58 protein-coding genes (2 of these 58 running past the window's edge) are annotated in these 55,073 nt (G+C 63.8%); 31 read left to right on the forward strand and 27 right to left on the reverse strand.

From position 1 onward, the window contains the following. Together LSO07_RS10000 and LSO07_RS10005 are read right to left on the reverse strand one after the other, a co-directional pair. A protein-coding gene (locus LSO07_RS10000; RefSeq protein ID WP_034786273.1) for a universal stress protein crosses the window boundary here: on the reverse strand, positions 1 to 28 show its start. The gene continues 839 nt to the left of window position 1, outside the view; 28 of the gene's 867 nt are visible here — the first part of the coding sequence; it begins with the start codon at positions 26 to 28; its stop codon lies off the left edge, out of view. A gap of 86 nt (positions 29 to 114) precedes the next feature. Then, positions 115 to 447 (reverse strand): hypothetical protein, encoded by a 333-nt coding sequence (locus tag LSO07_RS10005; RefSeq protein ID WP_151093653.1) that lies wholly within the window; start codon positions 445 to 447, stop codon positions 115 to 117. A gap of 219 nt (positions 448 to 666) precedes the next feature. Between LSO07_RS10005 and phbB the strand changes: the two genes are divergently transcribed. Beyond that, positions 667 to 1,413: an acetoacetyl-CoA reductase gene (gene phbB, locus LSO07_RS10010; RefSeq protein ID WP_151093655.1), complete on the forward strand. Its 747-nt coding sequence runs from the start codon at positions 667 to 669 to the stop codon at positions 1,411 to 1,413. 183 nt (positions 1,414 to 1,596) lie between these two features. On the opposite strand, the gene LSO07_RS10015 is transcribed toward phbB, so the two are convergent. From LSO07_RS10015 to LSO07_RS10045, 7 genes are all read right to left on the reverse strand, one after another. Further along, positions 1,597 to 1,968: a TraR/DksA family transcriptional regulator gene (locus tag LSO07_RS10015; protein ID WP_151093657.1), complete on the reverse strand. Its 372-nt coding sequence runs from the start codon at positions 1,966 to 1,968 to the stop codon at positions 1,597 to 1,599. 110 nt (positions 1,969 to 2,078) lie between these two features. Then, on the reverse strand, positions 2,079 to 2,498 hold the full coding sequence (locus tag LSO07_RS10020) for a VOC family protein (RefSeq protein WP_034786265.1): 420 nt from the start codon (positions 2,496 to 2,498) through the stop codon (positions 2,079 to 2,081). 83 nt (positions 2,499 to 2,581) lie between these two features. Next, complete coding sequence (locus LSO07_RS10025) at positions 2,582 to 3,049, reverse strand: hypothetical protein (RefSeq protein ID WP_151093659.1); 468 nt, start codon at positions 3,047 to 3,049, stop codon at positions 2,582 to 2,584. Beyond that, entirely contained in the window at positions 3,034 to 3,852 is an 819-nt protein-coding gene (locus LSO07_RS10030; RefSeq protein WP_151093661.1) for a hypothetical protein, read from the reverse strand. Before LSO07_RS10030 ends, LSO07_RS10025 begins: the two co-directional genes overlap by 16 nt. Before the next feature lie 88 nt (positions 3,853 to 3,940). Continuing rightward, positions 3,941 to 4,741 carry a 2-oxo-tetronate isomerase gene (gene otnI / locus LSO07_RS10035; RefSeq protein WP_070278634.1) on the reverse strand — a complete coding sequence of 267 codons (801 nt, stop codon included), beginning with the start codon at positions 4,739 to 4,741 and terminating at the stop codon, positions 3,941 to 3,943. Positions 4,742 to 4,978: 237 nt separating this feature from the next. After that, the gene (locus LSO07_RS10040; RefSeq protein ID WP_034786262.1) at positions 4,979 to 6,349 is read right to left on the reverse strand and encodes a DEAD/DEAH box helicase; all 1,371 of its coding nucleotides are present in this window, start codon (positions 6,347 to 6,349) and stop codon (positions 4,979 to 4,981) included. A 187-nt stretch (positions 6,350 to 6,536) separates the two neighbouring features. After that, positions 6,537 to 6,779, reverse strand: a complete 243-nt coding sequence (locus LSO07_RS10045; RefSeq protein WP_070278636.1) for a hypothetical protein — start codon at positions 6,777 to 6,779, stop codon at positions 6,537 to 6,539. Between the two features lie 217 nt (positions 6,780 to 6,996). On the opposite strand from LSO07_RS10045, the gene LSO07_RS10050 reads away from it, so the two are divergent. Further along, positions 6,997 to 7,650, forward strand: a complete 654-nt coding sequence (locus LSO07_RS10050; RefSeq protein ID WP_092718713.1) for a hydrolase — start codon at positions 6,997 to 6,999, stop codon at positions 7,648 to 7,650. A 67-nt stretch (positions 7,651 to 7,717) separates the two neighbouring features. Beyond that, positions 7,718 to 9,574, forward strand: a complete 1,857-nt coding sequence (locus tag LSO07_RS10055; protein ID WP_151093663.1) for an amidohydrolase — start codon at positions 7,718 to 7,720, stop codon at positions 9,572 to 9,574. Between the two features lie 14 nt (positions 9,575 to 9,588). Here LSO07_RS10055 and LSO07_RS10060 read toward each other — a convergent pair whose 3' ends face one another. Genes LSO07_RS10060 through LSO07_RS10070 form a run of 3 tightly spaced genes read right to left on the reverse strand, consistent with a single transcriptional unit; the run spans position 9,589 to position 12,046 of the window. After that, a complete protein-coding gene (locus LSO07_RS10060; RefSeq protein ID WP_151093665.1) occupies positions 9,589 to 10,947 on the reverse strand; it encodes a vWA domain-containing protein in 1,359 nt (452 codons plus the stop codon). After that, the gene (locus LSO07_RS10065) at positions 10,947 to 11,558 is read right to left on the reverse strand and encodes a TadE/TadG family type IV pilus assembly protein (protein ID WP_151093667.1); all 612 of its coding nucleotides are present in this window, start codon (positions 11,556 to 11,558) and stop codon (positions 10,947 to 10,949) included. Before LSO07_RS10065 ends, LSO07_RS10060 begins: the two co-directional genes overlap by 1 nt. Further along, entirely contained in the window at positions 11,558 to 12,046 is a 489-nt protein-coding gene (locus tag LSO07_RS10070) for a TadE/TadG family type IV pilus assembly protein (RefSeq protein WP_151093669.1), read from the reverse strand. Before LSO07_RS10070 ends, LSO07_RS10065 begins: the two co-directional genes overlap by 1 nt. Positions 12,047 to 12,607: 561 nt before the next feature. Between LSO07_RS10070 and LSO07_RS10075 the strand changes: the two genes are divergently transcribed. The 10 genes from LSO07_RS10075 (at position 12,608) to LSO07_RS10120 (ending at position 21,591) form a co-directional block, all read left to right on the forward strand. Next, on the forward strand, positions 12,608 to 13,297 hold the full coding sequence (locus tag LSO07_RS10075; RefSeq protein ID WP_225317236.1) for a LuxR C-terminal-related transcriptional regulator: 690 nt from the start codon (positions 12,608 to 12,610) through the stop codon (positions 13,295 to 13,297). A 204-nt stretch (positions 13,298 to 13,501) separates the two neighbouring features. Then, entirely contained in the window at positions 13,502 to 13,675 is a 174-nt protein-coding gene (locus LSO07_RS10080) for a Flp family type IVb pilin (RefSeq protein ID WP_071650303.1), read from the forward strand. A 116-nt stretch (positions 13,676 to 13,791) separates the two neighbouring features. After that, the gene (locus tag LSO07_RS10085; RefSeq protein ID WP_151093671.1) at positions 13,792 to 14,352 is read left to right on the forward strand and encodes an A24 family peptidase; all 561 of its coding nucleotides are present in this window, start codon (positions 13,792 to 13,794) and stop codon (positions 14,350 to 14,352) included. Positions 14,353 to 14,394: 42 nt separating this feature from the next. Continuing rightward, positions 14,395 to 15,222, forward strand: coding sequence for a Flp pilus assembly protein CpaB (gene cpaB, locus LSO07_RS10090; RefSeq protein WP_151093673.1), 828 nt, complete (start codon positions 14,395 to 14,397; stop codon positions 15,220 to 15,222). Positions 15,223 to 15,249: 27 nt separating this feature from the next. Further along, positions 15,250 to 16,761 carry a type II and III secretion system protein family protein gene (locus LSO07_RS10095; protein ID WP_151093675.1) on the forward strand — a complete coding sequence of 504 codons (1,512 nt, stop codon included), beginning with the start codon at positions 15,250 to 15,252 and terminating at the stop codon, positions 16,759 to 16,761. Between the two features lie 9 nt (positions 16,762 to 16,770). Next, entirely contained in the window at positions 16,771 to 17,043 is a 273-nt protein-coding gene (locus LSO07_RS10100; protein ID WP_151093677.1) for a pilus assembly protein, read from the forward strand. 37 nt (positions 17,044 to 17,080) lie between these two features. Further along, entirely contained in the window at positions 17,081 to 18,241 is a 1,161-nt protein-coding gene (locus LSO07_RS10105; RefSeq protein ID WP_151093679.1) for an AAA family ATPase, read from the forward strand. A gap of 62 nt (positions 18,242 to 18,303) precedes the next feature. After that, complete coding sequence (locus LSO07_RS10110; protein ID WP_404811486.1) at positions 18,304 to 19,650, forward strand: CpaF family protein; 1,347 nt, start codon at positions 18,304 to 18,306, stop codon at positions 19,648 to 19,650. A 6-nt stretch (positions 19,651 to 19,656) separates the two neighbouring features. After that, entirely contained in the window at positions 19,657 to 20,625 is a 969-nt protein-coding gene (locus tag LSO07_RS10115; protein ID WP_151093683.1) for a type II secretion system F family protein, read from the forward strand. A gap of 24 nt (positions 20,626 to 20,649) precedes the next feature. Then, positions 20,650 to 21,591: a type II secretion system F family protein gene (locus LSO07_RS10120; protein WP_225317237.1), complete on the forward strand. Its 942-nt coding sequence runs from the start codon at positions 20,650 to 20,652 to the stop codon at positions 21,589 to 21,591. Between the two features lie 75 nt (positions 21,592 to 21,666). Here the strand turns inward: LSO07_RS10120 and LSO07_RS10125 are convergent, their stop codons facing one another. Then, positions 21,667 to 22,449 (reverse strand): inositol monophosphatase family protein, encoded by a 783-nt coding sequence (locus LSO07_RS10125; protein WP_034758799.1) that lies wholly within the window; start codon positions 22,447 to 22,449, stop codon positions 21,667 to 21,669. Positions 22,450 to 22,644: 195 nt separating this feature from the next. Here LSO07_RS10125 and LSO07_RS10130 point away from each other — a divergent pair, with 195 nt between their 5' ends. From LSO07_RS10130 to LSO07_RS10185, 12 genes are all read left to right on the forward strand, one after another. Beyond that, the gene (locus LSO07_RS10130) at positions 22,645 to 23,409 is read left to right on the forward strand and encodes an RNA methyltransferase (RefSeq protein WP_070278661.1); all 765 of its coding nucleotides are present in this window, start codon (positions 22,645 to 22,647) and stop codon (positions 23,407 to 23,409) included. Further along, entirely contained in the window at positions 23,406 to 24,308 is a 903-nt protein-coding gene (locus LSO07_RS10135) for a LysR substrate-binding domain-containing protein (RefSeq protein ID WP_151093685.1), read from the forward strand. Before LSO07_RS10130 ends, LSO07_RS10135 begins: the two co-directional genes overlap by 4 nt. 90 nt (positions 24,309 to 24,398) lie before the next feature. Further along, positions 24,399 to 25,604, forward strand: coding sequence for an MFS transporter (locus LSO07_RS10140; RefSeq protein ID WP_225317238.1), 1,206 nt, complete (start codon positions 24,399 to 24,401; stop codon positions 25,602 to 25,604). Between the two features lie 76 nt (positions 25,605 to 25,680). Then, positions 25,681 to 26,202 (forward strand): hypothetical protein, encoded by a 522-nt coding sequence (locus LSO07_RS10145; protein ID WP_034786226.1) that lies wholly within the window; start codon positions 25,681 to 25,683, stop codon positions 26,200 to 26,202. 7 nt (positions 26,203 to 26,209) lie between these two features. Further along, positions 26,210 to 27,844, forward strand: coding sequence for a GMC family oxidoreductase (locus tag LSO07_RS10150; RefSeq protein WP_151093687.1), 1,635 nt, complete (start codon positions 26,210 to 26,212; stop codon positions 27,842 to 27,844). Beyond that, positions 27,841 to 28,800, forward strand: a complete 960-nt coding sequence (locus tag LSO07_RS10155; RefSeq protein ID WP_151093689.1) for an esterase/lipase family protein — start codon at positions 27,841 to 27,843, stop codon at positions 28,798 to 28,800. Before LSO07_RS10150 ends, LSO07_RS10155 begins: the two co-directional genes overlap by 4 nt. 301 nt (positions 28,801 to 29,101) lie before the next feature. Then, positions 29,102 to 32,740 carry an EAL domain-containing protein gene (locus LSO07_RS10160; RefSeq protein ID WP_151093691.1) on the forward strand — a complete coding sequence of 1,213 codons (3,639 nt, stop codon included), beginning with the start codon at positions 29,102 to 29,104 and terminating at the stop codon, positions 32,738 to 32,740. Between the two features lie 135 nt (positions 32,741 to 32,875). Next, positions 32,876 to 33,493, forward strand: a complete 618-nt coding sequence (locus LSO07_RS10165; protein ID WP_151093694.1) for a phasin family protein — start codon at positions 32,876 to 32,878, stop codon at positions 33,491 to 33,493. A 138-nt stretch (positions 33,494 to 33,631) separates the two neighbouring features. After that, on the forward strand, positions 33,632 to 34,303 hold the full coding sequence (locus LSO07_RS10170; RefSeq protein ID WP_034786204.1) for a TetR/AcrR family transcriptional regulator: 672 nt from the start codon (positions 33,632 to 33,634) through the stop codon (positions 34,301 to 34,303). Positions 34,304 to 34,344: 41 nt separating this feature from the next. Beyond that, entirely contained in the window at positions 34,345 to 35,118 is a 774-nt protein-coding gene (locus LSO07_RS10175; RefSeq protein WP_151093696.1) for a hypothetical protein, read from the forward strand. An 11-nt stretch (positions 35,119 to 35,129) separates the two neighbouring features. Continuing rightward, positions 35,130 to 35,675 (forward strand): TIGR00730 family Rossman fold protein, encoded by a 546-nt coding sequence (locus LSO07_RS10180; RefSeq protein WP_034786386.1) that lies wholly within the window; start codon positions 35,130 to 35,132, stop codon positions 35,673 to 35,675. 313 nt (positions 35,676 to 35,988) lie between these two features. Continuing rightward, positions 35,989 to 36,585, forward strand: coding sequence for a PEP-CTERM sorting domain-containing protein (locus LSO07_RS10185; protein WP_052140476.1), 597 nt, complete (start codon positions 35,989 to 35,991; stop codon positions 36,583 to 36,585). Positions 36,586 to 36,681: 96 nt separating this feature from the next. On the opposite strand, the gene LSO07_RS10190 is transcribed toward LSO07_RS10185, so the two are convergent. The 3 genes from LSO07_RS10190 to LSO07_RS10200 all read right to left on the reverse strand — a co-directional run bounded on the left by LSO07_RS10190 (position 36,682) and on the right by LSO07_RS10200 (position 38,311). Further along, entirely contained in the window at positions 36,682 to 37,194 is a 513-nt protein-coding gene (locus LSO07_RS10190) for a YgjP-like metallopeptidase domain-containing protein (RefSeq protein ID WP_034758768.1), read from the reverse strand. Positions 37,195 to 37,367: 173 nt separating this feature from the next. Further along, the gene (locus tag LSO07_RS10195; protein ID WP_151093698.1) at positions 37,368 to 37,751 is read right to left on the reverse strand and encodes a KGG domain-containing protein; all 384 of its coding nucleotides are present in this window, start codon (positions 37,749 to 37,751) and stop codon (positions 37,368 to 37,370) included. 47 nt (positions 37,752 to 37,798) lie between these two features. Further along, positions 37,799 to 38,311: a phasin family protein gene (locus tag LSO07_RS10200; protein ID WP_151093700.1), complete on the reverse strand. Its 513-nt coding sequence runs from the start codon at positions 38,309 to 38,311 to the stop codon at positions 37,799 to 37,801. A 345-nt stretch (positions 38,312 to 38,656) separates the two neighbouring features. On the opposite strand from LSO07_RS10200, the gene purU reads away from it, so the two are divergent. Both purU and LSO07_RS10210 read left to right on the forward strand, forming a co-directional pair. After that, positions 38,657 to 39,538: a formyltetrahydrofolate deformylase gene (gene purU / locus LSO07_RS10205; protein ID WP_034786194.1), complete on the forward strand. Its 882-nt coding sequence runs from the start codon at positions 38,657 to 38,659 to the stop codon at positions 39,536 to 39,538. A gap of 50 nt (positions 39,539 to 39,588) precedes the next feature. Beyond that, positions 39,589 to 40,131, forward strand: coding sequence for a YaeQ family protein (locus LSO07_RS10210; protein ID WP_034758748.1), 543 nt, complete (start codon positions 39,589 to 39,591; stop codon positions 40,129 to 40,131). Between the two features lie 60 nt (positions 40,132 to 40,191). Here the strand turns inward: LSO07_RS10210 and LSO07_RS10215 are convergent, their stop codons facing one another. Further along, positions 40,192 to 40,977 carry a head GIN domain-containing protein gene (locus LSO07_RS10215; protein WP_070278689.1) on the reverse strand — a complete coding sequence of 262 codons (786 nt, stop codon included), beginning with the start codon at positions 40,975 to 40,977 and terminating at the stop codon, positions 40,192 to 40,194. Between the two features lie 188 nt (positions 40,978 to 41,165). Here LSO07_RS10215 and LSO07_RS10220 point away from each other — a divergent pair, with 188 nt between their 5' ends. After that, on the forward strand, positions 41,166 to 41,801 hold the full coding sequence (locus LSO07_RS10220; RefSeq protein WP_151093702.1) for an SAM-dependent methyltransferase: 636 nt from the start codon (positions 41,166 to 41,168) through the stop codon (positions 41,799 to 41,801). 53 nt (positions 41,802 to 41,854) lie between these two features. Here LSO07_RS10220 and LSO07_RS10225 read toward each other — a convergent pair whose 3' ends face one another. From LSO07_RS10225 to LSO07_RS10240, 4 genes are all read right to left on the reverse strand, one after another. Continuing rightward, on the reverse strand, positions 41,855 to 42,280 hold the full coding sequence (locus LSO07_RS10225; protein WP_151093704.1) for a helix-turn-helix domain-containing protein: 426 nt from the start codon (positions 42,278 to 42,280) through the stop codon (positions 41,855 to 41,857). Beyond that, positions 42,258 to 42,548 carry a type II toxin-antitoxin system HigB family toxin gene (locus LSO07_RS10230; RefSeq protein WP_151093706.1) on the reverse strand — a complete coding sequence of 97 codons (291 nt, stop codon included), beginning with the start codon at positions 42,546 to 42,548 and terminating at the stop codon, positions 42,258 to 42,260. The genes LSO07_RS10225 and LSO07_RS10230 overlap by 23 nt, the downstream gene beginning before the upstream one ends. Positions 42,549 to 42,624: 76 nt before the next feature. Continuing rightward, positions 42,625 to 43,899, reverse strand: coding sequence for a cytochrome c (locus LSO07_RS10235; protein WP_151093709.1), 1,275 nt, complete (start codon positions 43,897 to 43,899; stop codon positions 42,625 to 42,627). Beyond that, positions 43,896 to 44,630, reverse strand: a complete 735-nt coding sequence (locus LSO07_RS10240) for a c-type cytochrome (RefSeq protein WP_225317239.1) — start codon at positions 44,628 to 44,630, stop codon at positions 43,896 to 43,898. Before LSO07_RS10240 ends, LSO07_RS10235 begins: the two co-directional genes overlap by 4 nt. Positions 44,631 to 44,793: 163 nt before the next feature. On the opposite strand from LSO07_RS10240, the gene LSO07_RS10245 reads away from it, so the two are divergent. Further along, positions 44,794 to 46,206: an aminotransferase-like domain-containing protein gene (locus tag LSO07_RS10245; protein WP_151093713.1), complete on the forward strand. Its 1,413-nt coding sequence runs from the start codon at positions 44,794 to 44,796 to the stop codon at positions 46,204 to 46,206. A 100-nt stretch (positions 46,207 to 46,306) separates the two neighbouring features. Beyond that, entirely contained in the window at positions 46,307 to 46,654 is a 348-nt protein-coding gene (locus LSO07_RS10250) for a DUF4870 domain-containing protein (protein ID WP_034786172.1), read from the forward strand. A gap of 21 nt (positions 46,655 to 46,675) precedes the next feature. Here LSO07_RS10250 and LSO07_RS10255 read toward each other — a convergent pair whose 3' ends face one another. From LSO07_RS10255 to LSO07_RS10265, 3 genes are read right to left on the reverse strand one after another with little or no spacing between them, the layout of a single operon-like run. Further along, on the reverse strand, positions 46,676 to 47,104 hold the full coding sequence (locus LSO07_RS10255; RefSeq protein ID WP_151093716.1) for an SMI1/KNR4 family protein: 429 nt from the start codon (positions 47,102 to 47,104) through the stop codon (positions 46,676 to 46,678). A gap of 20 nt (positions 47,105 to 47,124) precedes the next feature. Then, complete coding sequence (locus LSO07_RS10260; protein ID WP_070254960.1) at positions 47,125 to 47,772, reverse strand: 3'-5' exonuclease; 648 nt, start codon at positions 47,770 to 47,772, stop codon at positions 47,125 to 47,127. Between the two features lie 9 nt (positions 47,773 to 47,781). Continuing rightward, complete coding sequence (locus tag LSO07_RS10265) at positions 47,782 to 48,291, reverse strand: ProQ/FINO family protein (protein WP_034786166.1); 510 nt, start codon at positions 48,289 to 48,291, stop codon at positions 47,782 to 47,784. 569 nt (positions 48,292 to 48,860) lie between these two features. Between LSO07_RS10265 and rpoD the strand changes: the two genes are divergently transcribed. Further along, entirely contained in the window at positions 48,861 to 51,419 is a 2,559-nt protein-coding gene (rpoD, locus tag LSO07_RS10270) for an RNA polymerase sigma factor RpoD (RefSeq protein ID WP_151093719.1), read from the forward strand. 64 nt (positions 51,420 to 51,483) lie between these two features. Here the strand turns inward: rpoD and LSO07_RS10275 are convergent, their stop codons facing one another. The 3 genes from LSO07_RS10275 to ppc form a co-directional block, all read right to left on the reverse strand. Then, a complete protein-coding gene (locus tag LSO07_RS10275; RefSeq protein WP_151093722.1) occupies positions 51,484 to 52,626 on the reverse strand; it encodes an HAF repeat-containing protein in 1,143 nt (380 codons plus the stop codon). A gap of 55 nt (positions 52,627 to 52,681) precedes the next feature. Next, a complete protein-coding gene (locus LSO07_RS10280; RefSeq protein ID WP_191909614.1) occupies positions 52,682 to 54,478 on the reverse strand; it encodes a PAS domain-containing sensor histidine kinase in 1,797 nt (598 codons plus the stop codon). 177 nt (positions 54,479 to 54,655) lie between these two features. Next, a protein-coding gene (gene ppc, locus LSO07_RS10285) for a phosphoenolpyruvate carboxylase (protein WP_151093726.1) crosses the window boundary here: on the reverse strand, positions 54,656 to 55,073 show its 3' portion. 2,423 nt of this gene lie beyond the right edge of the window; only the last 418 of its 2,841 coding nucleotides appear in the window; the start codon falls outside the window, past its right edge — the gene reads right to left on this strand; it ends in the stop codon at positions 54,656 to 54,658.

Here is a 55,073-nt window from a genome sequence, read left to right on the forward strand (position 1 = left end):
TGTGGAGCAATACGGTCTTGTATGTCATGGCCTGTCCTCTCGCTGTGCAGTAGGGATCATTCTGGCACAGTCCGGGCGGCCGGCCGCGCACGACTGCGGCCGGTGCTTGCCGCCTCAGCTCATGGCGATGATGATGATGTCGGCGTCGCAGTTACGGTAGTGAATCACGATGACGATGATGCGCCGCAATTGCGCCACCTTTTGCGCCACCTCCGGCATGGCGCGGCTGGCGCGGTTCTTCATCGTCACCTGCACTTGCGAGGCGTCGCTGACGGGGATGCCCATGGCTTTCAGTGCCGCTTTCGGATTGGCCATCAGGGCCAGCGCATGCTGTGGATCGAGCTCCGCCTGATGCACCGATTCCACGTCGCTCATGCCGGGATTGATGTCGTTGAACAAGTCCCTCAATGCTTCTGTGTCGTCCTGGATTTCCATCGCGTTCTCCATGTGAGTCTTACCTTCAAGCAAAGTCTGCACGGCTTGCCTGTCGAGGTGCCATCACCTCACGGATGAGTATAATTTTGACAATTTTTCATGCATGGATGCAGCGCAGGCAGACGCTGCTAGATGCGGGCTCAGCCTTTGATATGGCGCAATGCCGCTTTCAAAAGTGCCACTTACACTTGATCCCACGCAGAACAACCATAACAAGCGGGAGAGACAGCAATGAATGAGCAAAAAGTAGCGCTGGTCACGGGTGGCATGGGCGGCCTGGGCACGGCCTTGTGCCGCCGCCTGCATGCGGCGGGCTTTGCCGTCGTGGCGGCGCATACGCCGGGCAATGCCCGCGTGGAAAGCTGGCTCGACAAGCAGCGGTCACAGCAGTATTATTTTCACCCGCTGGCCCTCGATGTGGGCGATTTCGATGCCTGCAGCGAGGCCGTGGCAAGCGTGCTGGCGCAGTTCGGCCGCATTGACGTGCTGGTCAATAACGCCGGCATCACGCGCGACCAGAGCATGCGCAAGATGGAATTGCCGCACTGGGCCGAGGTCATGCGCACCAATCTCGACAGCCTGTTCAACATGAGCAAGCAGGTGCTCGAGCCGATGCTGGCTAATCGCTGGGGCCGCATCATCAATATCTCGTCCGTCAACGGCCAGAAGGGCGCGTTTGGCCAGTGCAACTACGCGGCGGCCAAGGCGGGCGTGCATGGCTTCAGCAAGGCGCTGGCGCTGGAAGTGGCGCGCCATGGCATCACCGTCAACACGGTGTCGCCCGGCTATCTGCGCACGCAGATGGTGACGGCCGTGCCGGCCGAGATCCTGGAAACGAAGATCCTGCCGCAGATTCCCCTGGGCCGATTGGGCGAACCGGACGAGGTAGCGGCCCTGGTCGCTTATCTGGCGTCCGACGAGGCGGCCTTCGTCACGGGCGCGAATATCGCCATCAATGGCGGACAGCACATGAGTTGATCCCGCGTGCAGCTGGATACGTGAAGCAGGGCAATGGCAGTAGAGGAGACCCGTCCATCCAGCCGGCGCACAGACGCTGGCGGGGGCGGCTGGCAGCATGGTCGTCACGCTGGAAAACAGGGGGCAGGGCAGCGATGCCTTGCCCTTTGTCGTGGCGCAGCCGTCATGGCACTGTCACGCTACTCAGCGCTGGTTTTTTTCCAGCCGCGTCTGGCAATCGATGCACAGGCGCGCTTCGGGGCGCGCGTTCAGGCGCGACAGGCCGATGGCTTCGCCGCAGTTGTCGCACAGGCCGTAGCTGCCATCGGCAAACTTGGCCAGCGCGTGCTTGATGATGGCCAGCTGCGCCAGGTTGTGTTCGGCCGCTTCGCTGACGAGGGCGTTCAAGGTGCGCACGCTGGCGTTGTCGGCCGGCGAGGCTTCGATTTCATTGAGCAGCGAGGCGCGCGCGTCCGCTTCCGCCGTTTCATTCTCGATCTGTTCCAGCAACGCCAGCTTGCGTTGCTCCAGCACGCCCTGCAGACGCTGCAGCTGGTCTTGCGGCAATCCATTCATGGTTGTCACCCGGTAGAGGTTACTTCCATTATGGTAGTCCAAGATTGGCGACTCTGCTTGCGCTACCACCCGCGCCGCGTTTGACGCGGCGCAGGCTGGCAGCGGCCGTTCTATGCTGGTTCCTTGAGGCAGTTGACCATCCAGGCCACGCCGAACTGGTCTTTCAGCATGCCGAAGCGTTTGGCCCAGAACGTTACTTCCAGGGGCATCTGGATGTTGCCGTCACGCGCCAGCGCGTCGAAGACCCGTTCCGCCTCTTCCGGCGTATCGACGGTCAGGCAGATCGCGCTGCCGCTCATGCCCTTGGCGCCATCTTCGCTGCAGCCGCCGTCCGAGCCCATCAGCATGGTGGGTCCCAGCTGCACGGAGCCGTGCATGATCTTGTCATACCAGTCTTCCTTGACCTGGTCCTGGCCCGGGCTGCCCCGATACGGCATCAGGCACAGGTCCGTGCCATGCAGGTGCTGACGGTAGTATTCCAGCGCTTGCGCGCAGTTTCCATCGAATTGCAAATACGGTTCGATACGCATGTTGGTCTCCTCTGGTCATCGCCCCGCAGGCACGATTGCCAGGCGGGGCCGTCCCAGTATAGGCGCTTGCCGGCCGATTTCAATCAGTCCGGCGCCATCTCTTGCAGCCGCTCACGCACCCTGCCCAGAGTGGCGAGGATGCGCTCGGGATTGCCGGCGAGGACGGCGCTGCCCAGGTGCAACAAGCTCGTCGCCAGGCTGATCCAGTGCCGCACGTCGTCGTTGCGGGCGATGCGCAGGCGCACCGTGTCGAGCAGGCCGCTGAGCTGGCGCTGCGCCGTTTCCAGGCCCGCCACGGTGTGCCCGGCCGCATCGGCATACAGCTGGTTGGCTTGCTGGCGCAAGGCCACTTCCAGGGCGAAGACGGCTTGCGCCTGGCTCAGGCTGATGCCGTTTCCCCCCTGGCTGGCGCGCTTGCGGATGGCGCGCATGACGGCGCCGTGCAAGGTGACGGCCGCCTGCGACAGGCTGTCGGCCAATTGCTCGACGCGCATGGCGCTGCTGAGAGCCGCTTCGCGGCGTTCGCTGCTGCTGCCTACCGATCCGTCCATCTTGCCTCCGTGGTGGTGAGGGTGGCAGCGAGCTGCGCGTGTTCGCGACCCAGTGCCGCCAGTTGCCGGCGCGCCAGGGTATGGCGCAGGCCAACCAGGCGGTATTCCTCGGTTTTGCTTTGCTGCATGTTTTTCGCCAGCACGGCCAGCAGGCGCTGCTGCGGCGTGTCCGCATAGGCGATTTCCACGTCGAGCAAGCCGAGCACCATGTCGCGCTCGTTATCGCCGCTTTTGTCGTACAGCGCCAGCAAGCTGTCGAGCGCGGCCAGCAGGGCTTGCAGCGGCGCGTCGCCCTCGTGCAGCACTTGCGCCAGGTGCGCCTGCTGGCTGGCCGCGCCGCCCAGGCGCGACAGTTGCTGCAGCAGCAAGGTATAGGCGCTGACATGGCGGTCGTCGATGCCGCTGCCTGGCCAGGCGCGGATGGCGGCGCCGGCGCCAGCCAGTTCGGACTGCACGTCATACGCATCGGCATCGGCCAGCCGGCCCAGCGCCTGCAGGTACAGGCGCACGGCCTGCGCCAGGCGCGCCACGTCCGCCTGCGCGGCGCGGCGCTGCGCATCGAGCAGGCGTTCGCGCGCGTCTTCGGCCGGCGACAGATAGGGGCGGGCGCGCTGGTAAGTGTCCACGTGGCGCTGCGACAGTTCGTTGAAGGCGGTCAAGGCATCGGTGCCGGCGGCCAGGGCGCGCACTTGCGCCAGCTCGGGGCGCGAGGTGGTGCAGCCGCACAGCACGGCAGCCAGGAAGAGGCTCAGGTACAGCTTCAGGCAAAGGGCGCGGCGATGGCGGGCGGGCGGGGTGGACACGGCACCTCTCGACAGGAAATACTGTATGGAAAGGTATTGTCGTGCCGGCCTGCGCCGGCCGCCTTGTGCGGGCGCAAGCGCGCTGCGATCAGGCGCCCAGCGTGCCCGCTGTGCCCGTCAATTGCTCGCGCCAGCCCAGTCCCGCGACGGTATCGCTGGCGGGGCGGTATTCGCAGCCGACCCAGCCTGCGTAGCCGACCTGGTCGAGCAGCTTGAACACATGGCGGTAGTTGATCTCGCCCGTGCCCGGTTCGTGGCGGCCCGGCGTATCGGCGATCTGGATGTGGCGGATCAGGGGCAGCATGGCGCGGATGGTGTTGCTCAGCTCGCCCTCCATGCGCTGCATGTGATAAACGTCGTATTGCAGGAAGATATTGCTGCGCTGGCAGTCGGCGATGATGTCGGCCGCCTGCTGGCTATGGTTCAGAAAGTAACCGGGCATGTCGTAGCGGTTGATGGGCTCGATCAGCACGTTGATGCCATGCGGACGGCAGGCGTCGGCCGCAAATTGCAGGTTGCCGATCAGGCTTTGCCGCGCCCGCTCCAGGCTCATGCCGGGCGGCACGATGCCGGCCATGCAGTGCAACTGCTTCGCCCCGAGCGCCAGCGCATAGTTGAGCGCCAGTTGCACGTTGCCGCGGAATTCCTCGCCCCGGCGCGGATCGCAGGCAATGCCCCGCTCGCCGTGCTCCCAGTCGCCGGGCGGGAAGTTGAAGACGGCCAGCTGCAGCTGGTGGCGTTCCAGCCGCATGGCGATCTGCCGCGCCTCGACGGCATAGGGGAACAGGAATTCGACGGCATCGAAGCCCGCTTCCCTGGCGGCGGCAAAGCGGTCGAGGAAGGGCAGTTCGGTAAACATCATGCTGAGGTTGGCAGCGAAGTTCGGCATGGCGGCACGCAGGTGAGGACGATGGACACTATCCTAGCCCAAATCGCCAATTGGTGGCGTGCATAAAAAAACCGTCCCAGAAGCTAGTTCTGGAACGGTTTTTAGCCTTGCGGTCAATACATGGTTGAAAACCGTAGCGAGCGGGAGTGATATCGGTTCGAGTAGCACAGCCGTACTAAAGTACGGCGCGCAACGGAGAATCGATAGCGCCCCGCGCAGTAGGTTTGCAACCGTGTATTAGCGGCCGCGGCCGCCGGAACGGTGGTTCGCCGCGGAACGCGGCGCATTGCCCGAACGGTTGCCGCCGCCACCGCCGCCCGATGGGCCGGCGCTGCGTGGCTTGGCGCCGCTGCCGCCGGTTTTCACGCGCACGACGGCGCCAGCTGGCGCGCGGCTGTTGTTGCGGTGACCGCCGGTGCCGCTGCGCAATTGCACAGGCTGGGCGCGGGCGTTCAGGTCCGGTTCGAAGCCCGGGATGACTTCGCGCGGCAGGGTTTGCTTGATCAGCTTTTCGATGTCTTTCAACATTTCGTGCTCATCCACGCAGACCAGCGACACGGCTTCGCCCTTGGCGCCGGCACGGCCCGTGCGGCCGATACGGTGCACATAGTCTTCCGGAATGTTCGGCAAGTCGTAGTTGACGACGTGCGGCAACTGGTCGATATCGATGCCGCGTGCGGCGATGTCGGTGGCGACCAGCACTTGCAAGGTGCCATCCTTGAACTCGGACAGCGCGCGCGTGCGTGCCGACTGGCTCTTGTTGCCGTGGATGGCCAGGGCGCCGATGCCGTCCGCGCCCAGTTGCTCGACCAGTTTATTGGCGCCATGCTTGGTGCGCGTAAATACCAGCACTTGCGTCCAGTTGTTCGACTTGATCAGGTAGGACAGCATCGGGTGCTTCTTGTCGCGGTCGACCGGATGGATCTTTTGCTTGATCACTTCGACGGTCGAATTGCGGCGCGCCACTTCGATCATGGCCGGCTTGTTCAGCAAGCCGTCGGCCAGGGCCTTGATCTCTTCCGAGAACGTGGCCGAGAACAGCAGGTTCTGGCGTTTTGGCGGCAGTACGGCCAGCACTTTCTTGATGTCGCGGATGAAGCCCATGTCCAGCATGCGGTCGGCTTCGTCCAGGATCAGGATTTCCACTTTCGACAGGTCGACGGTGCCCTGGCCCATATGGTCCAGCAAACGGCCCGGCGTGGCGACGAGGATGTCGACGCCATGCTTGAGCTGCTTGATTTGCGGGTTGATGCCGACGCCGCCGAAGATCACGGTCGAGTTCAATTTGGTGTACTTGCTGTAGGCGCGCACGCTTTCCTCGACCTGCGCGGCGAGTTCGCGCGTCGGGGCCAGGATCAGGGCGCGAATCGGGCGCGTCGAGGTGTTGCTGGTGATGGACGCGCCATTGGCGTCCGTCGACAGGCGGTGCAGCACGGGCAGGGTAAAGCCGGCCGTCTTGCCGGTGCCGGTTTGTGCACCGGCCAGCAAGTCGCCGCCAGCCAGCACGGCGGGAATCGCCTGCGACTGGATCGGGGTCGGCACGGTGTAGCCGTGTTCGGTAACGGCACGTACGATAGCGTCGGACAATCCGAGGGAGGAAAAGGACATGGTAACTTTATTGTGAGATCGGCCTGTCGCCATCGTGGGGCGCCAGTCGCAGGCAATCAGATTAGGGGTCGAAAGACAGCGGCAAGGGGACTGGTCATATGTGCCGCACACGCGAAGTATAACAGCCTGGCAAAAACGCGCCTGTTTTGTTTCAGCTTTGCAATGCCGCAAGTAAAGAAAAGGGTGCCTAGTCGTCGATCTCGTCGACGGTGTAGCGCACGCCCTGCGCATCGAGCCAGGCGCGCAGGGCTTCAAGGCCGTGCCACGGGTCCGGTCGCAGGTGCTGGCATATATACAGGCCGGCGTCCGTCAGCCTGGCGTCCGTGTCCGGCATGGCGCCTGATGCCGGCGGCAGCGCCGCCAGCAGCGGTGCGATGTGCTGGCGCTGTTCCGGCGTCAGGCTGGCCGTGACCCTGAATTCAAATCCCATGTTTTCTCCTGGATGCGCGGGCTGTCGCCGCGGTTATTTTTCATCATCGAAAAAATCGAATATAACTTCGCATTCTTTCCGTTTTTGTTTTCAAAGTATCTCGTCCATACTGCATAGCACTGGCCCGGCACACACAGCGTGACGCAAGGGCAGGAGCAGAAACACCATGCAACGACATCTTTTTTCATGTTCAATTATTTTCACTAAGGAAAACATCATGCCTATCGCCACCGCCCAAGCCGCACAAAAACTGCTGACCCCTAACGATCATACCCTGATCATGATCGACCACCAGTCACAGATGGCGTTCGCCACCCGTTCCATCGACCTGGCCCTGCTGCGCAACAATGCGGCCCTGGTGGCCAAGGCGGCAGCGGAATTCAAGGTGCCGACGATCCTCACGACGGTGGCAGCCAAATCGTTCTCCGGCCCTATTTTTGACGAAATCCAGTCCGTCTTCCCCGAGCAGGCGCCGATCGACCGCACCAGCATGAATACCTGGGAAGATGCGCGCATCGCCGACAAGGTGAATGGCTACGGCAAGGGCAAGATCGTGCTGGCCGGCCTGTGGACCTCCGTCTGCATCGTGGGACCAGCCCTGTCGGCGCTGGAGCAGGGCTTCGAGGTCTACGTGATCGCCGACGCCAGCGGCGACGTCTCCGACGAAGCGCATGCGATGGCCATGCAGCGCATGATACAGGCGGGTGCGCAGCCGATGACGTCCGTGCAATACTTGCTGGAACTGCAGCGCGACTGGGCCCGTGGCGAGACCTACAACGAGACGGTGGCGACGGCTGTGGCGCACGGCGGCGGCTATGGCCTGGGCCTGATCTACGCCAAATCCATGTTCAACGCCAGCGAAGGCCATTGATTGTTCACTGACTCAGGTTCCGCCGCCTGCCGGCGGGACCGTGTTTTCACCTGATTTGGGAGTTCCCATGCACGCAAACACGATCTTGCTCAATGGCCGTTTCCATACGGTCGACAGGACGCAGCCGCTGGCGTCCGCCGTCGCCATCGCCGATGGCAAATTTCTCGCCGTGGGCGACGTTGAAGACGTGATGCGCCATCGCGGTCCGACCACGCAGGTGATCGACCTGGCTGGCCGCACGGTGATTCCTGGCCTGAACGACTCGCACCTGCACCTGATCCGCGGCGGCTTGAACTACAACCTGGAATTGCGCTGGGAAGGCGTGCCTTCGCTGGCCGACGCCTTGCGCATGTTGAAAGAACAGGCGCTGCGCACGCCGAATCCGCAATGGGTGCGCGTGGTGGGCGGCTGGACGGAATTCCAGTTCGCGGAAAAGCGCATGCCCACGCTTGATGAAATCAACGCGGCCGCGCCGGACACGCCCGTCTTCATCCTGCACCTGTATGACCGCGCCCTGCTGAACCGCGCCGCCCTGCGCGCCGTCGGCTACGACAGGAACACGCCGAACCCGCCCGGTGGCGAAATCGTGCGCGACGGGGCCGGCAACCCCACCGGCTTGCTGATCGCCCGCCCGAACGCCATGATCCTGTATGCGACCCTGGCGCAAGGCCCGAAGCTGCCGCTGGAATTGCAGGTGAACTCCACGCGCCAGTTCATGCGCGAACTGAACCGCTTGGGGCTGACCAGCGCCATCGACGCGGGCGGCGGCTTCCAGAATTATCCCGAGGATTACGCCGTCGTCGACGAACTGGCGCAAAAAGAGCAACTGACCATCCGCATCGCCTACAACCTGTTTACGCAAAACAAGGGCGCGGAATTGCAGGACTTCCAGAAGTGGACGGGCATGATCAAGCCGGGCGACGGCACGGACTTTTACCGGCATAACGGCGCCGGCGAAATGCTGGTGTTTTCCGCCGCCGACTTCGAGGATTTCCTCGAACCGCGTCCCGAGCTGGCGGCCGGCATGGAAGACGAGCTGGAAAAGGTCGTGCGCCACCTGGTCGAGCAGCGCTGGCCGTTCCGCCTGCACGCCACCTATGACGAATCGATCAGCCGCATGCTCGACGTGTTTGAAAAGGTCAACCGCGACACGCCGTTCGGCGGCCTGCACTGGCTGTTCGACCACGCGGAAACCATCAGCCCCCGTAATATCGACCGGGTCAGGGCGCTGGGCGGCGGCCTGGCCATCCAGCACCGCATGGCGTTCCAGGGCGAATATTTTGTCGAGCGCTATGGCGCCGATGCAGCCAAGGCCACGCCGCCCGTGCAGCGCATGCTGGACGCGGGCGTGCCAGTGGGCGGCGGCACGGATGCCACGCGGGTGGCCAGCTACAACCCGTGGACGGCGCTGTACTGGCTGGTATCGGGGCGCACCGTGGGCGGCCTGGCCCTGACGGATGCGGCGGGCAGATTGTCGCGCGATACGGCGCTGGAACTGTGGACGGCGGGCAGCGCCTGGTTCTCGAGCGAGCAAGGCAAGAAGGGGCGCATCCGCGAGGGCATGCTGGCCGATTTGAGCGTGCTGTCGGCCGATTACTTCGCCGTGCCGGAAGAAGCGATCAAGTCCATCGAATCCGTGCTGACCATGGTGGGCGGCAAGATCGTCTACGGCCAGGCGGAATTTACCCATCTTGCGCCGCCCTTGATTCCCGTGCTGCCCGAATGGTCGCCCGTGCGCACGGTGCCGGGACACTACCGTCCCGCAGCCAGGCCGGCGCAAGCGCAAACCATGTTGCCGCACCAGTGCGCGGGCGCCTGCGGCGTGCACGCCCACGCCCACGACCGGGCGCGCAAGTCGGCCGTGCCGGTCAGCGATTTTTCCGGTTTCTGGGGCACCTTGGGCTGCAGCTGTTTTGCCTTTTAGCGGCTGGCCAGGCGTTATTTGGAAATGCGCAGGATGGCCGAGGCGAGCCGGGTGAAGCAGGGACTCAGGTCGCTGTCGCTGGCCGCATAGCAGTACAGGCCCACGGGTTCGGCCGGCTTGCGGCAAGTCGCTTTCGCATCGGTGGTATTGGCCAGGCAGCGCAGCAAGTCTTCGCCTAGCTCGTTGTCCGGCCCTTCCTTGGTTTTCAGCGAGGCGCCCATGCCCAGGGTAAAGACGAAAATGCCTTCCTGGCGCGCCTTGGCCGCCATCGCTTCGACCAGGTTGCGCGAGGCGCGGTGCACATTCGTCCATTGCGCCTGCGCCGTCGCGATGGAAGCGGTCACGACGCGGGGCGAGTTGGTGACGATGGGAAACTCGCGCAGCGCCGCGTCGTTGGCGTGGGCGGCGTCATTCGTCGCGTTATACCATGCGGGAAGCGCGGTGATCTGGCTGGCGGCGCAATCGCCGTACTGGAGCGTGTCGCTCACTTTCATCCGGTACAGGCCCGCCAATGCGGGGTTTTGCAGTTTCGGAAAGGTGGCGAGGCCGCCTGCGTCCTTGCATTTGTTGTCCTTGTTGGGAAAGTACGAGGAAAATGCCGCTGGCGAGCCATCGGAGAAAAACACGATGACGCGCAGGCTGGAGCGGTTGACCTGCTCGATGTCGTTCAGCTGTTTGCGCGCCTGGAACATGCCGGCGGAAGAGTTGGTGCCGCCGACAAAGGCGAATTGATCGATCTTTCCACCTTTCATGGTCATGCCGCCGCGGTCGAAGCCGCGCTCGATCTGCCTGATCGGGACGTCGATTTGCGCTTCCGAGGCGAAGTGCAGCAAGCCGACCCGGTCGACCGTGGCGTTGAACTTGTTCAGGAAGGACTTGCCCGCCGCCCGCACGGCGTCCGCATTGTTTTTCAGCGACCCCGACGTATCCATCACCAGCACCATGTCCAGGTCCTTGCGGATGGTTTGCGCGCTGGCGGCCACCTCCAGGGTCTTGAAGCCGAGTACGCCCATCAGCGAGACGGGCAGCGAGGCGCTGGCGGAGACGTCGATGGTGACGGTGCCCTTGTCGAACGTGACGTCGACGGGATGGAGGGTCGGCGTCGACAGCAGGAAGTGGTCCGGATAATTGACGTCAAAAAAATCCCTTGCCGACTGGCGCGCCCTGGTCCGCTGTTCTTCTTCCGAGTTGCCCGCAGTGACGCCGCGCGCCGCCGCCAGGCTGGCCGAGTCGACGGCCGCATTGAGCTTGGCCTTGACGAAGTAGCCGAGGGCCGAATCGATGGCCAGGCCCACGGAGGCGATCAGGACGACGGCCGACAGCGCCACCATGACCAGTACTTGCCCGCCTTGCCGCTGGTGTGGAATGCGCATCAGAATACCGTCATCGAAGTCAGGTTGGGCGCCAGCACGGGCGTCGTGCTGTTGCCAAATTTCAATGTGCCGAACAGCATGTCGAAATTGTAGAAAGTTTCCACGGCGTAAATCAGTTCGCCATCGGCCAGCTGGCTCTGCATCAATGACACCGCAGGGGCGTATTCGTCCTTGGCGATGCCGGTGCACGTGCCATCGCGCCAGCTGCCGCATTGCCACACCTGGCTGGCTGGCAGGTAGCCGCTGGCCTTTGCGCCGGCGTCCCAGCGGTACTGTTCCAGCACGATATTGCGCAAGCCGCTCTGCGCCGTGTAGCCCATGATCTTGGTGATGTAGATCATGCCGCGCCCGTGCATGTCCAGCGGCGGCGTGCTGGCGGCCAGCGCATTCATGATGCCCTGGCTCGAGCCGCTCAGGTCGGACGTGGCGCGCGCGGACAGGTTGGCGCCTTCGCGGCTGATATTGAGCAGGATAGTCTTGGCCTGGATGGCGCGCGACAGGTCAACCAGCATGAACAGCAGCAAGGCCAGCAAGGGCAGCACGATGGCAAATTCGATGGCGGCGATGCCACGCGCGGCGCGGCGCGGAAAACGGGGAGTGGGCGCGCGCATCACAGGCCGCCAAAGCTTTCATTGCGCATGGTGGCCGCCACCACGAAATGCGCCTGGCCGTCGCGAAACAGGGCACGGATCAAAGGCGTGGCAAACGCCCAGCGGCAATCGACGGAAATGACGACGATATCGCCGGCCTGGCCGAACATGGCGGCGCTCACCGCATCGCTGCCGTTGACGGAGATCACGGGGCTGACCTTGTCATACATGCCCATGGAGCTGTCGCGTATCTTTTGCATGACGGCGTGGTAGCGCTGCTGGTTGGCGCTGTCGGGGTCGAGGTCCCTGGCCCCCGTGACGGCATAGCGCGCCCCTTCGCGCACCGCGTGCTGCATGGTCATATTGGCAAAATAAGCCATGCTCAATTCAATGATGCCGATTATCAGCATGAGAAAGACCGGTGTTATCAGGGCCAATTCGAGCAGGGTGGCGCCAGCCTGTCCGCTGTGCTTGCGGAATATGCGGGAATCGGCCTGTTTTAAGCGCATGGGAATAATCCGGTTAAGTTCCGCGATGACGAATGTCGGGCGGATGGCATTGCGCCATTTGACTGGCAATTATTCTATATCGATTTTCAAGGGCGTGTCCGCCATTTAAATTATTACAGGTCAAGATAATCGCAATTAACTGCGTTATTTCAAACGTGCCGGCCCCGTCGCTACAGGGCCGGGAGTAATATGCGCGGGTATGAAAACAGGCCTGGTGTCAGGATTGTCCTGCGTGCAGGCAAGGACTTGTTTTGCAAGGTGATGCAACAAAAATGCTGCAATGTAAGCAACAGCAGCGGTGGCAGCAGCGATGGCGCGCCAGCGGCGCGTCCGCCCTGGCCACGCTGCCCATCCATCGGCACACGCCCGGCATGCGGCGACCGCTGCCGTGGGGCACGCACCGCGTTTGCGCGTGCCGGCCCAACGCCTCTTCCTTCGTGCCCCCATGACTTCTTTCCCCCGTGCGCGGCAGCAGAAGGCGCGCGCGGACGAGGCAGGCAACCCGATTCGGATCAACCACCTTCCCCCGAAGGGAGTGGGCTACAAGTAAAGAGGTAAAGCATGTCAACAAACAATGTCATACGCGTCATGCTGGTGTCGGACCACAAGACCTGGCTGTGGGGCCTGGAGCAGTTGCTCGCCAGCGCCCAGCCCGCGATGCAGGTGGTGGCCAGCTCCACCGAGATCGACAGCGCGCTGCTGCTGGCGCGCACCCTGTGTCCCGACGTCATCGTGCTCGACGCCGATCTTGGCTGTGGCGGCGCCTGCGCCATCGATTATCTGCCGCAGCTGCTGGGCAATGGCGTCTCGCGGGTGCTGCTGTTCAGCGGCACGCAGGACCAGGCCGCCTGCGGGCGGGCCGTGCGCAGCGGCGCGCGCGCCGTGCTGGGCAAGGAAACGTCCGTCAAGCAACTGATCGACGCCATCGCCCGCCTGCATCGAGGCGAATTGTGCCTGGATCCGGCGCTGCTCGACAGCATGCTGGGCGTGCTGAACAAGCCGGAAGCGGCGCCCGACCCGGAAGAGCAGCGGATCGCCAGGCTGACGCTGAAGGAGCGCAAGATCGTGGCCATGATGGTGGAAGGAAATGGCGCGCTGAACCGTGCGATAGCCCAGCGGGCTTTTATCTCGGAGCAAACCTTGCGTAATCATCTGACATCGATCTACAGCAAGCTCGATGTCACCAACCGCCTGGAATTATATGTGTACGCCACCCGCAACCGCCTGGCCGAACCCGTCCATGCGGAATGACAGTACATATGTCCTGATTATAGACAAAAAATTAAGATGGTTTGTACTGGGCATAAAATGACTTTTCTCTGATTCGATTTAATGTTTGTTTATATAAAATACACGCATCAGAAAATGGCAAATAAAAACAAGGATAATGTTTTTATTTTCAGACTGTATTTTCAGTTTTTATCATGTTTAAAACTTGACCTGAAAGGGAATAATATGAATTTCATTAAAAACTTTATCGCCGAAGAAGATGGCGTGACTGCCATCGAATATGCGCTGATCGCTGCGCTGGTGGCTGCGGCGCTGGTCACGGCCGTCGGCTATTTCACCACCGGCCTCGATGGCGCCTTCAAGGCGATCGGCACCAAGCTGACGGGCGCGGCGATCTAAGGCGCCTGCCCACCGCGCTGCACCCCGGCAGGCCGGCTGCCCTTGCGCACCGGCCTGTCGACTTCCCGCCCAACGATGCGCATGCCGTCATGCCATCGGCTTGCATCAGGTACACGATGGACCCTCATTCTTTCTGGACGTTCAGCCCCGCCATGGTCTTGTGGGGGCTGCTTGCCGCGGCTGTCTGGCATGACGTGCGCCGCCGGCGCATTCCCAACCGGCTGGTGTTTTCCGGCGCCTTGCTTGGCGTGCTGCTCAACAGCCTGGCGCTGCCCGGGGTGACGCCGGCCGGGCCGTGGCTGGCGCTGGGCGGCCTGGCCGTCGGCCTGGGCTTGCTGCTGCCCATGTATGCGATGAAGGCGCTGGGCGCGGGCGACGTCAAGCTGATGGCGATGGTGGGGGCTTTTCTCGGTCCCGGTCCCGCCGTGTTTGCCGTGCTGTGCAGCCTGCTCGCTGGCGGCGTGCTGGCGCTGGCCGTCGCCCTGTGCCAGGGCACGCTGCGCCAGGCGCTGGCGAATGCCCGGCAATTGCTGCTGCAAGGCTGGCTGCGCGCCGCGGCAGGCGAAATGCCGCGGGTCGATGCGCCCGCCGTGCCGGGCGGCAAACTGCCGTACGCGATCGCCATTGCCGCCGGCACCGCCATCTGGCTGGCCCTGGCGGCCGGCGGCCATGCATGATGTGCGCGTCCGGAAACCCAAGTTTTACCAAGAGGAAAAATCATGAGAAATAGCCGCGTTGCGATCGTGCTGCTGCTGGCGCTGCTGATGGCGGGGGGCGCCGTGCTGGCGGCGGCGCGCTGGATGTCAGGACAAGGCGCGCCGGCCAGCCAGACGGTGATGGTTGCGCTGGTCGATATCGGCGTGGGCGCGAAGGTGACACCGGCCATGCTGCGCGGCATGGACTGGCCGGCGGGCGCCATGCCGCCGGGGGCGTTTGGCGAGGCCGGCGCGCTGGACGGGCGCATCACGCGCACGGCCGTCAGCAGGGGCGAGCCTGTGCTGGAAAGCAAGCTCGCGCCGCCCGGCGCCACCGGCGGCCTGTCGGCCATCGTGGCTGCCGGCAAGCGCGCCATGACCGTGCGCGTCAATGACGTGGTGGGCGTGGCCGGCTTCGCCCTGCCGGGCAATTTCGTCGACATTCTCGTGCATACGCAGGATGACCGGGCCAGGCCGGCGGGCGGCGGGCCGCTGGCCATTTCCAAGATCGTGCTGGAACGCATCCTGGTGCTGGCAGTGGCGCAAGAGTCCGGCCGCGATGACAACAAGCCCAAGGTGGTCAATGCCGTGACCCTAGAGCTGACGCCGGAGCAGGTGGAGAAGCTGGACCTGGCGCGCAGCGTGGGCAGCTTGTCGCTGGTGCTGCGCAACCAGGTCGATCCGGCGCCCGTCACCACGGGCGGCGCCACCAAGGAGTCGCTGCTGGAACTGAAGGCGCCGGCGGCCGCGCCGGTGCGCGCGGCGCGGCGCCAGGCGGCCCCGGCACGCGCTCCCGCGCGCGACAGCGTCACCGTCATCAAGGGCATGGATACGAGCGTCCAGCAATTTTAAAAATCAGCAGGCAAGCAAGGATGATCGATGAACAAATTTCGTAAGCACGCCGCGGGTGCGGGCATGCGCCTGGCCCTGATGCTGGGCAGCGCGGCGGCAGGCATGGCCTGGCCGGTCAGCGCCAGCGCGGCGGCGCCGGCCAGGCAGGCCGTCATGTCGCCCGTCGCGGCGCCAGCCATGTCGCTGGGTGCCGATATCGCCCGCCTGGGCGCGCCCGTGCGCATCGCCGTGGGCAAGTCTACCTTGCGCAACCTGAGCCTGCCTGTGTCGCAGATCGCCGTCAACGATCCCCGGGTGGCCGGCGCCAGGATGCTGGGCACGTCCAGCCAGCTGTTCGTCTGGGGCCTGGCGCCGGGCAGCACCAACCTGATCCTGTGGGACCGGCAGCAGCGCCCCGTGATCGTTGATATTGAAGTCGAGGTCGATGTCGAAGGCTTGCAGGCGCAGCTGGCCTATGTCTTCCCCGGCGAGCGCGCCGTCAAGGCCGGCGCGGCCGGCGGCAGCATCGTGCTGTCGGGGCAGGTGAGCGACAGCGTCAAGGCCAGCCAGATCCTGGAGATGGCGCAGGCCTATGCGCAGCGCGGCGCCGGCGAAGCGGCTGCGCCGGCCGACGGCGCGGCCAGTGCGGCCGGCAGCGTCAAGGTCATCAATATGCTGTCGATCGCGGCGCCGCAACAGGTCATGCTGGAAGTGAAAATCGCCGAAGTATCGAAGACCCTGGTCGACCAGCTGGGCGCCAGCGTGGGCATCAGCGGCACGCGCGGCAACTGGACGTATGGTCTGCTGTCGAACCTGCTCAGCGGCAACCCCAGCCAGCTGGGCGCCGTGCATGGCAAGAATGGCAACGGGCTGACGCTCGATGCGCAAAAGCGCGACGGCCTGGTCAAGGTGCTGGCCGAACCGAACATCATGGCCATCAGTGGCCAGGAAGCCAGTTTCCTGGCGGGCGGCAAGATTTTCATTCCGGTCGCGCAAGACAGCACCACCAACAAGATCACGCTGGAAGAAAAGGAATTCGGCATTGCCGTCAAGTTCACGCCCACCGTGCTGGAGGGCGGACGCATCAACCTGAAGGTGGCGCCGGAAGTGTCGGAGCTGAACCGCGAAGGCATCGGCATCACCACCGGGGGTGGCGCTACCGCCAATGCCGTGTTGCCGGCATTTACCACGCGGCGCACCACCACCACGGTGCAGCTGTTCGATGGCCAGAGTTTTGCCGTGGGTGGTTTGATCAAGAACAATGTGACGACCAATATCAAGGCCTTGCCCTTCCTGGGCGAGATTCCCGTGCTGGGCGCGCTGTTCCGCAGCAGCGATTTCCAGACCGACCGCACGGAACTGGTGTTCATCATCACGCCGCATTTGGTCAAGCCGCTCGACGGCACGCTTGACGGCGATATCGTCTTGCCGACCGACGCCTATGTGGCGCCCAGCCGCGGCGAGTTCTTCTTGCAAGGAAAAATGGAAGGCGCTGGCGCGCCACGGCCACGGCAGGAAGCGGCCACGCAGACACCGCCAGCCAGTCCGGACACTCAATAGGAGCACAGCATGCAGCATTCCCTTTTCCTCTCTGTGCTGCTGGCCGCCCTGGCCGCCAGCGGCTGCGCCGCCACGCCGAACCTGGACCGCCAGTTCGGCCACAGCGTCGAGCAACTGCGCCTGCGGCAAGTGCTATCGCCGCAGGCGGGCGCGAACCGCGACCCCGTGGCCGGCATGGATGGCAAGGCCGCCCAGGCCGCCTACGCGGCGTACCAGAAAAGCTTTGCCGCGCCCGCACCGCAAGGGGCCGCCTTCACCATCGGCGTCGGGGCGCGCCAGTGAGCCTGGCATCGTCACCACAGAACCAGCAAGGCATATCGTGAAAATCGCCATCCATTCCACTGATCAAAAAACGCTGTCCGAACTGGGCCTGCTGCTGCGCAGCCGCAACCGGCTCGACGAGATCAACGCGGGCGGTGAAACGCTGGAACCGCTGCAGGCGGCGCAATCGCTGCCCGACGTGCTGATCTTCGACCGCCCGTCGAACGACGGCGCCGACCTGGCCGCCATCGAGCGCCTCAGCAACCAGCATCCGCGCATGGCCTTCATCGTGCTGTGCCACCAGCAGGCGCCTGAATTCCTACTGCAGGCCATGCGTGCAGGCGTGCGCGACGTGCTGCCGTTTCCCGCCGCGCCGGCCAGCCTGTATGCGGCGCTCGAACGCATCGAGGAAAAGCTGGAGCGGCGCGAGCATGGCAACGGCAAGGTGCTGGCCTTCATCTCCTGCAAGGGCGGCAGCGGCGCCACCTTCATCGCCAGCAACCTCGGTTATGCGCTGGCCGCCGGCGGCCAGCAGCGCGTTGCCCTGATCGACATGAACCTGCATTTCGGCGACGCCTCGCTCTTCGTGTCCGAGAACAAGCCGCTGGCCACGCTGTCCGACGTCACGCGCGACATCCACCGGCTCGACGCCTCGTTCCTGGCATCGAGCATGCTGCACATCACGCCCAACTACAGCGTGCTGGCCGCGCCCGAGGATCCGGCCCACGCCAGCGAAGTGGCACCCGAACACATCGACGCCATCATCCGGCAAGCCAGGCGCCAGTACGATTTCATCGTGCTCGACGTGGGCCGCAATCTCGACGCCGTCAGCGTGCGCGCGCTGGACCACGCCGACATGATCTTTCCCGTCCTGCAGGCGACCTTGCCCTACATCCGCGATGGCAAGCGCCTGCTGGGCATGTTCCGCTCGCTCGAATACGCGAAGGAGAAGGTGCACATCATCGTCAACCGCCACGATAAGGGCGGCGAAATCCGCCTGCGCGACCTGGAAGCGGCGTACGGCACGGCGGTCTACCGCACCGTGCCGAATCACTACGCCTCGGCGGCCGCCTCGGTCAACCAGGGCGTGCCTATCCTGCAGCTCGACAAGGCCAGCCCGATCACCCGCTCGCTGCAGGAGTTCGCCGCCAGCCTGGCCGGCGGCGCGGCCAGCACGGCGCGCCAGGGCTGGCTCGGCCGCGTCCTGCGGCGCGCCTGATCCACGCGCTGATCCCCATCCCAGAACAGGAGCATTTCATGGCTAGTTCCCCCATCGCCGCCTTGTCCATCCGCGAACGGCTCGGCAGCGCCAAGATCGCCGCGCTCGCGCCGCTACGCATGGCCACCATCGACAACCACGGCTACCGCGACCTCAAGCTGCGCATCCATGGGCTGCTGCTCGAACGGGTCGACCTGGAAAGCATGCAGCGCCTGTCGCAGGAGCGCATCCGCGAAGAATTGCGCGGCCTGGTCGAGCGCTTGCTGGAGGAAGAGGCGGTGGTCATCAACGACGCCGAGCGCAAGAGCCTGACGCGCGACATCCAGCACGAGATGCTGGGCTTCGGGCCGCTCGAAACGCTGCTCTCGGATGCCAGCGTGTCGGACATCCTGGTCAACGGCCACAAGCAGGTGTATGTGGAGCGCGGCGGCCGCCTGGAGCTGACCGACGTCAGCTTCGACGATGACGCCCACCTGATGAAGATCATCGACAAGATCGTCTCGCGCGTGGGACGGCGCATCGACGAATCGAGCCCCATGGTCGATGCGCGCCTGCCCGACGGTTCGCGCGTCAACGCCATCATCCCGCCGCTGGCCATCGACGGCCCCGTGATGTCGATCCGGCGCTTCTCCGTCGATCCGCTGCGCCTGGCCGACCTGGTCGCCTACCACAGCATGACGGCCGAGATGGCCGAAGTGCTGCAGGGCCTGGGCAAGGCGAAGATGAATATCCTCATTTCCGGCGGCACGGGCAGCGGCAAGACCACCATGCTCAACGTGATTTCCGGCTTTATCGGCCAGACGGAACGCATCGTCACGGTGGAAGACGCGGCCGAGCTGCAATTGCAGCAGCCGCACGTGGTACGGCTGGAAACGCGGCCCGCGAATATCGAAGGCAAGGGCGAAGTGACGCAGCGGGCGCTGGTGCGCAACGCGCTGCGCATGCGCCCCGACCGCATCATCCTGGGCGAGGTGCGCGGCGCCGAGGCGCTCGACATGCTGGGCGCGATGAACACGGGCCATGAAGGCTCGATGGCCACCATCCACGCCAATACGCCGCGCGACGCCATCACGCGGCTGGAAAACATGATCAGCATGGCGGCCGCCAACCTGCCCAGCAAGGCCATCCGGCAGCAGATCAGCTCGGCCGTGTCGGTGGTGGTGCAAGTGTCGCGCCTGATCGACGGCAAGCGCAAGGTCACGTCGATCCAGGAAATCACGGGCATGGAAGGGGAGGTCATCACGATGCAGGAAATCTTCAGTTTCCGGCAGACGGGCGTGGCCGAGGGCGGCGCGGTGGTCGGGCATTTCTCGGCCAGCGGCATCCGCCCGCGCTTCCTCGATCGCCTGAACAGCTTTGGCATCGGCGTGTCGGCCGCCCTGTTCGAACCCACTGCGGCGGGGCGCTGATCCATCATGCTTCCCTATCTGGTCTATCTGTTCCTCTTCCTGGCCGTGCTGCTGCTGGTGGCTGGCGCCTGGCTGGCGTGGCAAGCGGCGCGGGGGGCGGGCGCGGCGCGGGTGGCGCGGCGCCTGCAGGGCATGTACACGGCTAGCGATGGCGAACAGGCGCTGTCGATCACCAAGCAGCGCCCGCTGAGCGCCCATCCCTTCCTGCACGGCGTGCTGGAAGGCTTGCCCGGCGCGCGGCGCCTCGATCAGCTGCTGCTGCAGGCGGGCATGCGCTGGTTCGTGGCCACTTTTCTGGGCTATTGCGCGCTTGGCGGGATGGCCGGCATGCTGCTGGCCGGTGCGCTGCCGCTGCCATGGTATGTGCGCCTGGGGCTGGGCGCGGGCGGCGCCGCGCTGCCGTATCTGCTGGTGCGCCGCGCCAGGAGCAAGCGGCTGGTGCGCATCGAGCAGCAACTGCCGGACGCGCTCGACCTGATGAGCCGCGCCATGCGCGCCGGCCACGCCTTTCCCACCGCGCTGAAAATGGTGGGCGAGGAAATGACGGGACCGCTGGCCGACGAGTTCCGCGCCGTGTTCGACGAAGTCAGTTTCGGCGTCGCGATGGCCGATGCGCTGGGCAACCTGGCCGCGCGCGTGCCCAGCACGGACTTGCGCTATTTCGTCATCGCCGTGCTGATCCAGCGCGAAACGGGCGGCAACCTGACTGAATTGCTGAGTAGCATCAGCGCCATCATCCGCGACCGCCTGAAATTGCTGGGCCAGGTGCGCGTGCTGTCGGCCGAAGGGCGCATGTCGGCCTGGGTCCTGGGCTTGCTGCCGTTCGGCGCGGCGCTGATGATGCATTTGATGAATCCGCAGTTTATTGCCGTGCTGTACACGGATGGGGGCGGGCGCAAGATGGTCGGCGTATCGCTGGGCTTGCTGATGCTGGGCGTGATCTGCATCAGAAAAATTATCAATATCCGGGTATAAGATGAAGATGAAAGAAAAGACACGATGGGCACGATGAGTGCGGCGCAGCTGGCTTTGCTGGGCCTGCTGTTCCTGATTGTCTTCGCGCTGGCCTTGCTGGCGTTGCGCCTGCTCACTGGCAGTGCCGTGCAGGAGCGGCTGCAGGCGCTGGGCGATGCGGGTGCCGCCGGCGATAGCGGGCGCCATGCCAGGCGGCGCTGGCTGGTGCACGCCGTCAGCCTGACGCGTCCGCTGGCCAGGCTGTCGCTGCCGGACGAAGGCTGGGAAAGTTCGCCCATCCGCAGCCGCTTCGTCCATGCCGGCTGGCGCAGCCAGGCCGCGCCCGCGCTGTTTTACGCGGCCAAGACAGGCTTGTTCGTGGGCTTGCCGCTGCTCGTGTATTTTCTGCTGCGCCAGGGCGGGCACAATATGCTGTTGTGGCTGGTCGCGGCGGCCGCCCTCGGCTATTACCTGCCGAATGTCTGGCTGTCGCACTGCCTGAAACAGCGTCAGCGCGAAGTGTTCGAGACCTTTCCCGATGCGCTGGACCTGATGACGGTGTGTGTCGAAGCGGGGCTGGCGATGGATGCGGCGCTGGCGCGCGTGGCGCAGGAAATCGGCCTGAAAAGCGCCGTCCTGGCCGAAGAGCTGCAACTGGTGACCTTGGAGTTGCGCGCCGGCAGCGCCAAGGACAAGGCCTTGCGCAATCTGGCCCTGCGCACGGGAGTGGACGATGTGGACGCGCTGGTGACCCTGCTGATCCAGGCCGAGCGCTTCGGCACGAGCATCGCCGCGTCGCTGCGCGTGCAATCCGACCAGCTGCGCACCAAGCGGCGCCAGCGGGCCGAGGAAACGGCGGCCAGGATCGCCCTCAAGCTGCTGTTTCCGCTGATCTTTTTCATCTTCCCATCGCTGATGGTCGTGCTGATGGGGCCGGCGTTCCTGCAGATTTACCGCGTGCTGCTGCCGGCCATGCGGGGCAGCTGAGGACTGGCCGGGCCGAAAAAAAAGCTGCCGGAGTCGCCTCCGGCAGCTTTTGTTACATCAGCCTGGGCTTGGCAATCAGGCGAATGGCGTCAAGAGGGTGATCATCTGGCCAAAGATCTTCGGGCTGGCGGCGATGACGTCGCCCTTGTACAGGTAGTCCGATTCGCCGGAAAATTCACCGACGATGCCGCCCGATTCCGTGATCATCAGGGCGCCGGCGGCGATATCCCAAGGCTTCAAGCCTTTTTCATAGAAGCCGTCCAGGCGGCCGCAAGCGACGTAGGCCAGGTCCAGCGCGGCCGAGCCGGCGCGGCGTACGCCCTGGCTGCGTTCGCCCATGATCGCGTACATCTTCAGGTATTCGTCCAGCGCGCGGGCGCTGCCGGCCACGTAGCCGGTGCCCAGCAGGGCGTTCGAGATGCGGTCCAGCTTGGTGACGCGGATGCGTTTTTCGTTCAGGTAGGCGCCGGCGCCCTTGGTGGCCGTGAACAGGTCGTTGCGTACAGGGTCGTAGATGACGGCTTGCGTGACGACGCCGCGATGCGCGAGGGCGATCGAGATGCAGTATTGGGGGAAGCCGTGGATAAAGTTGGTGGTGCCGTCCAGCGGATCGATGATCCACTGATATTCATTCTCGTCGTGCGAGTTGGCGGAAGCTCCCGATTCCTCAGCCAGGAACGCGTGGTCCGGGTAGGCTTTGGACAGCACCTCGATGATGGCTTGTTCGGCCGCCTGGTCGACGTCGGTGACGAAATCGTTATGTTGTTTTTCCGTGACGACGACGCGGTCGAGGTCAAAAGAGGCGCGATTGATGACGGCGGCGCCGCGGCGGGCGGCTTTGATCGCCGTGTTGAGCATTGGGTGCATGTGAGCTTCCGTTAAAAGCACGCGACCGCCCAGCGTCGCCTTTCGGCGCCGGTACGATAGAGTGCAAGAATGAATTAAAGAGCGGAGCGGTGCCGAAGTGGTTAAAATCCCGGCCTGGAGTCAGCGTTTTGTGACTCCGTTTCCCGAAATTTCCTGTATCGATACCGCGCAATAGCGCTATTTTAAATGAATCTGCCCGAAATCAACACGTCTCTTTTCAAACGCCTGCGATTTATTCTTGTCGAAACTAGTCGCTCTGGCAACATTGGCGCCGTCGCGCGGGCCATGAAAACGATGGGTTTTTCCGATCTGGTGCTGGTCAATCCCCGCTTTCCCGATGCCTTGACGGACGCGGAAGCGGTGGCCTTCGCCAGCGGCGCGCAGGATATCCTGTCCGGCGCGCGCATCGTCGGCTCCATCGCCGAGGCGCTCGAAGGCTGCAATTACGCGGCGGCCGTCTCAGCCCGCCTGCGCGAATTTTCTCCGCCCGTCACGGCCCCGCGCGCCATCGCGGCCCAGCTGGCGGCCAGCGACGACTTGCACGCAGCCGTCATCTTCGGCAACGAGCGCTTCGGCTTGCCCAACGAGATCGTCGAGCAGTGCAATGTGCTGATCAACATCCCCGCCAACCCCGAGTATTCCTCGCTGAACCTGTCGCAGGCGGCGCAGGTCGTCGCCTATGAATGCCGCGTGGCTGCCCTCGGCGACGGGCAGATCGCCAGTCCCGTCGGTTTCCATGGCGACGCGGCCAGCCTGGCGCAGGTCGACGGCATGTACGCGCATCTGGAGCAGGCGCTGGTGGCCATCGACTTCCTCGACGCGGACAACCCGAAAAAACTCATGCCAAGGCTGAAACGCCTGTTTTCGCGCACGGGGCTGGAAACGGAAGAAGTCAATATCCTGCGCGGCATCGCGCGGCATATCCTGGCGGTAGCGAAAAAAGGTCCATGATAGAGACCCGGCTGCTGCGCCAGTTCATCGCCGTCGCCGAGGAACTCAATTTCCGCCGCGCGGCCGAGCGGCTGCACATGGCGCAGCCGCCTTTGTCGCAGGCGATATTGCGGCTGGAAGAAGCGCTCGGCTATCCCGTATTCGAGCGCACGAACCGCAAGGTCAGCCTGACGCCGGCCGGCATGGCTTTCCTGGTCACGGCGCGCCAGGTGCTGGCCAGCCTGGAAGAGGGCGTGGCGGCCACGCGCCGCGTGGCGCAGGGCATCGAGGGCCACTTGCGCCTGAGCTTTATCCACATCACGCCGTATGCCCACGTATTGAATGCCTTGCGCGCGTTTCGCGCCGCTTCGCCCGCCGTGCAGTTCACCTTGCGCGAAGCGTCGACGCAGCAGCAGGTCGAGTGGCTGGAAAAAGGCGAGGTCGATATCGCCCTGCTGCGCGCGCCGGGACGCAGCACGCCGGGCTTGCGCTTCGAGCGCCTGTCCGGCGAAGACATCGTGATCGCGCTGCCGTCGAACCACCGCTGCGCGGGCCAGGCGCGCGTGGATCTGGCGGACCTGGCCGGCGACGATTTCGTCGCTTCGCCGCGCGACCTGGGCCAGGGTTTCCACGACCAGCTGGCCAGCCTGTGCCTGCACGCGGGCTTCGTGCCGCGCGTGGCGCAGCAGGCGCGCCGTTTGCAAACGGTGCTGGGACTGGTAGCTGCCGGTTTTGGCGTGGCCCTGCTGCCCGCCAGCCTGGCCGCCTGCGCGCCAGCGGGCGTCGTCATGCTGCCGCTGGCAAGCAGCGCGCCCGAACCGTTGCGCCAGCTTGACCTGTACATGGCGTGGGATCCGCAGCGCACGTCTCCCGTGCGCGAGCGGCTGCTGGCGCAGCTGCGGCACTTTTCCGCCTATTGAGACTTTCAAAGTCTCGTTTCAAGATAAATAAGATATTTTACAGACGGTGAACGAGGGGGCAGCATGGCGTTTTGATTGTCAGGAACTGCCATGTCCACCATGTCCTCGCGCACAGTGCTGCCGTCCGCCACGCTGCCACTCTCCATTTACCTGCTCTCCCTGTGCAGCTTTGCCTTCGGCTTGTGCGAATTCATCGCCGCCGGCCTGTTGACCCCCATGGCGCGCGACTTGCACGCCAGCGTGGCGGCGGCCGGCGGCGCCATCGCCGCGTACGCGCTGGGGGCGGCCATCGGCGCGCCCATCCTGACGGCCATGCTGGCGCGCCGGCCCGTGCGCCAGGTGCTGGTGGCCACCATGCTCGTGCTGGCGGCCGGCAGCGTGGCCATGGCGGCCGCGCCAGCGCTGGGCGCGCTGCTGGGGGTGCGCTTTGCCGTCGGCCTCGCGCATGGCGTCTTCATGGCGGTGGCGTCGCATGCGGCCACCAGCCTGGTCGACCCGTCCCGCGCGGGACGCGCGCTGTCCATCGTCTGGCTGGGCCTGACCCTGGCGCTGGCCGGCGGCGTGCCGCTGGGGACGTGGCTGGGCGCCGTCTCGTCGTGGCGCTGGGTTTTCGCGGCCATCGGCGTGCTGGCCCTGTGCGGCGGCGCCGGCCTGCGCTTGGCCATGCCGGCCGCGCGCCAGCAGGCCGCCGCCGTATCGGCGCTGGCCAGCCTGCGCGCCATCCTGCAGCCGCCCCTGCTGCTGGCGGCCGGCGTGGCGGCGCTGGTCAGCGTGGCTACCTTCAGCTTTTTCACGTATGTCTCGCCTTTCCTGCTGCAGCTGGGCGGGCTCGATGCGGGCTGGCTGGGCGCCGCCATGCTGTGCTTTGGCGTGTGCGCCATCGGCGGCAACCTGCTGGGCGGCTGGTGCGCCGACCGCCCCCACGCGCTGCGCTCCACCGTGCTGGCCCTGGCCGCGCTGGCGCTCAATCTGCTGGGGTTTTATCTGCTGCGCGCTTGGCCCCTGGCCATGCTGGCCCTGTGCGGCACTTTGGGCTTGCTGTTCTTTGCCCTCGTCACCCTGTCCACCATGCGGCTGCTACGCCTGGCGCAACGGCATTGCCCGGGCAGCGACGCCGTGGCGGCGGGCCTGAATATCGCCGCCTTCAATGCGGGCACGGCCTTTGGCGGCGCGCTGGGAGGTGCGCTGATCGTCGCCTTCGGCTTGCCCAGCATTGCCATCGGCGGCGCGCTGGCGGCGCTGCTGGCCATGCTGTTGCTATGGGTTCAGGCGCAAAAACTAGACTCTCCGCTCTAGTTTTTGCGTTCAAGCGCCCACTGCCTTTGGCGTACACTGGCCTGCAAAAGGCGGTATAAAACAAGGGGACAGGGGTATGCAACGCAGATCGTTTCTGAAACTGGGTGTGCTCGGCGCCTGCGCGCTGGCCGCCGGAGGGGCGGCCTATCGCCTGGTGCGCGGGCCGGCGCCACCAGGCCGCTTCGTCCTCGATGGCGCGGCGCGCGCGGCGCTGGCGGCCATCGTGCCGGCCATGCTGGGCAGCGCGCTGCCGCGGGAAGCCCCCGCGCGGGCTGCGGCGCTCGATGGCGCCATCGCCGGCGTGGATACGGCCATCCGTGGCTTGCCCCTGGCGGCGCAGCAGGAAGTGCAGGACCTGTTTGGCCTGCTGGCGCTGGCACCCGCGCGGCGCTTCGTCGCCGGCGTGCATGGCGGCTGGCGCGAAGCCGATCCTGCCCAGGTGGCCGCCTTTCTGCAGTCGTGGCGCACGCACCGCCTGGCCACCTTGCAGACGGCCTACCTGGCCCTGCACGATCTGATCCTCGGCGCCTGGTATGCCGATGCCGCCCACTGGGCCGCCATCGGCTATCCGGGGCCGCTGCCCGAACTGAGCGCATAAGGCATCCATGAGCACATCTCCCATTCTTGACCCCATCGCCATCGGCGTGGCCAGCGGCTGGAACGTCACCGACGCCAGCACCGTGGCCGCCGACCGTACGCTGGAAGCCGACGTGGTCATCATCGGCAGCGGCGCCGGCGGCGGCGTGACGGCGGAAATCCTCGCGCTGGCCGGCCTCAAAGTGCTGATCGTCGAAGAGGGCGGCTTGAAGTCCTCGCAAGACTTCAAGATGCGCGAAGCGGACGCCTATCCCGCGCTGTACCAGGAATCGGCCGCGCGCAAGACGCGCGACAAGGCGATCAATATCCTGCAGGGGCGCACCGTGGGCGGTTCGACCACCGTCAACTGGACCTCGAGCTTCCGCACGCCGCCCGGCACCCTCGAATACTGGCGCAAGCATTTTGGCTTGTCCGGCTATTCCGTCGATGCCATGGCGCCGTGGTTCGCCATGATGGAAAAGCGCCTGCACGTGAGCGACTGGGCCGCGCCGCCCAATGAAAACAACGACTTATTGCGCCGTGGCGCCACGGCGCTGGGCATTCCCACGGCTGCCATCCGGCGCAACGTGAACGGCTGCTGGAACCTCGGCTACTGCGGCATGGGCTGCCCGACCAACGCCAAGCAGTCGATGCTGGTGACGACGATCCCGTCGGCGCTGGCGCTGGGCGCGGGCCTGCTCGTGCATGCGCGCGCCGAGCGTTTCAGCTTCAAGGGCGAGCGCATCGACAGCCTGCAGGTGACGGCGCTCGACGCCGCCGGGCAGGTGCCGACGGGCGTGCGCCTCACGCTGCGCGCCAGACACTTCGTGCTGGCCGGCGGCGCCATCAATTCGCCGGCGCTGCTGTTGCGCTCGCAGGCGCCGGATCCGCATGGCTTGCTGGGGCGGCGCACCTTCCTGCATCCGACGGTGATCTCGGCGGGCCTGTTCCCGCAGCGCGTCGACGCCTATGCGGGCGCGCCCCAGACGATTTATTCCGACCATTTCCTGCACGCGGCGCCCATCGATGGTCCCATCGGCTACAAGCTCGAAGCGCCGCCGCTGCATCCGCTGCTGATGGCCACCACCATGGGCGGTTTCGGCGATGAACACACGCGCACCATGCGCGAATTCCCCCATGCGCATGGCTTGCTGGCCCTGCTGCGCGACGGCTTTCACCATGATTCGGCGGGCGGCACGGTATCGATCGACAGCTTCGGCGCGCCCGTGCTCGACTATCCGCTCACGCCTTTTATGTGGGATGGCGTGCGGCGCGCGCTGCTGTCGATGGCGGAAATCCAGTTCGCCGCCGGCGCGAAAAGTGTCTATCCCGTGCATGAAATGGCCAGCCATTACACCAGCTGGGCGCAGGCGAAGCAGGCCATCGGCGATTTGCCGATGAAGGTGCTGCTGGCGCGGGTGGTGTCGGCCCACGTGATGGGCGGCTGCGCCATGTCGGACGATGCGCGCCTGGGCGTGGCGGGTGCCGATGGCCGCTACCACGGCGTGCGCAATTTGTCCGTACACGACGGCTCGCTGCTGCCCACGTCGATAGGCGCCAATCCGCAATTGACGCTGTATGCGCTGGCCGCGCGCCTGGCCAGCGGCCTGGCGCGGGAGCTGACGGGCAAACCGGCGCCGGTGCCCGTTCCAGCGCCGGCATGATCGCACGCATACTCAAGTGGCTGATGCTGCTGCAGCTGCTGGCCGTGCTGGGGTTGGCGTACCTGGCCATGCAGGCGTGGGGCGTGGCTTCGCCGGTGCAGGCCGTGTTGCTGGCGCTGGCCATGCTGCTGGCCGTGCGCGCGCTGGTCGTGGCGCGCAATTTTTGGCAGAGCCGGCGGCTGGGTAGCCCCGTGCCACAGGAATATCAATTGGGTGTGCGGGGTGCCGCGCGGCTGTTCCTGGGCGAACTGCGCGCCACCCTGTGGGCTTCGTCATGGGGCATGCTGCGTCCGCGCCTGCATGCGCTGGACGCCGCCACGGCTTCCCGGGGCTTGCCGGTGCTGCTGATCCACGGCTATGTGTGCAACCGCGGCTACTGGGCGCAACTGAGCCGCCAGCTGGCGCGGGCCGGCGTCGCGCATGACGCTGTCGACCTGGAACCCATCGTCGCCGACATCGAGGATTGCGTGCCGCAGGTGGAGCAGGCCATCGAGGCGCTGCGCGCCCGCACGGGCAGCGATCGCGTGATTCTCGTCGCCCACAGCATGGGCGGCCTGGTGGCGCGCGCCTGGCTGCGCCGGCATGGCGCGCGGCGTGTCGCCCGCATCATCACCATCGGCACGCCGCACCACGGCACGGCGCTGGCCAACCTGGCTGCAGGCGCGAATGCCCGGCAGATGAGCCGTATCCATGGCGCTCCGGACGCCTGGCTGGCGCAGCTGGCCGCCAGCGAGACGCCGGCAACGCGCGCCCTGATCACCTCGATGTACTCGCATCACGACAATATCGTCGCGCCGCAGTCGTCCGCGCAGCTGCCCGGCGCGCGCAATCTGGCCTTCGGCGGCATCGGCCACGTGGCGCTGGCCAGCGATGCGCGCGTGCTGCGTCAGTTGCTGGAAGAAATCACTATCAAGAACGAAGTCGCCCAGCCTCCGTCTTGCCCGCATTTTTCCTGACTCCTGTTGTGTTTTGTCTGCATGGCAAGACTGTCTGTTTTGACTCTGCTGTTGCCCCTGTTTAACAACGCCATGGGCAGATAATGCTGTTTTCCGCTGGCGTACTGTATTAAGCTAAGGTCAGAAGGGCAGCGGGAAAAATTGTTCCTGAGGCCGCTTGCGCCGTTCTGCAGACGTCCGGCGGCCAGATTTTTCTCAGGATCTATGGCAAGATATTGTAGGATTGTTATGTAGCCCGCGCATGCGAAAAGTTGAACGCAGGCAGAAAATGAGTCCATGCAGTTTTTATTGGGGGCGCTAATTGTCCGCACGTATCCTGATTATTGAAGATAACGCCACCAATATGGAATTGATGGTGTATTTGCTGCGTGCCTTCGGGTACACGCCGCTGGCCGCCTATGACGGCGAAGAGGGCGTGCGCATGGCGCGCAGCGAATTGCCGGACTTGATCATTTGCGACGTGCATTTGCCCAAGCTCGATGGCTATGGCGTGGTGGCCGAGCTGAAGAAAGATCCGCAGCTGCGCAATATCCCGGCCCTGGCCGTGACGGCGCTGGCCATGGTGGGCGACCGCGAACGTCTGCTCGAAGCGGGTTTCAATGGCTACATCGGCAAGCCGATCGAGCCCGACCTGTTCGTCGCGGAGCTGGAATCTTTTTTACCCGGGGCGCCGTCGACGCCAGTTAAAAACGACATAGCCACCATCCTGATCGTCGATGATCATGTGCTGAACCGCGAATTCCTGACCGCTTTGCTCGGTTACGGCGGCCACCGCCTGCTGGAAGCGGCGAATGGCGCCGATGCGCTGGAAATCCTGCGCACGGAGCGGCCGGACCTGATCATTTCCGACATCCTCATGCCGAACATGGACGGCTACGAATTCGTCACGCGCGTGCATGCCGATCCCGTGCTGGCCGACGTGCCCATCATTTTCTATACGGCCACCTACCGCGAGCAGGAAGCGATCTTGCTGGCGCAGGCGTGCGGCGTGCGCTGGGTGCTGCCCAAGCCGTCCGACCCCGAAGTCATCGTGCGCACCGTAAACGAGGCGCTGGGACTGATGCCGGCGGCGGCCCAGGTGCCGGCTGCGCCGGAGATCAGCGGCGGTGCGGCGCCTCCCGCCACGGGCAAGCTGGCCGGCATCGAGCACCAGGTCAGCGGCTACCTCGACGAACTCGAATCGAGCAGCCTGCAGATTTCGCAGCTGGCCGGCCAGCGCGAGGGCCAGGCCGTCATCCCCGAAGACCTGGGCGTCATGACGGAGCGCCTGTCGCGCTCGCTGTCGAGCCTGCAGGCCGTCAGCCTGCGCCTCACGGCCCTGATCGAACTGGGCATCGAGCTGGGCGCCGAACGCGATCCGCGCGCCCTGATCGAGGCGGGCTGCAAGGTGGCGCAGAATATCTGCGTCTCCAAGTACGCCTGCATCGGCATGCTGGAAGAGGGCGCCGAAAAGCTCAGCTATTTTTCCTCGTGCGGCGCCGAGAAAAACCTCGATCGCATCGCCAGCACACCGCGCACGGGCATCCTGAACCGCTTGCTGGAACAGCGCCAGCCCTACCGGGTCAACGGCTTGAAGGGCGACCCCGGCGCGCTGGGCTTGCCCGACACGCACCCGCCCGTGCATTCCTTTCTGGGCGTGGCCATCGCCTCGCGCGAGCGCAGCCACGGCTGGCTGTACCTGGTCGACAAGCTGGGCGCGAATGAATTTTCCGAAGTCGACGAGCGCGTCGCCGCCACGGTGGCGGCGCAGATCGCCGTCGCCTACGACAACCTGCTGCTGTACGACGAGATCAAGCGCCACCATGAGCAGCTGACCCTGGACATGGCGGCGCGCATCCGCCTCGATGAAGACTTGCGCCGCTTCCGCCTGGCGATGGATGCCACGGCCGACGCGATTTTCCTCGTCGACCGCGCCGGCATGTGCTTCGTCGACGTCAACCAGACGGCTTGCCGCATGCTTGGTTTCGAGCGCGAGGATTTTCTGCGCGTGGGGCCGGGCCGCGCGCACGAGGGCGAATCCCAGCTGGAAGAGCTGTACAACAAGCTGCTGGCCGGCGACCAGGGCGGCCCGATGACGGAATTGCAGCTGCAGCGCAAGGACGGTTCGCCGCTGTCGGTGGAAGTGCAGCGGCGTACCCTGCGCTCGGGGCAGAGCTGGATCCTGGTGGCCGTGGCGCGCGACATCACCGAGCGCAAGGATGCCGAGCACCGCCTGATGAAGCTGGCGCATTTCGATACCTTGACGGGCTTGCCGAACCGCAGCCAGTTCTACGCCTCGCTGACCCATTCGCTGACCCAGGCGTCCGAGCACCAGTGGGCCGTGGCCGTGCTGTTCATGGATATCGACCGCTTCAAGAATATCAACGATACCCTGGGCCACACCATCGGCGACGATCTGCTGCGCCAGTTTTCCAGCCGCCTCGTCGATTGCCTGCGCGTGCGCGATACCATCGGCCGCTTTGGCGGCGATGAATTTGCCACCATCCTGGTACTGCCCGATGGCGCCCAGCATGCCGTGGGCGTGGTCGACAAGATCCGCGAGGCGATGCGCAAGCCCTTCGACTTGCAGGGCCACGAGGTGACGGTGACGGTCAGCATCGGCATATCCGTGTACCCGGACGATGGCATCGATGCGGACACGCTGATTCAATATGCCGACACGGCCATGTACCGCGCCAAGGAAGCGGGCCGCGACGCCTTCCGCTTCTTCACGGCGGAAATGAATGCGCAGTCGATGGCGCGGCTGGACATGGAAAACGCCCTGCGGCGCGCCATCGACAACGAGGAATTCGTGCTGTTCTTCCAGCCCAAGGTGAATATCATCTCGGGACGCATCAGCGGCGCCGAGGCGCTGATACGCTGGCGCCGCCCCGGCCACGGCATGGTCTCGCCAGCCCTGTTCATTCCCCTGCTGGAAGAAACGGGGCTGATCGTGCGCGTCGGTAACTGGGTGCTCGACGAAGCGTGCCGGAAGATCAGCGAATGGGGCGCCAGCAGCATCGGGCCCGTGCACCTGTCGGTCAACGTGTCGGGTATCCAGTTTTTCGTCGGCGGCCTGGAAGAGGAGGTGCTCAAGGCGATCCGCAAATACGATATCGCGCCCGAGCTGCTGGAGCTGGAGCTGACGGAAAGCTCGCTCATGTCGAATGCCGAGGAAACCATCGCCGTGCTGCGCAACCTGAAGGCGCTGGGCATCCAGATTTCCATCGACGATTTCGGCACCGGCTATTCCAGCCTGGCCTACCTGAAGCGCTTCCCCATCGACAAGCTGAAGATCGATATCGCCTTCGTGCGCGAAGTGACCAGCAATCCGGACGACGCGGCCATCGTGCTGGCCATTATCAGCATGGCGCACAGCATGAAGCTGGAAGTGATCGCCGAAGGCGTGGAAAACGATGCGCAGCTGGCCTATTTGCGGCGCCACGGCTGCGACGAGATGCAGGGTTATTACTTCAGCCGTCCCGTGCCGCACGAGGAATTCGAACAGATGCTGATGGGTGGCAAGCTGTTGCAGGCGCCACAGGATGCCGGTGGCGAAGAGCAGCAAACCTTGCTGATCGTCGACGACGACGTCTTCATGCTCGACGTGCTCAGCGACTTCCTGGCGCAGGACGGCTACCGCATCCTCACGGCGCAGACGGCCGCCGAAGGCTTCGACATCCTGGCGCGCCACAAGGTGCAGGTGATCCTGTGCGACCAGTGCATGCCGCTCATGAGCGGCACCGAATTCATGGAGCGGGTCAAGCACCTGTGTCCCGACACCTTCCGCATCATGCTGTCGGCCTTTGCCGACCTGACGCCCATCATGGCGGCCATCAACCGCGGCGCCGTCGACCGCTTCTATACCAAGCCGTGGAAAGGCGCCGTGCTGCGCGAGAATATCCGCGAAGGCTTCCGCCTGCACAAGCTGCTGCATGGCCAGGTGAAGGCGGCGGCCTAGGTTCCGGCCGCCGCGTGCGCTGGCGCACGTTGAGCAGCCGCTTTCTATCGAATTAGACCCCCGTCTCTAGTTTTGCTCACTAGAATAAAATGTATCCATGAAGTGGCATGGCCTTTCACATGACGGGAGCTGGCGATGGTGAAGAAATTGAAGGAACCGACGGAAGACAAGGAATTGGCAAGCGCCGTGCGCTCGTCCGCGCAGCAGATCTGGCAAGCGGGCCTCGGTGCCTTTGCCAAGGCGCAGGAAGAGGGCGGGCGAGTGTTTTCCAAGCTGGTAAAGGAAGGCACGGAATTCCAGAAGCGCGCCGAAGACAAGGTGGCCGGTGTCAGCGACAGTGTCAGCAAGCTGGCCGATGGCGTGGGCAAGCAGGCCAGCGGCTCCTGGGACAAGCTGGAACAGGTGTTTGAAGAGCGCGTCGCGCGCGCCCTGGCCACCATCGGCGTGCCCACGCAACAGGACCTCGCCGCGCTGCACGCGCAGATCGATGCCTTGAGCCGGCAAGTGGCGGCGCTGTCGGCCAAGGCCGCGCCGGCGCCCAGGCCGAAGGCTGCGGCCAAGCCCGCCGTGAAGGCGGCGCCGAAAGCCGCACCGAAAACCGCGCCAAAAACCGCACCGAAAACGGCCGTCGCCAAGGCCACGGCCAAGCCGGCAGCCAGGGCCGCGCCGCGCGCCGCAGCCAAACCGGTGAGCAAGCCGCTGAGCAAACCGGCGGCGAGACCGGCGGCGAAGAAAAAAGCGCCGGCCGCCTGAGCTGGCGCCGCATTCCTCCAGCCTGCTCGCGCAGGCTTTTTTTTGCCTGCGTTTTTCGCCGACGGCCAGGGGCGGAGTGTTTCATTATGGCTATTTTAGGTGGTATGCTTGAGGTAGAACACAGAGAGATTGCCCGCCATGCTACAAAAAGCACCACGCCGTACCCGCGAACGCATCCTGGAGTTGTCGCTGCGCCTGTTCAATGAGTTTGGTGAGCCGAATATCACGACGACCGTGATTGCCGAAGAGATGAACATTTCGCCCGGCAACCTGTATTACCACTTCCGTAACAAGGACGACATCGTCAATTCGATCTTCGTCCAGTTCGAGGCGGAAATCGAACGCATCCTGACCGTGCCCGACGGTCGCCGCTCGAATATCGAGGATGTCTGGCTGTATTTGCACCTGATGTTCGAACTGATCTGGCGCTACCGCTTTTTCTATCGTGACCTCAATGATTTGCTGTCGCGCAACCGCAAACTGGAATTGCACTTCAAGCTGATCCTGGCGCACAAGATCAAGGTGGCCACACAGCTGTGCGAAGACTTGCGCAGCGAACAGTCGCTGGAAGCGTCGGACATGGAAATTGCTGCGATGGCGACGAATATGGTGGTTGTCGCCACCTACTGGCTGTCGTACGAGTATGTGCGCAACCCGCGCAAGTACAGCGAGCAGCAATCGATGTCCGATGCGCTGGCGCGCGGCTGCTACCAGGTGCTGTCCCTGATCGGCCCGTATCTGCGCAATGAAACGCATTTGCTGTTTCGCAAACTGTCGGAAGAGTACGTGACGAAACTCAAGAACGACTGACGCGGCTGCTGGCGCCACGTCGCTATTTACAGGAGAGATATATGGCTTGGAAACAATTCCCCTATCCGGACGAGGCATATGTCTACACGCCGCAAACCCTGGAAGCGGCCTGGCCGCGTCTGCATGCGGGCGACGTGGAACCCTTTCCCACGCACTCTGCGCTGGTGCAAGCCTGGCTGGCCTTCCATGCGGGCGACTTCGAGCGCGCCGTGAAGCTGGGCCTGGCCGTCGGCGTGCCCGGTTATGCGGTGGCGCACAAGGCGACCTGCATCTACGCCACGCACCTGGAAGTGGACGACAGCCGGAAACTCGACATGTACGAAGAAGTCGCGGAGCGCTGCGAGCGCCAGCAGAGCGAGCAGCCGGACAATCCGGCCGGCTACTACTGGCATGCCTACAGCCTGGGCCGTTATGCGCTGGGCACGTCCGTCGTCAAGGCCCTGGCGCAGGGCATGGGCGCGCGCGTGCGCAACAGCCTGGACCGCACGATGACGGTGGCGCCCATGCATGCGGAAGCGCATATCGCGTTTGGGATTTATCATACGGAAATTATCGACAAGGTCGGCGCCATGATAGGCAGCCTGACCTACGGCGCCAACAAGGAAGACGGCTATCAGCACTTCAAGACGGCACTGGCCCTGACGCCGTATTCGGCGCTGGCGCATAGCGAATATGCGCGCGCCTTGAACATGCTCGACGGAAAGAAAAAGCTGGCGGAAGCGCTGGCATTGTATGAAAAGGCGGCCGAGTGCGAGGCACTGGACGCCAAGGAGCGCCTCGAGGTCGAGGCGGCGATCGATGAATTGAAAGGGTAGGGATTACTGTGATCAAGGCTTTATGTGTGTACTGTGGCGCCAATGCGGGCGTCTCGCCGGACTATGCCGTGGCGGCGCGCGAACTGGCGCGCGTGCTGGTGGCGGAAAATATCTCGCTCGTATATGGGGGTGGCAAGGTGGGCCTGATGGGCGTGATCGCCGATGAAGTGCTGCGCCTGGGCGGCGAAGTGACGGGCGTGATTCCCACCCAGCTGGTCGAGCGCGAAGTGGGCCACACGGGCTTGACGCGCCAGTTCATCGTGAAGGACATGCATGAGCGCAAGGCGATGATGGCCAGCCTGTCTGACGCCTTCATCGCCATGCCCGGCGGCTATGGCACCCTGGAAGAGCTGTTCGAGATGCTCACGTGGGCCCAGCTGGGCTTGCACGCCAAACCCATCGGCTTGCTCAATGTCGACCGTTTCTATGATGGCTTGATCGCTTTCGTGCAAAACGGCAAGGAACAGGGCTTTATCCGCCCGCAGCACGCGGCGTTCCTGAATGCCGACGCCGATCCTGCCGCGCTGGTGCAGCGTCTGAAGGAGTGCGCGCCTTAATCTTTCTTCATAGAAATTGACAGGGAGCCATGCACTGCGCAGTGCATGGCTTTTTTTATTTCCACACGGGAAAATTGATCGCGCTCGATGATTCAATTGATAAATATATGTCCATAATATTTCTCCGGATGCATGTTATTTTGAAAATGAAGATGCTTTTTAATTATGGTTGTGGTCTACTTGTCCTGTTCAAAAGTTAGGACTATCGGACACCCGTGAGCGCGACAAGACTCCTAAAAAACGGTGCCGAGCCATTTCAAGTTGCCACAGCCACGCTACTTCATCATCTCGAAAGGATGCTATTTTGAAACCTATGACCCTCTTGCGCGCGACCGCTGTCGCCGCCATTCTTGCAGCCGCTGGCGGTGCTCAGGCGCAGACGACGACGATCGGCTTCGATTCGCTCGAACATCCCGGCTACTTTGGTTCCGTATTCAATTCCTACTCCGAAGGCGGCTATAACTTTGACAGCAGCTTCCTGGGCCTGTTGAGCTCGGCACATCAGGATAGCTTCGCCTATGCCGGCTCGGCCGGCCTGGGTGCGACAGCCCTGTCGACAACGACCTTGTCGCGCGCCGATGGCGCCGCTTTCTCGCTGAGTTCGATCAGCCTGGCCGATTTCGTGAGCTTGCCTGGTTCCTTCGATGTGACCTTTGTCGGCCACCAAGTGGGCGGCGGCACGGTGACCCAGACCTTCAGCCTTGGCGGCGGCCACACCTTTGCCGATTACACGTTTACGGGTTTCAGCAATCTGCTGTCGGCATCGTGGAAGGAAGGCGCCTTGCACACCTTCCAGGTTGACAATATCTCCGCCACTGTCAGCGCCGTGCCGGAACCGGCCACCTACGGCATGCTGCTGGGCGGACTGGGCCTGCTGGGCTTCATGCTTCGCCGCAAGAACGCCGCCTGAGCCTGAACATGGTGCCGGCCATGCCGGCGCATACGTAAACAATGCCGCCCAGTGGATGCCGGGCGGCATTGTTACGTGGACTTCATGACATTGACTTCATGACCACAGGCGCTGGCCTGACAGGTCGAGCTGGGTCAGGTACAGGCGCACGTCGAATTCATACTGGTGGTATTGCGGTTCCATATACGTGCACAGCTTGTAGAACGCCTTGTCATGCTGCTTTTCTTTCACATGCGCCAGTTCGTGCACGGCGATCATGCGCAGGAATTCCAGCGGCACTTCCTTGAACATGGTGGCCACGCGGATTTCATGCTTGGCCTTGAGCTTGCCGCCCTGCACGCGCGAGATCGAGGTATGCAAACCCAGCGCATGCTGGATCACATGGATCTTGCTGTCGAACGCCACCTTGTTGATGGGTTCGGCATTGCGCAGGAATTCATTCTTCAAGTCCTGCACATACTGGTATAACGCCTTGTCGTTGCGCACATCGTGCGCGTTCGGATAGCGTTTCAACAGGACGTCGCCCAGCTTGTCTTGCGCGATCAGTTGCTGCACTTGCGCTTGCGTTTGTTCGGAATAGGCGCTCAGGTATTTCAGGGATGGCTGCATGCGGGGAAGGGCGGGGCGGGGCGCGGAGGTGTCGGTAAGGCGAGAATGTACCATACCGCCGCGCCCCGCGCTGCGCCAGCCCTTGCCAGCCCTTGCGCGGGGCCGCTGGGACCGTCCCGTGCCTTCGTCAAGCCGCGCTGTCCGGGTAATCCCGGTCAGCCCGTCAGCCCGGATCAGCCCTTGTCGTCTTCGTCCTTGCCACCCTGCCGGCCAGTGTTGCCGCTGCGCGCCGCCGTGCCGCCGCGGTTTTCATTGGCGCGCTGGGCCGATTGCCGGCTTTCGCCGCCCTTGCGGCCTATTTCCGCCATGTGTACACGGTTGCGGCTGACGGCTTCGCCGCCTTTCTGCCCGGCCCGGCGTGCTTCTTCCGAGTCGAATTCATGCGCCGTGCCCTTTTGGTGGGCTGCCTGGCCCCCCTTGCTGGCAATTTCGCGTTGCTGCTCCTCATTCATGGCGGCAAAGCCGCGTTTGCTCGTGCCTTTGGCGCTGCCCGATTCGCTGGCTTTCTGGCTGCTGCCAGCGCCTTTGCCCTGCTCATTACCTTGATTGTTAGCCATGTCGCTCTCCTTGCTGTCGAGTGGGGTCTAGTGTTCAATTCAGGTGTTCAATGCGCCTGATCGGATTGCCTGCTGGTATCGCGGCTGTGGCCGGCGCCATCGCGGCGGCCCGTCGCGTGCATTTTTTCGATCATTTCACGCTGGCGCTGCGTGGCTTTTTCTGTTTCCTCGGCCGTCTTGCGCACCACTTCGTCAGCGAAGGCCACGGCCGTGCGGCTCGCTTCGGGCAGGTGGTTCTCTGCCGTGCGGTTCATCTCGACATTGGCGTTGGCGACGAGGTTGCCGAGTTGCTGCTGGTACTGGCGCAGCTTGTTGCTGCCCGGCTGCAGCTGGGCAGCAGCCAGCGACATGAACTCGCCCGTGTCGCGCGCGCACAGCAGTTGCTGGCTGGCGTTGCTCCATTCCTGCAGCAAGTCTTGCGCCAGCCGCAGATGCAGCTCGCTCAGTTGCTGCGCCGTATCGAACATCTTGCGCGATAGTTCCGTGGCGAAATTGCACTGGGCCTCCAGATGGGACTTCAGGGCGGGGCTGAAACTGGGGGACATACTGGTTGTGAACATGTTCTACCTCAATGAAAAGCGGATCCAGGAAACACCCGGTGTACCGGATGCGGCGTATGGTGCAACAAGCAAAGGGATAGACGCCGGATGGTGTGCCAGGTTCCACGCCAGATGCCGGTTTGGCGCGAGAATGGGGCCTGGCAGGAGGAAAAACGCGATGGTTTTGCGCCAGATCAAATGAACGTGAATCAGCTTGCCGCCGCCGGCAGCCATGCTGCTTGTGTGGAAAATGCAGGTTTACAGGCCCGGCCGTGCGACAATAGCCGGCTCGCGGCAGCGCAGCCGATGGCCGGCGCGCGTGGCTGAGCCGAGCATAGCCCACCTTTTTTGCCTTATTCCGCGACCATGACGCATCCCGAATACATCCTGACCCTGTCCTGCCTGGACCAGCGCGGCATCGTGCACCGCGTGTCCGGCTTCCTGGCCGAACGCGGCTGCAACATCCTCGATTCCGCCCAGTTCGGCGACCAGGAATCCCAGCTGTTCTTCATGCGCGTGCATTTCGCGCTGGAAGACGGCGCCGTCAGCGACGCCCAGTTGCGCAGCGACTTCGCCGACCTGTCGCAAGCCATGCAATTGAACGGCCCCTTCCACGGCCAGCTGCACGATGCGCGCGTCAAGCCGCGCGTGATGCTGATGGTGTCGAAGATTGGCCATTGCCTGAACGATTTGCTGTTCCGCTACAAGAGCGGCTTGCTGAACGTGGAAATTCCCGCCATCGTGTCGAACCACATGGAGTTCTACCAGCTGGCGGCCAGCTACAATATTCCCTTCCATCACCTGCCGCTGGCGGCCGGCGCGCCGGAAGCGGCCAAGCTGGCGCAGGAAGCGAAGATCATCGACTTGATGGACACGCACAAGATCGACCTGGTGGTGCTGGCCCGCTACATGCAGATCCTGTCGCCGGGCCTGTGCCAGGCGCTCGATGGCCGCGCCATCAATATCCACCATTCCTTCCTGCCCAGCTTCAAGGGCGCCAAGCCGTATGCGCAGGCGCATCACCGCGGCGTCAAGCTGATCGGCGCGACGGCCCACTTCGTCACGGGCGACCTGGATGAAGGCCCGATCATCGAGCAGGACGTCGAGCGCGTCGACCATGCGATGGATGCCGAGACCCTGACGGCCATCGGCCGCGACGTCGAGTGCGTGGTGCTGGCGCGCGCCGTGAAATGGTTCGTCGAGCACCGCATCCTGAAAAATGGCGACAAGACCGTGGTTTTCCGCTGATACCTTCGCCCGTACAATATTGACATCCACTTTACCGAGACAGAAACACGATGGCCCTCAAAGCAACAATTTTCAAAGCCGATCTGCAGATCGCCGACATGGACCGCAATTACTACCAGGATCACGCGCTGACCCTGGCGCGCCACCCGTCCGAAACGGACGAGCGCATGATGGTGCGCCTGCTGGCGTTCGCCATCCACGCCGATGAGGCGCTGACCTTCACCAAGGGCCTGTTCGATACGGAAGAGCCGGACCTGTGGCAGAAAGACTTGACGGGCGCCATCCAGCTGTGGATCGAAGTGGGCCAGCCAGATGAAAAGCGCATCCTGAAGGCGTGCGGCCGTTCGGAACAGGTGATCGTCTACAGTTATGGCGCAACCAGCCACATCTGGTGGAAGCAGATCGCGAATAAACTGGAACGGGCGAAGAACTTGACCGTGATCAACCTGCCATCCGAGGCGGCGCAAGACATGAGCAAGCTGGCGCAGCGCAACATGCAGCTGCAATGCACGATCCAGGATGGCCAGATCTGGCTGACGGACAGCGTCAACACGGTCCTGATCGACCGCGAACCGGTGAAGCCGGCCCGCTGATTTTTACCGTTTGCAACGCAAAAAGCCCGGATCGCTCCGGGCTTTTGTCATTGCGGGCGCTTAGTTCGGCGCGCTGCCCAGCCGCTTGATGCTGCTCGAACGCTGCATGCTGCGGCTGATGCGCGGATCGCCGTAGTAGCTGACTTCGCCCGAGCCGCCGATGCTGATGGTCAAGTCATCCTTGGCCCACACCTGCGCCTCGCCCGAGCCGCCGATGCTCACCTGCACCTCGCGTGCGGCCAGCTTGCCCGCCTGGATATTGCCCGAGCCACCGATGGAGGCCGTCAGCTGCTCCGTCTTGCCGCTGGCCTTGAAGTTGCCGCTGCCGCCGATGGCCACGGAGACCTGGCGGCTGTCGAGGTCGCGCGCGTGGATGGAGCCGGAGCCGCCCACGTCGAAGCGCAGATTCTCGGCGCGCAAGCCCGTGGCCGTGATGTTGCCCGAGCCGCCCACGCTGATGCGTTCCACCTGGCGCGCCTGGATGACGATGGTCAGGCTGCTCTGGCGGAAGTTGGCGTTGCGCTTGGCGGGCCGGATGCGCAAGGTGCCGTTCTCCACCGCCGTCTCGATCAGCGGCAGGATATTGTCGTCGGCCTCGATGCTGATGCTGTCCGTGTTGCCGATACGCAATTCGACCGTGCCCGGCACGTTCAGCGCCACGGCATGGAAACTGCCCACTTCGCGCGTCTGCTTTTGCAGCTTGCCGCTGCCCTGAATGCTGTTGCCGGAAATCCAGTCGAGCGGCGACGCCAGCGCCGGAGCGGCCGGGATGGCCAGCGCGCAGGCGGCCAGCAGCAGGGTGGTCACGGCGCGGGCATGGCGGGCTTGGAAAATTGCGTGTGTCATTCTTGCTCCCTGTTTGGAATTGGACTGTGTGCATGGTATGCCAGCCGGCCAGGCTTGCGTACCGCGCTGCGACAGACTGCACCGGCAGCGGCATGGAATGCAGGAGGATGCGACAGGATGGCATGAGGTATCATGCCGGTATTGGACATACGACGACCGGCTCGCGCCGCTCACACTACTGGAATTACATGCTGATCATCACCATCAAACAGGGCAAGGAAAAGAGCTTGCTGGGCCAATCGTGGATCTACGCGTCCGCGATAGAAAAAGTCGAGGGCAAGCCGCAGGAAAAAATGAAGCCGGGCTCGACGGCCATCGTGCAAAGCTCGTCGAAGCAGTTCATCGCCCGTGCCGCCTACAATTCGAAGTCGCAGATCCGCGCGCGCATCTGGAGCTTCAAGGAAGACGAACCGGTCGACCACGCGCTGATCAAGCGCCGCGTCAAGGCCGCCATCGAGAAAAAACTGCCAGCCATCAAGAAGGCGGGCGAAAACCAGTTGTTGACCCTGATCAAGGGCGAAGACGAGGGCCTGCCCGGCCTGGTGGTGCAGTTGTTTGGCGGCGTGCAAGGCTACCTGATCTGCGAATTCAACGCCGGCGGCGTCGATGCATGGAAAGTGGCCATCGTGCAATCGCTGATGGCGTCCACCGGTTGCGTGAACGTGTACGATCGCTGCGACGACCTGATGCGCAAGGGCGAAGGCTTGCCCCTGATCGACGGCGCCCTGGCCGGGGAAGAGCCACCCGATGAAGTCATGTTGACGGACAACGGCGTGCGCTATGCGCTGGATTTGAAGACAGGGCACAAGAGCAAGTTCCGCTGAGAATTGCTGCCTGACATAAAAAAAACCGGCGCTGGCCGGTTTTTTTTATTGGCTTACGCCATGAACACACTGGCGGGAACATTGAACCGTTGTGTCAGGGCCTTGATCTGCCGCACATTCAATGCTCGCTTGCTGCTGAGTATTTCAGAGACGACGCCCTGGGTGCCAACTTCCGGCAGGTCGGATTGCGTCAGTGCATGCTGTTCCATCAACAGGCGCAGTGTCGCGGCAGGCGAGATGGCGGCAGGCGGAAAATGCTCCTGATCGTAGTCGCCGATCAGCCGGCCGATACTGTCAACCAGACCGGCCAGCGGATGCTGTTCATCAGCCGCCCCGGCGTCCAACAGATGATGCAATACGCTGACAGCCTGTTCATAAGCGGCCGCATCAGGAATTGCCTGCAGAGGAACGAGCTTGGACAGGGCTTGATAGTGGACAGTGATTTCCGTAATCATTTCACGATGCATCAAGGTTGCCATGCGTCGTACTCCTTTGCGTCATTACTTCCCGGATGAATAGCAGCTGGCGATTGAAGTGAATCGCGGCGATGATCCGGTACTTGTTGCCGCCGATATTAAAAACATAGTAATCACCGACGCGATCGGTGGCGTTAAATGTCGACTTCAGCACGGCGAAATTGGCAAACGACCGCGATTCGATGACCTTGCGCCACGCTTGCATGGGTTCGCCCGCCAGCGGGTGTTTTCTGGCGAAATCCATCAAAGCCTTGTTGGCGACGATGCGCATATGTCAAAGCGATGCCGTGACGAAGTGATATCGTGATGTATAGATTATCTCAATTTGAGATAATCGTCAAACGGCGCTACTCCAGCGGCACGCTGCGGTATTTGTTCACCTCCAGGGCCGACACGGCCGGCGCATCATTGCCCCACGACGCGCGCAGATAGGTCACCACGGCGGCCACTTCCGCGTCATCCATGACGGGGCCGAATGGCGGCATGCCGTAGGGGCGCGGGTTGCCTTTTGTTCCGGGCGCGAAGCCGCCGTTGAGCACGAGCCGGATGGCGTTGACGGCCGACTCCGTCGTCAGCGCGCGATTGCCGGCCAGCGGCGGGTAGCCGGGCGGCACGCCCTTGCCGTCGGCCTGGTGGCAGCTCGCGCATTGCGCCTCATACAGTTTCGCGCCCAGGGCCAGTTGCTGCCTGGCTTGCTCCGACGTGTCGCGCGGCGCCCGTTGTGCGGGCTGCGCGGGACCGGGCAGGCTTTTCAGGTAGACGGCCATGGCCTGCACGTCGGCCGTGCTCATGTGCTGCAAGCTTTGCCGCACGACTTCGGCCATGGGGCCGAAGACGGTGGCGCGCGGCGACACGCCCGTTTGCAGCAATGCCACGATATGCGCCGTGTCCCAGTCGCCCAGGCCCGCTTCCGCATCCGACGTCAGCGACGGCGCGTACCAGCCCAGCACGGGGATCAGGCCGCCCGACAGGCCGTCATCGCTGCCGCCCAGCGTCGTGCGGCTGCTATGGCAGGCGCTGCAGTGGCCCAGGCCCTGTACCAGGTAGGCGCCGCGGTTCCATTCCATGCTTTGCGTCGTGAGCGGCTGGTACACGCCAGGCTTGAAGTACAGGGCGCGCCAGGCGGCCAGCGCGATCTGCTGGTTGTAGGGGAAGCGCAGCGCGTGCGGCGCGTTCGCCTGCTTGTGCGGCGGCACGCTCTGGAAGTACGCATACAAGGCGTCGCTGTCCTCGCGCTTTACCTTGGTGTAGCTGGTGTACGGAAAGGCCGGATACAGCAGCCGGCCATCCTTCGACTTGCCGTTGTGGATGGCGCGCCAGAAATCGTCGGCCGTCCAGCTGCCGATGCCCGTTTCCTTGTCGGCCGTGATGTTGGGCGAAAGCACCTTGCCGAACGGCGTCTGCAAGGCGCGTCCACCCGCATACGGCACGCCGCCGCGCGTCGTGTGGCAAGCCATGCAGTCGCCCGCCTTGGCCAGGTAGGCGCCGCGCGCGACCAGCTGTTCCTGGTTCAGGGGGCTGGCCACGGCGGGCGGGCCCGGGTCGTCGCCAGGGTACAGCACGAATTTGGCGCCGGCCGCGACGATGGCGACGATGGCGGCTGCGATCATCCATTTTTTCATGGCGCCACCTGCGCGGCGGAGCCCGGCACGCCGCCGCAATGCAGCGGCAAGGGCAGGGCGATGCTGCTGGCGGGGCGCGCGTCGGCCGATGCCACCTGCGTGCCCAGCCAGGCCGAGACGGCGCCCACGTCCGCGTCCGACAGGCGCTGTGCCACTTGCGCCATGCAGTCGGGCGCATGGGCGCGGCGGATGCCGTTCTTCCAGGCGCCCAGCTGGGCGTTGATATAGTCGCGCGGCAAGCCCAGCAAGCCGGGGATGGCGGGCGCCACGCCAGCCAGCTGCTGGCCATGGCAGGCGATACAGGCGGGAATCTTTTTGCCGGCATCGCCTTGCAGCACCAATTGTCTACCCCGCGCCAAGGCTGTCGTGCCGGCGCTGCTGGGCTGGGCCGGCGGCGGGGCCGGGTGCTGTGCCGCAAAATACTCGGCAATTTCGCGCAGGTAATCGTCCGGCAAGTGTTCGACCATATAGTTCATCAGCGGATACTGGCGCCGTCCCTCGCGAAAGTTCAGCAGCTGGTGGTACAGGTAGCCGGCCGGCTTGCCGGCGATGCGGGGAAAGAAGGCGTCGTGGCGCTCTTGTTGCGCATGACAGGCCGTGCACGCCTTGATGCGCTGTTCCAGGCTGTCGTGGCTGGCTGAGATGGCGGCGGGCGCGGCCAGCGTCATGCCGGGCAGTGCGACGGCCAGGGCCAGGGTCAGCACCGGCACGAGGGGGAAATGCAGTAGCATGGAAAGTCGCATGGGAAATGGCATGGGAAATGAGCTGTCTCGTCGGTCGGGATGGCGTGCCGGTGTTGCTGCCCGGATGTTGTTACCCTAGCATATACCGGGTGCTGTCACTGTGACAGGATCAGTTGTGCAATAAAACTACGGATCAGTTTGAGGAGCAGGGTTGAAACGATATGAGGAATTGGCGGAAGAAGTCGCCGCCATGATCAGTGCGCAGTTGTTGCTGCCTGGCGATAAGTTGCCCTCCGTGCGCCAGCAGCATGCGCGCAGGGGCGTGAGTCCGTCGACGGTGTTCCAGGCGTATTATTTGCTCGAAGCGCGCGGCATGATCGTCTCGCGGCCCCGCTCCGGCTATTACGTGGCGCCGCAGCGCGCCGCGCTGGCGCCCGAACCGGACAGTTCCCATCCGCTCGATGCCAGCACCACCGTCGATGTCAGCGACCTCGTGTTCGAGGTGCTGGGCGCCGTGGGCGCGCGCGATATCGTGCCCTTCGGTTCGGCTTTTCCCAGCCCGCATCTGTTTCCGATGGAACGGCTGGCGCGGGCCGTGTCGGCCAGCATGCGCCGCCTCGATCCGTGGAGCACCGTCACGGATTTGTCACAGGGCAATGCGGAGCTGCGCCGCCAGATCGCCCTGCGCTACCAGCTCGACGGGGTACTCGTGTCCAGCGACGACATCGTCATCACGAATGGCGCGCTGGAAGCGCTGAACCTGTGCCTGCAAGCCGTCACGCGGCCCGGCGACACGGTGCTGATCGAGTCGCCCAGCTTCTATGCGTGCCTGCAGGCGCTGGAACGGCTGGAACTGAAGGCGGTGGAAATTGCCACCAGTCCGCGCGACGGCGTCGACCTGGCGGCGCTGGAAGAGTTGCTGCAGCGCCACCAGCCCAAGGCGTGCTGGCTGATGACGAATTTCCAGAATCCCCTGGGCAGCCTGATGCCGCCGGAAAAGAAGCGCGCGCTGGTCGAACTGCTGGCGCGCTATGGCGTGCCGCTGATCGAGGATGACGTGTATGGCGAGCTGTACTTTGGCAAGCAGCGTCCAGGCCTGACGAAAAGCCATGACAGCGCGGGTCTGGTGATGCATTGCAGCTCGTTTTCCAAGACCCTGGCGCCCGGTTTCCGGCTGGGCTGGACCGTGGCGGGCCGCTACGCGCGCCAGGTCGAGCGCTTGAAATTGACCACCAGCCTGTCGGCGCCGATACCGCTGCAGATGGCGCTGGCCGACTACCTGGCGCAGGGCGGCTACGACCGCCATTTGCGCCAGCTGCGGCTGACCCTTGCGGCGCAGCAAAGTACCATGCTGCAAGTCATTGCCGTGCATTTTCCGCCCGGCACGCGGGTCACGCGGCCGCAGGGTGGCTATTTCGTCTGGGTGGAAATGCCTGCCGGTATCGATGCGCTGGCCCTGCACCGCAGCGCGCTGGCGGCCGGCATCAGCATCGCGCCCGGTCCCATTTTTTCCGCCACGCGCGCGTTTCGCCACTGTATCCGCCTCAATTACGGCCATCCCTGGAGCCCGCAACTGGAAGAGGCCATCGCCACCCTGGGGCGGCTGGCGCTGGCGGCGGCATAGCGGAGAACAAAAAAAAGTCCCTGGCGACAGCAAGTGTTTCATTCCAAAAAGAAATATTGCTGTTATATTGGTGTATCTATAACTAATGATGGGAATGATAATGGATAACACGCAGCCGGAAGTGGGTCGTACGCAAGATACGACGATCGCCATTCTGTCCCATGTTGGCGGCCTGTTCACCAGCTGGGTGGCGCCGCTGATCATTTATTTGATCAAGAAGGACGATGCGGATAAATTCTCGGCCGAGAACGCCCGCGAAGCGCTGAATTTCCAGATCACCCTGATCATCTGGTATTTCGCCTGCTTCATCCTGTCGTTCGTGCTGATCGGCCTGTTCCTGTTCTGGATCGTGGCGCTGGCCAACCTGGTGTGCTCGATCGTCGCGGCCGTGAAGGCCAGCAACGGAGTCACTTACCGTTATCCCCTGACCTTGCGGCTCGTCAAATAAAACTGCGCCGGCCGCCGGGTTTCAGCCCGGGCGGCCGGGCAGTATCAGGAGTGCGGCAAAGTCGGGCGCCACCGCGGTGGCGGCGCCTGTTTCGTGCGACCACAGCACGACCACCGGTTCACCGGTCGGCCCCGTTTGTGCATAGTCAAAACAATAGTAATCGCCCGTGCCGAACTGGGCGAAGGGCAGCAGGCTACTGGCGTCGTTGCCGCTGTCGCCCATACTCTCCAGCCATTCCTGCCAGCTTTCGCGGTAGTGGCGCGTGATCGATTCCCACGTCTTGCGCGCATGGTCCGCGTCGTAGACGGGAAATACAGTCAAGGCGCCCAGCGCGCGGCCATTGTTCTCCAATAACCATTGCACATGGGACGCGGGCAGTTTACGCCCCAGCGCCTGTTCGGCGGCGGCGATCGCGTCAAGCGTGGTGCCGATGGACTTGCTCTTGTTCATGCTGCGGAAGGCGCGCCGGCTCAGGCGGCGATGGGTGGCGGGGCCGGTGGCGTGCTGGCGCGCGGGGCTTTTTGCGGCGCCACTTTGCCGCCGTCGGCGATCCAGCGGCGGTACACGCGCAGGGCCACTTGCGCATCGTCGGCCGCGTACAGGATCTGCTTTTCCGTCAGGCGCGACGTGGCCCAGTTGGTGGTGGAGATCTTTTTCGATTTCTGCAGGTGCAGGCCGAAGAACTTGGCCACGGCCGTCTTCGCGCCCAGGTCGTTGCGCTGGCCGCCGCGCAGGGCGACGGACAGGTCGAGCACCTGGGCCGGGGCGATGCCCAGCTTGTTGCGCAGGCGCTTGACGTCGTCGGACAGGCCAAAACCCACTTTCAGGGTGGTGGTCGATTCGAGGATGGCTTTCAGTTCGGCCAGGGCCGGCGCCGGCGTGCTGCCCACCTGGAACAGGTAGGCGATGTCGTCGGTGGCCAGCTGGATCAGATGGGGGCCCGTGGAGGACTCGCCCTTCACAAAAGTCGGCTTCGATTCCGTATCGAAGCCGATGGCGTCCGCTGCCAGCAGGGCGGCCATGGCCGCTTTTGCATCATCGCTGGTGCGTACCAGCTTGACGTGGTCGAGGGCAATGCCTTGATAGGGGGGCAGTGGCGGTGCGGCAGCTGTGTCCATGAAACCGGATCAGCCTTTGCGCGAGAATTTCGCGGTCAGCTGATTCAGTTTTTCCAGGCGCAAACGGCTCGCTTCTTCCGCGGCGGCCGCGTCGCGCTCGGCTTTCTTGCGCTCGGCTTCCTTCTTGAAGCGTTGCTGCAATACTTGCGTGGCGTGGTCGCGGTGGGTTTGCGTCACTTCCGCGCCGGCGGTGCCGTCGAGGTCGTAGCGTACCTTGGCTTTTTCCATCACGCGCAGGTAGCGCAGCGAACCCGTGTGGATGCCCAGCGCCGTGCGCATCAGCTTGCGGTCCAGGTCCGGCAGGCGCGCCAGGATCTGCTTGTCGATACCGATCGACAAGGGCAGGCAATCGCGGAATGGCGGGAATTGCTCCTGGAACTGCTTCAGCAGGGCGCGCGCGGTCAGGCCGGCAGGTGCCGGCGTGGTCGCTGCGGCCGGTGCCGCCGCTGGGGCTGCATCGACTGGCGTGTCAGGAGTGGTGGCTTGCTGGTCTGGCGTGGAGCTGGTCATCGACATCATTGGTTGGGCTATAAAAGGGGAGCATAGCACGCGCCACAGGCAAGTGCATTGTCTTTTTTGGCAACTTGCGCTGCGATCTGCCTGCGCGTGGCTGGCCGTGCCAAGCGCGAAATGCGGGAAATGTGTATAATGTCGGCTTGCGCTGATGACTGGACCCCGTATTTGACGGTCTGGCTCAGGTGTGCAGGGGATAGGAGCAGTGCGGTGCAGGGCCACGATTATTGATATTTTTGATATCAGATATTTTGTTTATCAATTATCCAGATAACTGGCCTTCGTGCATAATCTTGCTCTCCGCTGTGTCTTCACTGAACAACAATAGATTCAAGCCCGTTCTGGTACGGGCTTTTTTTCATTCCGCAATGTACATCGCTTATTTATCTGACCCGGCTTCGGCCCCGCCGCTCCCCATGACGGATGCGCGGGCTTTGAACGTCCCGATAGACAGGCGCCGCTGCCGTTAACACGGCAGCCGCAACAATACGCTCCATCGAGTCCGGTTTCGCAGGCTTAGGTGGAATCATTCACTTCGCGCCGACACCATCTGGTCTCGCATTAAGAGATATCTCATGAAGAATACGCCAAAAACTTTAACGTTGTCCGCCAAGGCGCCACGCCCAGCTGCGGCGCCACTTGCCGTACCCAAAACGACTTTATCTTACTTCATCGATAATGCGCAAGCGAATCCGGAAGCCACCGTCACGACGGCGCCGACCGTCGTCACCGTGGTGAAGAAAAGCCGCTCGCGCCTGGCCGCCGTGCCACCGGCCGACACGGCTGCGGAAGCGGCCGTCAGCGCGCCAGCCGCCGAGGCTGTTGCCGACGTGGCCGAGGTTGCCGAAGCCGCACCGGCGAAAACCCCAAGCGTGAAGATCGCTCCCGGCGCCAAGGCTCCGGCCGCGCCGCGCAAGGTCAGCGAAAGCGCCGCCACGAACAAGGTGGTGACGGCAGCCCGTTCGAAAGTCGTGCGCGCCAAGCCTGAAGCGGCGCCCGTGACCATCATCACCGGCGCACAAGTGGTCAGCAAGACCACGGACGCCGATGCCCTGGCCGCCATCGATACCTCGAATTACTTCCTGCCAACCGTCAAGGTGCCGGGCCGCCGTGGCCGCAAACCGAGCGAATTCACGCCGGAAAACGATGAAGTGGCAGCGCTGAACGCCGTCGAACGCGCCGAACTGAAGGCCGTGTCGAAAGCGCGCGACCGCAAGGCCAAGGGCGGCCTGGCGGACGCACTGGGCGATCCGGAAGCCTCGGCAGCGGACCTGGAACGCCGCCGCAAGCAGATCACGGGCTTGATCAACATGGGCAAGGAACGCGGTTTCCTGACCTATGCCGAGATCAATGACCAATTGCCGGAAAACATCATCGATCCGGAAGCGATCGAAGGCATCATCGCCACCTTCAACGACATGGGCATCGCCGTCTACGAGCGCGCCCCCGATGCGGAAAGCCTGTTGTTGACTGACAACGTCGCCACCGTCACCAGCGACGATGAAGTGGAAGCGGCTGCCGCGACCGCCCTGTCGACCGTCGACTCCGACTTCGGCCGCACCACCGACCCCGTGCGCATGTACATGCGTGAAATGGGCGCCGTGGCGCTGCTGACGCGCGAAGGCGAGATCGAGATCGCCAAGCGCATCGAAGGCGGCCTGAAGGACATGATCCAGGCGATTTCCGCCTGCCCGACCACCATCGGCGAAATCGTTGCGCTGTCGCAAAAAATCGCGCGCGACGAAATCAAGGTCGATGAAGTGGTCGACGGCTTTGTCGATTTGAACGAAAGCAATGCCCCAGCGCCCGCCGCTGCCCCCGCGCCTGCCGCCGCCAGCGGTGACGACGAGGAAGAGGAAGAAGAAGCCGAGGAAGAAGACGGCGACGCCAATGGCGGCGCGGCCGGTTTCTCCAGCGAACAGCTGGCCCAGCTGAAAAAGAATGCGTTGGAGAAATTTAACGTCATTTCGACGCAGTACGACAAGATGCGCAAGGCGCCCGAGGGCTACAACTCGAAAGCCTACATCAAGGCGCAGGAAGCCATTTCGCAGGAATTGCTGGGCATCCGCTTCACGGCCAAGGTCGTCGAAAAGCTGTGCGACACCCTGCGCGGCCAGATGGAAGAAGTGCGCCATATCGAGCGCGCCGTGCTGGAACTGTGCGTGAACAAATGCGGCATGCCGCGCGCCCACTTCATCAAGGTATTCCCGGGCAATGAATGCGACCTGGAATGGGTCGACCGTGAAGTCGATTGCAAGTATCCGTACAGCGCCATCCTCAGCCGCAACGTGCCTGCCGTCAAGGAACTGCAAAAGAAGATGATCGACCTGCAAGCCCGCGTGGCCTTGCCGCTGGCTGACTTGCGCAAGATCAACAAGCAGATGGCTGCCGGCGAAAAGCGTGCCCGTCACGCGAAACGCGAAATGACGGTGGCCAACTTGCGCCTCGTGATCTCGATCGCCAAGAAATACATCAACCGCGGCTTGCAATTCCTCGACCTGATCCAGGAAGGCAACATCGGCTTGCTGAAGGCCGTCGACAAGTTCGAATACCGCCGCGGCTACAAGTTCTCGACCTACGCCACCTGGTGGATCCGCCAGGCCATCACGCGTTCGATCGCCGACATGGCCCGCACCATCCGCGTGCCGGTGCACATGATCGAAACGATCAACAAGATGAACCGCATCTCGCGCCAGATCATGCAGGAAACGGGCAGTGAGCCGGACCTGGCGACCCTGGCCGTCAAGATGGAAATGCCGGAAAACAAGGTACGCGAAATCATGAAGATCGCGAAAGAGCCGATTTCCATGGAAACGCCGATGGGCGAAGATGGCGATTCGCAACTGGGCGACTTCATCGAAGACAACACGACGTTGGCGCCGCTGGACGCCGCGCTGCACGCGTCGATGCGCAACGTGATCAAGGAAGTGCTCGATTCCCTGACGCCGCGCGAAGCGAAAGTGCTGCGTATGCGTTACGGCGTGGAAATGTCGAACGACCACACGCTGGAAGAAGTGGGCAAGCAGTTCGACGTGACGCGCGAGCGTATCCGCCAGATCGAAGCGAAAGCCATGAGCAAGCTGCGCCAGCCTTCGCGTTCGGACAAGCTGAAAACCTTCTTGACTCAAAATTAAGTAGTCAGCAGGCAATAAAAAAGAGGCGCAAGCCTCTTTTTTTTCGTCCGTGCCGCGCGCGGCCTTACAGGAAATGCATGCGCTGGCCCGACACGCCGGCGCGGTGACGGCGCCGCAGCTGGTACAGCGCCACGCCGCTGGCGCCGAGGATGAAGGTGATGAACAGCCAGTCCAGCGGGGTGCGGCGCGGTGGCGGCGGTGGCGACGCTTGCGACGGCACGGCGAAGGCCTGGAATTTATGTCCCGTATAAATGGCGCCCACCACCAGTCCGCCATCCGTGATCTTGTTGGTCAGGTACAGGCCATCGTCGCGCCGGCGCACCGTCATCACGCCTTCCTTGTAGACAAAGGTCATCGGTTCGAAGCCGTTGATGCTGACGCTGCCGACCACGTGTCCGGCCGCGTTGACGGCCGTGGCGTAGCTGTCGCCCTGGCCGATCAGGGCGCCCAAGTCGAGCATGCGCTTGCCGTCCCAGGCAAAGGCGTGCCAGCGGCGCTTCTCCGTTTCCGAAGCGCCCACGACCAGGCCCGCGTCATTGATGGCGGTGGCCGAGCTGATGCGCCCGCCGGGCAGGGTGCCGATTTCCTGCATGCCCGCGCCGGGGCGGTAGACGAAGGCGCGGCGGTAGCCGTCGCCGCGCTGGGCCGTGCCGACCACCACGCCATGGTTGTTCAGGCCGCTGGCATAGCTGCTGGCGCCGCCCAGGGTGCCCAGGTCTTGCAGGCTGTGGTCGGCTTTCGTGACAAAGGCGTGGAAATCGCCGCCGCTGGTATCGGCATAGCCGGCCACCTGGCCGCCGCGCGCGATGGCCGTGGCATAGCTGCTGGTGCCGCCCAGGGTGCCCAGGTCGCGCATGCCGCCCGCCGCGTCGTAGTGAAAGGCGTGCCAGGCGCCGCTGGCCGTCTGCGCCGAACCGACCACCACGCCATGGATATTGATGGCCTTGGTGAAGCCTTCATCACCGCCCAGGGTGCCCAGCTCGCGGATGCGGCCATGCTGATACGTCACGGCGCGGCGCCGTCCTTCTTGCTCCATGATGATGCCGGCCACCAGGCCCGCCGGATTCAGGTCGGACGCGATGCTGCCGTTGCCATCCCTTTCACCAAAGCCGCGTTCGGCATAGAGGGTGGCGCTGGCGGTGGGGACGGCGGCCAGCAGGCACAGGCCGAGCAGTGGGGCGTGGAAGCGGGAGAACTGTGGCGGCATGATAGTTTCCTCAAAGAAAAAACTTACTATACTTTTTAATGTCGAGGATGCATACTTAATTTGCTACTGTTTTTGATAATTCCTGTGTTTCATTATGCCCGGCTGACGCGCCTTTCCTGGCCTGCGGCAGGTGGATGGCCAGCACCGTGCCCCGGCCCGCCTGGCTGTCGATGCGCAGTTCGCCGCCCAGCGCGTGGACGCGTTCGCGTATGCTTTTCAGGCCGAAGGCGGCCTTCTTGCCGTGATCGTCCGGCTGCATGCCGATGCCGTTGTCGCTGATGCGCAGCACGATGGCATCCGTATCCTGCGCCAACGCCACCTTCACTTCGCTGGCCTGGGCGTGGCGCACGATGTTCGACAGCGATTCCTGCAGCACGCGGAAGATGGCCGACGTCTGGCGCTGGTCCAGGCCCAGGTCGGGCACCTCGCTGTCGAGCGATAGCTGGTAACGGATGGCGCCGCGGCTTTCCATCTGGCGTATCAGCCATTCGGCCGCCGGGCCCAGCCCCAGCTCCAGGGTGCTGGGATGCAAGTCATTGATGATGGTGCGCACCGAGCGGATGGTGGCATCGATGGTGTCGAGCACGCGCTGGGCGTGGCGGTGCAGGCGCGGGTGGGACTTGGCCGTGCGCGCATGCAGCAGCGACACGTCGATGCGCAGCACCATCAGGTTCTGGCCCAGGTCGTCATGAATGTCGAGCGCGATGCGGCGCCTTTCCTCTTCCTTGATGGTCTGCTGGTGGTCGGTCAGTTCGCGCAGCTGGGCCAGGGTGCGCTGCAGGTTCTCCTCGTTGCGCTTGCTTTCCGTGATGTCGATGCCCATGGCGATGATCATCTGCGGCCGGCCTTGCGCGTCGAAGATGGGTTTTTTATGCGTCTGCAGCAGGCGGTTTTCCTGCAGCCGCGCATTCCATACCAATTCTTCGCGGATCACCACCTGGCGGCTGGCAAACGCTTCCTGGTCCGCCGCATGGAATCCCTGGGTCTGGTCCGAGGGAAAGTGCTGCACGTCGCGTCCCTCGGCGATATCCTGGAATAGCACGCCCCATTGCTGCTCGCAGGCCTGGTTCATCAGCAGCATGCGCGAATCGGCGTCTTTCAGGAACAGCGACAGGGGCATCATGGAAATGATGTCCTGCAGCCGCTCTTCGCTGCGCGCCAGCGCCGCTTCCGTTTGCGCGCGCATGGCGATTTCCGCGGAGAGCTGGAGATTGACATCGAGCAGCTGCGCCGTGCGCAGGGCCACGCGGTTTTCCAGTTCCGCATGGGCGACGCTCAACGCGTGTTCCGCCCGCTTGTGTTCCGTGATGTCGCTGGCCAGCACGAGGGCGCCCGTCAGGTTGCCTTGCGGGTCGTACAGGCAGCGGCCGCTGATCATGGCCCAGCGTTCCGAGCCATCGCTGTGCCGGTAATGCAGTTCTCCCATGCAGCTATCCGTGGCTGTCTGGCGCAGCGGACACAGGCGCAGCAAGGTAGCCTCGTCGTGGAATTCCTCCATGGTATGGTTCAGCAGCAGCTCGGCGGGGAGGCCCAGCATGTCGCACAGGCGCTGGTTGACGTGCAGGATGCGGCCGTGCGCGTCCGTTTGCCACATGCCGTCCTGCGCCGCTTCGCTCAGGTCGCGGTAGCGCATGGCGCTGGCATCGAGTTGCTGGCGCGTGCTGGCCAGGTGGGCGCGCAGCGTGCGCATCAGCCACATGGCGATGCCGGCGGCGGCCGTCAGCAGCAGCGCCAGCCAGACATGTTCCCAGAAGTCGAGTGCCTGCCAGGCTGCGCCTGCCAGCCAGCCCAGCATGATCAGGATGAGGGCGGCGCATGCCGTACTCAGCGTTTCAATCGACCATTTGCTCATCCGCGTCCCTGGCGTCATGGTTGGCCGCTGCGGTGCGCCTGGCGCCGAAGAGGGGAAAGTATCTGACGCTAGTGTAATACCAAATGTTGTTTTATTGAGAATATTTTTCCATTGAGCAAGCAAAAGGGCCGGCCCTTGCGGTGCCGGCCCCTGCCTGCCGATGGCAATGTGGTGCTATCAGCCCGTATTGCGCAGGCCGGCCGCCACGCCATTGATCGACAGCTGGATGCCGCGGTGCACCCTTTCATCGATCCGGCTTTCCGCCGACAGGGCGCGGTTGCGCTTGATCAATTCCACCTGCAAGTGGTTCAGCGGATCGAGATAGGCGAAGCGGTTCTGGATCGAGCGGGCCAGCAGCGGATTGCCCGCCAGGCGCTCGGTATTGCCGGTGATCAGCTCCAGGCAGCGCAAGGTGTTGCCATGCTCGTCCGTGATGCGCTTGTAGATGCGTTCGCGCAAGTCCTGGTCCGCCACCAGTTCCGCATAGCGCGAGGCAATTGCCAGGTCCGTCTTGGCCAGCACCATGTCCATGTTCGACAGCAGGGTGGCAAAGAATGGCCATTCGGCATGCATGGCGCGCAGGGTGGCGATCCTT

The sequence above is a fragment of the Janthinobacterium sp. PLB04 genome, assembly GCF_021165895.1.
Classification (GTDB): Bacteria; Pseudomonadota; Gammaproteobacteria; order Burkholderiales; family Burkholderiaceae_D; genus Janthinobacterium; species Janthinobacterium lividum.

Excerpts from the sequence above, each read along its gene's own strand:
- LSO07_RS10135 (WP_151093685.1), top strand. The coding sequence starts at position 23,406 with ATGATAGAGACCCGGCTGCTGCGCCAGTTCATCGCCGTCGCCGAGGAA.
- purU (WP_034786194.1), top strand. The coding sequence starts at position 38,657 with ATGACGCATCCCGAATACATCCTGACCCTGTCCTGCCTGGACCAGCGC.
- LSO07_RS10050 (WP_092718713.1), top strand. The coding sequence starts at position 6,997 with ATGCCTATCGCCACCGCCCAAGCCGCACAAAAACTGCTGACCCCTAAC.
- LSO07_RS10100 (WP_151093677.1), top strand. The coding sequence starts at position 16,771 with ATGCAGCATTCCCTTTTCCTCTCTGTGCTGCTGGCCGCCCTGGCCGCC.
- phbB (WP_151093655.1), top strand. The coding sequence starts at position 667 with ATGAATGAGCAAAAAGTAGCGCTGGTCACGGGTGGCATGGGCGGCCTG.
- LSO07_RS10120 (WP_225317237.1), top strand. The coding sequence starts at position 20,650 with ATGGGCACGATGAGTGCGGCGCAGCTGGCTTTGCTGGGCCTGCTGTTC.
- otnI (WP_070278634.1), bottom strand. The coding sequence starts at position 4,741 with ATGCCGAACTTCGCTGCCAACCTCAGCATGATGTTTACCGAACTGCCC.
- LSO07_RS10055 (WP_151093663.1), top strand. The coding sequence starts at position 7,718 with ATGCACGCAAACACGATCTTGCTCAATGGCCGTTTCCATACGGTCGAC.
- LSO07_RS10260 (WP_070254960.1), bottom strand. The coding sequence starts at position 47,772 with ATGGACACAGCTGCCGCACCGCCACTGCCCCCCTATCAAGGCATTGCC.
- LSO07_RS10175 (WP_151093696.1), top strand. The coding sequence starts at position 34,345 with ATGGCTTGGAAACAATTCCCCTATCCGGACGAGGCATATGTCTACACG.
- LSO07_RS10075 (WP_225317236.1), top strand. The coding sequence starts at position 12,608 with ATGTCAACAAACAATGTCATACGCGTCATGCTGGTGTCGGACCACAAG.
- LSO07_RS10220 (WP_151093702.1), top strand. The coding sequence starts at position 41,166 with ATGCTGATCATCACCATCAAACAGGGCAAGGAAAAGAGCTTGCTGGGC.
- LSO07_RS10150 (WP_151093687.1), top strand. The coding sequence starts at position 26,210 with ATGAGCACATCTCCCATTCTTGACCCCATCGCCATCGGCGTGGCCAGC.
- LSO07_RS10085 (WP_151093671.1), top strand. The coding sequence starts at position 13,792 with ATGGACCCTCATTCTTTCTGGACGTTCAGCCCCGCCATGGTCTTGTGG.
- LSO07_RS10115 (WP_151093683.1), top strand. The coding sequence starts at position 19,657 with ATGCTTCCCTATCTGGTCTATCTGTTCCTCTTCCTGGCCGTGCTGCTG.
- LSO07_RS10095 (WP_151093675.1), top strand. The coding sequence starts at position 15,250 with ATGAACAAATTTCGTAAGCACGCCGCGGGTGCGGGCATGCGCCTGGCC.
- LSO07_RS10215 (WP_070278689.1), bottom strand. The coding sequence starts at position 40,977 with ATGACACACGCAATTTTCCAAGCCCGCCATGCCCGCGCCGTGACCACC.
- LSO07_RS10005 (WP_151093653.1), bottom strand. The coding sequence starts at position 447 with ATGGAGAACGCGATGGAAATCCAGGACGACACAGAAGCATTGAGGGAC.
- LSO07_RS10190 (WP_034758768.1), bottom strand. The coding sequence starts at position 37,194 with ATGCAGCCATCCCTGAAATACCTGAGCGCCTATTCCGAACAAACGCAA.
- LSO07_RS10280 (WP_191909614.1), bottom strand. The coding sequence starts at position 54,478 with ATGAGCAAATGGTCGATTGAAACGCTGAGTACGGCATGCGCCGCCCTC.
- LSO07_RS10230 (WP_151093706.1), bottom strand. The coding sequence starts at position 42,548 with ATGCGCATCGTCGCCAACAAGGCTTTGATGGATTTCGCCAGAAAACAC.
- LSO07_RS10125 (WP_034758799.1), bottom strand. The coding sequence starts at position 22,449 with ATGCTCAACACGGCGATCAAAGCCGCCCGCCGCGGCGCCGCCGTCATC.
- LSO07_RS10255 (WP_151093716.1), bottom strand. The coding sequence starts at position 47,104 with ATGAACAAGAGCAAGTCCATCGGCACCACGCTTGACGCGATCGCCGCC.
- cpaB (WP_151093673.1), top strand. The coding sequence starts at position 14,395 with ATGAGAAATAGCCGCGTTGCGATCGTGCTGCTGCTGGCGCTGCTGATG.
- LSO07_RS10040 (WP_034786262.1), bottom strand. The coding sequence starts at position 6,349 with ATGTCCTTTTCCTCCCTCGGATTGTCCGACGCTATCGTACGTGCCGTT.
- LSO07_RS10195 (WP_151093698.1), bottom strand. The coding sequence starts at position 37,751 with ATGGCTAACAATCAAGGTAATGAGCAGGGCAAAGGCGCTGGCAGCAGC.
- LSO07_RS10155 (WP_151093689.1), top strand. The coding sequence starts at position 27,841 with ATGATCGCACGCATACTCAAGTGGCTGATGCTGCTGCAGCTGCTGGCC.
- LSO07_RS10225 (WP_151093704.1), bottom strand. The coding sequence starts at position 42,280 with ATGGCAACCTTGATGCATCGTGAAATGATTACGGAAATCACTGTCCAC.
- LSO07_RS10200 (WP_151093700.1), bottom strand. The coding sequence starts at position 38,311 with ATGTTCACAACCAGTATGTCCCCCAGTTTCAGCCCCGCCCTGAAGTCC.
- LSO07_RS10015 (WP_151093657.1), bottom strand. The coding sequence starts at position 1,968 with ATGAATGGATTGCCGCAAGACCAGCTGCAGCGTCTGCAGGGCGTGCTG.
- LSO07_RS10210 (WP_034758748.1), top strand. The coding sequence starts at position 39,589 with ATGGCCCTCAAAGCAACAATTTTCAAAGCCGATCTGCAGATCGCCGAC.
- LSO07_RS10060 (WP_151093665.1), bottom strand. The coding sequence starts at position 10,947 with ATGCGCATTCCACACCAGCGGCAAGGCGGGCAAGTACTGGTCATGGTG.
- LSO07_RS10070 (WP_151093669.1), bottom strand. The coding sequence starts at position 12,046 with ATGCGCTTAAAACAGGCCGATTCCCGCATATTCCGCAAGCACAGCGGA.
- LSO07_RS10275 (WP_151093722.1), bottom strand. The coding sequence starts at position 52,626 with ATGCCGCCACAGTTCTCCCGCTTCCACGCCCCACTGCTCGGCCTGTGC.
- LSO07_RS10265 (WP_034786166.1), bottom strand. The coding sequence starts at position 48,291 with ATGATGTCGATGACCAGCTCCACGCCAGACCAGCAAGCCACCACTCCT.
- LSO07_RS10250 (WP_034786172.1), top strand. The coding sequence starts at position 46,307 with ATGGATAACACGCAGCCGGAAGTGGGTCGTACGCAAGATACGACGATC.
- LSO07_RS10145 (WP_034786226.1), top strand. The coding sequence starts at position 25,681 with ATGCAACGCAGATCGTTTCTGAAACTGGGTGTGCTCGGCGCCTGCGCG.
- LSO07_RS10065 (WP_151093667.1), bottom strand. The coding sequence starts at position 11,558 with ATGCGCGCGCCCACTCCCCGTTTTCCGCGCCGCGCCGCGCGTGGCATC.
- LSO07_RS10240 (WP_225317239.1), bottom strand. The coding sequence starts at position 44,630 with ATGCTACTGCATTTCCCCCTCGTGCCGGTGCTGACCCTGGCCCTGGCC.
- LSO07_RS10235 (WP_151093709.1), bottom strand. The coding sequence starts at position 43,899 with ATGAAAAAATGGATGATCGCAGCCGCCATCGTCGCCATCGTCGCGGCC.
- LSO07_RS10170 (WP_034786204.1), top strand. The coding sequence starts at position 33,632 with ATGCTACAAAAAGCACCACGCCGTACCCGCGAACGCATCCTGGAGTTG.
- rpoD (WP_151093719.1), top strand. The coding sequence starts at position 48,861 with ATGAAGAATACGCCAAAAACTTTAACGTTGTCCGCCAAGGCGCCACGC.
- LSO07_RS10045 (WP_070278636.1), bottom strand. The coding sequence starts at position 6,779 with ATGGGATTTGAATTCAGGGTCACGGCCAGCCTGACGCCGGAACAGCGC.
- LSO07_RS10185 (WP_052140476.1), top strand. The coding sequence starts at position 35,989 with ATGACCCTCTTGCGCGCGACCGCTGTCGCCGCCATTCTTGCAGCCGCT.
- LSO07_RS10025 (WP_151093659.1), bottom strand. The coding sequence starts at position 3,049 with ATGGACGGATCGGTAGGCAGCAGCAGCGAACGCCGCGAAGCGGCTCTC.
- LSO07_RS10080 (WP_071650303.1), top strand. The coding sequence starts at position 13,502 with ATGAATTTCATTAAAAACTTTATCGCCGAAGAAGATGGCGTGACTGCC.
- LSO07_RS10020 (WP_034786265.1), bottom strand. The coding sequence starts at position 2,498 with ATGCGTATCGAACCGTATTTGCAATTCGATGGAAACTGCGCGCAAGCG.
- LSO07_RS10165 (WP_151093694.1), top strand. The coding sequence starts at position 32,876 with ATGGTGAAGAAATTGAAGGAACCGACGGAAGACAAGGAATTGGCAAGC.
- LSO07_RS10130 (WP_070278661.1), top strand. The coding sequence starts at position 22,645 with ATGAATCTGCCCGAAATCAACACGTCTCTTTTCAAACGCCTGCGATTT.
- LSO07_RS10140 (WP_225317238.1), top strand. The coding sequence starts at position 24,399 with ATGTCCACCATGTCCTCGCGCACAGTGCTGCCGTCCGCCACGCTGCCA.